Annotated in this window: 50 protein-coding genes and 1 pseudogene (1 of these 51 running past the window's edge); 26 read left to right on the plus strand and 25 right to left on the minus strand. The window is 60.5% G+C overall.

From position 1 onward, the window contains the following. Positions 1–112: 112 nt before the first annotated feature. The 8 genes from gcvP to arcD (KGB20_RS09795) form a co-directional block, all read right to left on the minus strand. Positions 113–2,965, minus strand: coding sequence for an aminomethyl-transferring glycine dehydrogenase (gene gcvP, locus KGB20_RS09760; protein WP_150813297.1), 2,853 nt, complete (start codon positions 2,963–2,965; stop codon positions 113–115). A gap of 11 nt (positions 2,966–2,976) precedes the next feature. Further along, the gene (gene gcvH, locus KGB20_RS09765; RefSeq protein WP_007996035.1) at positions 2,977–3,360 is read right to left on the minus strand and encodes a glycine cleavage system protein GcvH; all 384 of its coding nucleotides are present in this window, start codon (positions 3,358–3,360) and stop codon (positions 2,977–2,979) included. Between the two features lie 427 nt (positions 3,361–3,787). Continuing rightward, positions 3,788–5,296: a sigma-54-dependent transcriptional regulator gene (locus tag KGB20_RS09770; RefSeq protein WP_150813296.1), complete on the minus strand. Its 1,509-nt coding sequence runs from the start codon at positions 5,294–5,296 to the stop codon at positions 3,788–3,790. Between the two features lie 210 nt (positions 5,297–5,506). Continuing rightward, the gene (locus KGB20_RS09775) at positions 5,507–5,869 is read right to left on the minus strand and encodes a DUF5064 family protein (protein ID WP_090457435.1); all 363 of its coding nucleotides are present in this window, start codon (positions 5,867–5,869) and stop codon (positions 5,507–5,509) included. Between the two features lie 63 nt (positions 5,870–5,932). Then, positions 5,933–6,862 carry a carbamate kinase gene (gene arcC / locus KGB20_RS09780; protein WP_154860423.1) on the minus strand — a complete coding sequence of 310 codons (930 nt, stop codon included), beginning with the start codon at positions 6,860–6,862 and terminating at the stop codon, positions 5,933–5,935. 184 nt (positions 6,863–7,046) lie between these two features. After that, on the minus strand, positions 7,047–8,057 hold the full coding sequence (locus KGB20_RS09785; RefSeq protein ID WP_057713529.1) for an ornithine carbamoyltransferase: 1,011 nt from the start codon (positions 8,055–8,057) through the stop codon (positions 7,047–7,049). A gap of 81 nt (positions 8,058–8,138) precedes the next feature. Then, positions 8,139–9,395: an arginine deiminase gene (gene arcA, locus KGB20_RS09790; protein WP_057713530.1), complete on the minus strand. Its 1,257-nt coding sequence runs from the start codon at positions 9,393–9,395 to the stop codon at positions 8,139–8,141. 34 nt (positions 9,396–9,429) lie between these two features. Continuing rightward, positions 9,430–10,857 (minus strand): arginine-ornithine antiporter, encoded by a 1,428-nt coding sequence (arcD, locus tag KGB20_RS09795; RefSeq protein WP_154860422.1) that lies wholly within the window; start codon positions 10,855–10,857, stop codon positions 9,430–9,432. 446 nt (positions 10,858–11,303) lie between these two features. Between arcD (KGB20_RS09795) and arcD (KGB20_RS09800) the strand changes: the two genes are divergently transcribed. Both arcD (KGB20_RS09800) and KGB20_RS09805 read left to right on the plus strand, forming a co-directional pair. Next, entirely contained in the window at positions 11,304–12,731 is a 1,428-nt protein-coding gene (gene arcD / locus KGB20_RS09800) for an arginine-ornithine antiporter (protein WP_154860421.1), read from the plus strand. Further along, a complete protein-coding gene (locus tag KGB20_RS09805; protein ID WP_154860420.1) occupies positions 12,728–13,591 on the plus strand; it encodes a DNA-3-methyladenine glycosylase family protein in 864 nt (287 codons plus the stop codon). The genes arcD (KGB20_RS09800) and KGB20_RS09805 overlap by 4 nt, the downstream gene beginning before the upstream one ends. Before the next feature lie 129 nt (positions 13,592–13,720). Here the strand turns inward: KGB20_RS09805 and KGB20_RS09810 are convergent, their stop codons facing one another. From KGB20_RS09810 to gap, 10 genes and pseudogenes are all read right to left on the minus strand, one after another. Beyond that, on the minus strand, positions 13,721–15,070 hold the full coding sequence (locus KGB20_RS09810) for a CoA transferase (protein WP_154860419.1): 1,350 nt from the start codon (positions 15,068–15,070) through the stop codon (positions 13,721–13,723). Between the two features lie 171 nt (positions 15,071–15,241). Next, positions 15,242–15,997 carry a methyl-accepting chemotaxis protein gene (locus KGB20_RS29255; RefSeq protein WP_371319450.1) on the minus strand — a complete coding sequence of 252 codons (756 nt, stop codon included), beginning with the start codon at positions 15,995–15,997 and terminating at the stop codon, positions 15,242–15,244. Positions 15,998–16,147: 150 nt separating this feature from the next. Beyond that, positions 16,148–17,380, minus strand: a pseudogene (locus KGB20_RS29260) (chemotaxis protein); the annotation flags it as partial. Between the two features lie 200 nt (positions 17,381–17,580). Next, positions 17,581–17,970 carry a YbaN family protein gene (locus KGB20_RS09820; protein WP_154860417.1) on the minus strand — a complete coding sequence of 130 codons (390 nt, stop codon included), beginning with the start codon at positions 17,968–17,970 and terminating at the stop codon, positions 17,581–17,583. Positions 17,971–18,131: 161 nt separating this feature from the next. Beyond that, positions 18,132–18,734 (minus strand): biliverdin-producing heme oxygenase, encoded by a 603-nt coding sequence (locus KGB20_RS09825; RefSeq protein WP_154860416.1) that lies wholly within the window; start codon positions 18,732–18,734, stop codon positions 18,132–18,134. 113 nt (positions 18,735–18,847) lie between these two features. Continuing rightward, entirely contained in the window at positions 18,848–21,415 is a 2,568-nt protein-coding gene (locus KGB20_RS09830) for a TonB-dependent receptor (protein WP_057713540.1), read from the minus strand. Between the two features lie 122 nt (positions 21,416–21,537). Next, positions 21,538–22,503, minus strand: a complete 966-nt coding sequence (locus KGB20_RS09835; protein ID WP_154860415.1) for a FecR family protein — start codon at positions 22,501–22,503, stop codon at positions 21,538–21,540. 121 nt (positions 22,504–22,624) lie between these two features. Next, positions 22,625–23,143, minus strand: coding sequence for an RNA polymerase sigma factor (locus KGB20_RS09840; RefSeq protein WP_057713542.1), 519 nt, complete (start codon positions 23,141–23,143; stop codon positions 22,625–22,627). Between the two features lie 77 nt (positions 23,144–23,220). Further along, positions 23,221–23,685, minus strand: a complete 465-nt coding sequence (locus tag KGB20_RS09845; protein WP_057713543.1) for a methylglyoxal synthase — start codon at positions 23,683–23,685, stop codon at positions 23,221–23,223. Between the two features lie 150 nt (positions 23,686–23,835). Beyond that, a complete protein-coding gene (gap, locus tag KGB20_RS09850) occupies positions 23,836–24,837 on the minus strand; it encodes a type I glyceraldehyde-3-phosphate dehydrogenase (RefSeq protein ID WP_007974423.1) in 1,002 nt (333 codons plus the stop codon). 220 nt (positions 24,838–25,057) lie between these two features. On the opposite strand from gap, the gene edd reads away from it, so the two are divergent. From edd to KGB20_RS09905, 11 genes are all read left to right on the plus strand, one after another. Next, on the plus strand, positions 25,058–26,884 hold the full coding sequence (gene edd, locus KGB20_RS09855; protein ID WP_057713545.1) for a phosphogluconate dehydratase: 1,827 nt from the start codon (positions 25,058–25,060) through the stop codon (positions 26,882–26,884). Next, a complete protein-coding gene (locus tag KGB20_RS09860) occupies positions 26,881–27,840 on the plus strand; it encodes a glucokinase (protein ID WP_154860414.1) in 960 nt (319 codons plus the stop codon). Before edd ends, KGB20_RS09860 begins: the two co-directional genes overlap by 4 nt. 177 nt (positions 27,841–28,017) lie before the next feature. After that, positions 28,018–28,749 (plus strand): response regulator, encoded by a 732-nt coding sequence (locus KGB20_RS09865; RefSeq protein WP_008050538.1) that lies wholly within the window; start codon positions 28,018–28,020, stop codon positions 28,747–28,749. Between the two features lie 31 nt (positions 28,750–28,780). Continuing rightward, on the plus strand, positions 28,781–30,208 hold the full coding sequence (locus KGB20_RS09870) for an ATP-binding protein (RefSeq protein WP_198530255.1): 1,428 nt from the start codon (positions 28,781–28,783) through the stop codon (positions 30,206–30,208). Between the two features lie 227 nt (positions 30,209–30,435). Continuing rightward, positions 30,436–31,695 (plus strand): AGE family epimerase/isomerase, encoded by a 1,260-nt coding sequence (locus KGB20_RS09875; protein ID WP_154860413.1) that lies wholly within the window; start codon positions 30,436–30,438, stop codon positions 31,693–31,695. Positions 31,696–31,812: 117 nt separating this feature from the next. Further along, positions 31,813–33,111 carry an ABC transporter substrate-binding protein gene (locus tag KGB20_RS09880; protein WP_057713549.1) on the plus strand — a complete coding sequence of 433 codons (1,299 nt, stop codon included), beginning with the start codon at positions 31,813–31,815 and terminating at the stop codon, positions 33,109–33,111. A gap of 157 nt (positions 33,112–33,268) precedes the next feature. Next, positions 33,269–34,177, plus strand: a complete 909-nt coding sequence (locus tag KGB20_RS09885) for a carbohydrate ABC transporter permease (protein WP_007974433.1) — start codon at positions 33,269–33,271, stop codon at positions 34,175–34,177. Beyond that, positions 34,170–35,015 carry a carbohydrate ABC transporter permease gene (locus tag KGB20_RS09890; protein ID WP_007974434.1) on the plus strand — a complete coding sequence of 282 codons (846 nt, stop codon included), beginning with the start codon at positions 34,170–34,172 and terminating at the stop codon, positions 35,013–35,015. Before KGB20_RS09885 ends, KGB20_RS09890 begins: the two co-directional genes overlap by 8 nt. A 3-nt stretch (positions 35,016–35,018) precedes the next feature. Beyond that, the gene (locus KGB20_RS09895; protein WP_057713551.1) at positions 35,019–36,179 is read left to right on the plus strand and encodes an ABC transporter ATP-binding protein; all 1,161 of its coding nucleotides are present in this window, start codon (positions 35,019–35,021) and stop codon (positions 36,177–36,179) included. Between the two features lie 195 nt (positions 36,180–36,374). Further along, positions 36,375–37,721, plus strand: a complete 1,347-nt coding sequence (locus KGB20_RS09900; protein WP_090457408.1) for a carbohydrate porin — start codon at positions 36,375–36,377, stop codon at positions 37,719–37,721. Positions 37,722–37,958: 237 nt separating this feature from the next. Continuing rightward, entirely contained in the window at positions 37,959–38,813 is an 855-nt protein-coding gene (locus KGB20_RS09905; RefSeq protein ID WP_154860411.1) for a D-hexose-6-phosphate mutarotase, read from the plus strand. A gap of 141 nt (positions 38,814–38,954) precedes the next feature. Here the strand turns inward: KGB20_RS09905 and KGB20_RS09910 are convergent, their stop codons facing one another. Further along, positions 38,955–39,815, minus strand: a complete 861-nt coding sequence (locus KGB20_RS09910) for a MurR/RpiR family transcriptional regulator (protein ID WP_170948639.1) — start codon at positions 39,813–39,815, stop codon at positions 38,955–38,957. 226 nt (positions 39,816–40,041) lie between these two features. Between KGB20_RS09910 and zwf the strand changes: the two genes are divergently transcribed. The 4 genes from zwf (at position 40,042) to KGB20_RS09930 (ending at position 43,901) form a co-directional block, all read left to right on the plus strand. Next, positions 40,042–41,511: a glucose-6-phosphate dehydrogenase gene (gene zwf, locus KGB20_RS09915; protein WP_057713554.1), complete on the plus strand. Its 1,470-nt coding sequence runs from the start codon at positions 40,042–40,044 to the stop codon at positions 41,509–41,511. Continuing rightward, positions 41,498–42,211 (plus strand): 6-phosphogluconolactonase, encoded by a 714-nt coding sequence (gene pgl, locus KGB20_RS09920; protein ID WP_102670323.1) that lies wholly within the window; start codon positions 41,498–41,500, stop codon positions 42,209–42,211. Before zwf ends, pgl begins: the two co-directional genes overlap by 14 nt. A gap of 17 nt (positions 42,212–42,228) precedes the next feature. Further along, complete coding sequence (locus KGB20_RS09925; RefSeq protein WP_008050561.1) at positions 42,229–42,894, plus strand: bifunctional 4-hydroxy-2-oxoglutarate aldolase/2-dehydro-3-deoxy-phosphogluconate aldolase; 666 nt, start codon at positions 42,229–42,231, stop codon at positions 42,892–42,894. Positions 42,895–43,175: 281 nt separating this feature from the next. Next, complete coding sequence (locus KGB20_RS09930; protein WP_154860410.1) at positions 43,176–43,901, plus strand: intradiol ring-cleavage dioxygenase; 726 nt, start codon at positions 43,176–43,178, stop codon at positions 43,899–43,901. A gap of 2 nt (positions 43,902–43,903) precedes the next feature. On the opposite strand, the gene KGB20_RS09935 is transcribed toward KGB20_RS09930, so the two are convergent. Next, complete coding sequence (locus tag KGB20_RS09935) at positions 43,904–45,085, minus strand: aminotransferase class V-fold PLP-dependent enzyme (RefSeq protein WP_150813277.1); 1,182 nt, start codon at positions 45,083–45,085, stop codon at positions 43,904–43,906. 19 nt (positions 45,086–45,104) lie between these two features. Then, positions 45,105–45,341, minus strand: a complete 237-nt coding sequence (locus tag KGB20_RS09940; RefSeq protein WP_003227425.1) for a DUF3820 family protein — start codon at positions 45,339–45,341, stop codon at positions 45,105–45,107. A 203-nt stretch (positions 45,342–45,544) separates the two neighbouring features. Between KGB20_RS09940 and KGB20_RS09945 the strand changes: the two genes are divergently transcribed. Continuing rightward, complete coding sequence (locus KGB20_RS09945; protein WP_057713558.1) at positions 45,545–46,012, plus strand: ferritin-like domain-containing protein; 468 nt, start codon at positions 45,545–45,547, stop codon at positions 46,010–46,012. Between the two features lie 123 nt (positions 46,013–46,135). On the opposite strand, the gene KGB20_RS09950 is transcribed toward KGB20_RS09945, so the two are convergent. Then, the gene (locus KGB20_RS09950; protein ID WP_007995982.1) at positions 46,136–46,606 is read right to left on the minus strand and encodes a MaoC family dehydratase; all 471 of its coding nucleotides are present in this window, start codon (positions 46,604–46,606) and stop codon (positions 46,136–46,138) included. 44 nt (positions 46,607–46,650) lie between these two features. Continuing rightward, on the minus strand, positions 46,651–47,595 hold the full coding sequence (locus KGB20_RS09955; RefSeq protein ID WP_057713559.1) for an alpha/beta hydrolase: 945 nt from the start codon (positions 47,593–47,595) through the stop codon (positions 46,651–46,653). Positions 47,596–47,841: 246 nt separating this feature from the next. Here KGB20_RS09955 and fadD2 point away from each other — a divergent pair, with 246 nt between their 5' ends. Continuing rightward, positions 47,842–49,530 carry a long-chain-fatty-acid--CoA ligase FadD2 gene (gene fadD2 / locus KGB20_RS09960; protein ID WP_154860409.1) on the plus strand — a complete coding sequence of 563 codons (1,689 nt, stop codon included), beginning with the start codon at positions 47,842–47,844 and terminating at the stop codon, positions 49,528–49,530. 379 nt (positions 49,531–49,909) lie between these two features. Continuing rightward, positions 49,910–51,610 (plus strand): long-chain-fatty-acid--CoA ligase FadD1, encoded by a 1,701-nt coding sequence (gene fadD1 / locus KGB20_RS09965; protein WP_090457395.1) that lies wholly within the window; start codon positions 49,910–49,912, stop codon positions 51,608–51,610. Between the two features lie 227 nt (positions 51,611–51,837). On the opposite strand, the gene KGB20_RS09970 is transcribed toward fadD1, so the two are convergent. After that, the gene (locus KGB20_RS09970) at positions 51,838–52,215 is read right to left on the minus strand and encodes a hypothetical protein (protein WP_057713562.1); all 378 of its coding nucleotides are present in this window, start codon (positions 52,213–52,215) and stop codon (positions 51,838–51,840) included. A 355-nt stretch (positions 52,216–52,570) separates the two neighbouring features. On the opposite strand from KGB20_RS09970, the gene KGB20_RS09975 reads away from it, so the two are divergent. Then, complete coding sequence (locus KGB20_RS09975) at positions 52,571–53,530, plus strand: YihY/virulence factor BrkB family protein (protein ID WP_057713563.1); 960 nt, start codon at positions 52,571–52,573, stop codon at positions 53,528–53,530. A gap of 2 nt (positions 53,531–53,532) precedes the next feature. After that, entirely contained in the window at positions 53,533–54,072 is a 540-nt protein-coding gene (gene def, locus KGB20_RS09980) for a peptide deformylase (protein WP_150813272.1), read from the plus strand. A 123-nt stretch (positions 54,073–54,195) separates the two neighbouring features. Here def and KGB20_RS09985 read toward each other — a convergent pair whose 3' ends face one another. Continuing rightward, positions 54,196–54,615, minus strand: a complete 420-nt coding sequence (locus KGB20_RS09985; protein ID WP_150813271.1) for a GNAT family N-acetyltransferase — start codon at positions 54,613–54,615, stop codon at positions 54,196–54,198. 328 nt (positions 54,616–54,943) lie between these two features. Here KGB20_RS09985 and KGB20_RS09990 point away from each other — a divergent pair, with 328 nt between their 5' ends. The 4 genes from KGB20_RS09990 to KGB20_RS10005 all read left to right on the plus strand — a co-directional run. Beyond that, positions 54,944–55,885, plus strand: coding sequence for a fatty acid desaturase (locus KGB20_RS09990; protein ID WP_154860408.1), 942 nt, complete (start codon positions 54,944–54,946; stop codon positions 55,883–55,885). Between the two features lie 140 nt (positions 55,886–56,025). Then, a complete protein-coding gene (locus KGB20_RS09995) occupies positions 56,026–56,817 on the plus strand; it encodes a phosphate/phosphite/phosphonate ABC transporter substrate-binding protein (RefSeq protein ID WP_154860407.1) in 792 nt (263 codons plus the stop codon). Positions 56,818–56,956: 139 nt separating this feature from the next. Continuing rightward, positions 56,957–57,505, plus strand: a complete 549-nt coding sequence (locus KGB20_RS10000; RefSeq protein WP_154860406.1) for a sigma-70 family RNA polymerase sigma factor — start codon at positions 56,957–56,959, stop codon at positions 57,503–57,505. Next, positions 57,502–57,671 carry the 5' portion of an ABC transporter substrate-binding protein gene (locus tag KGB20_RS10005; protein ID WP_154860405.1) on the plus strand. 844 nt of this gene lie beyond the right edge of the window, so the window shows 170 of its 1,014 coding nt (coding positions 1–170); it begins with the start codon at positions 57,502–57,504; its stop codon lies beyond the right edge, outside the window. The genes KGB20_RS10000 and KGB20_RS10005 overlap by 4 nt, the downstream gene beginning before the upstream one ends.

Genomic DNA, 57,671 nt, shown 5'->3' on the forward strand with positions numbered 1-57,671 from the left:
GATCAGTCACCATCAATGTTGTCTGACCCACCGCTTTCGCGAGCAAGCCCGCTCCCACAAGGGGATATGCGGTGTTCTTGAGAGGGGCGAGCAAACCCGCCCCCTCATTGGTTTAAGCGTAGCTTTCGATCGACGGGCAGGCGCAGACCAGGTTGCGGTCGCCGAACACGTTGTCGACGCGACCGACCGGTGGCCAGTACTTGCCTTCGATCAGCGACGCAACCGGGTAAACCGCTTGTTCACGGCTGTACGGGTGCGACCACTCGCCAACCAGTTCCTTGGCGGTGTGCGGCGCGTTTTTCAGCGGGTTGTCGTCCTTGTCCAGCGTGCCATTTTCCACTGCGCGGATTTCTTCGCGGATGCGGATCATGGCGTCGCAGAAGCGGTCCAGTTCTTCCTTGGATTCGCTTTCGGTCGGCTCGATCATCAGCGTGCCTGCCACCGGGAACGACATGGTCGGCGCGTGGAAGCCGAAGTCGATCAGACGCTTGGCGACGTCATCGACACTGATGCCGCTGCTGTCTTTCAGTGGACGCAGGTCGAGGATGCACTCGTGCGCCACCAGGCCGTTGCTGCCGGTGTACAGCACTGGATAGTGCTCTTCCAGGCGACGGGAGATGTAGTTGGCATTGAGGATCGCCAGCTGCGAAGCACGCTTGAGGCCCGCGCCACCCATCATACGAATGTACATCCAGGTGATCGGCAGGATGCTCGCGCTGCCGAACGGTGCCGCGCAAACGGCGCCTTCCTTGCGCTCCATCTGTGCGTGGCCCGGCAGGAATGGCGCCAGGTGCGATTTCACGCCGATCGGGCCGACGCCCGGGCCGCCACCACCGTGGGGAATGCAGAAGGTCTTGTGCAGGTTCAGGTGCGAAACGTCGCCGCCGAACTTGCCCGGGGCACAGAGGCCGACCATGGCGTTCATGTTGGCGCCGTCGATGTACACCTGGCCGCCGTTGTCATGAATGATGCCGCAGATTTCGCGGATGCCTTCTTCGAACACGCCGTGGGTCGACGGGTAGGTGATCATCAGCGCGGCGAGGTGTTCGCGGTGCTCGATGGCCTTGGCGCGCAGGTCTTCGATGTCGACGTTGCCACGGGCATCGCACGCGGTGACGACCACGCGCATGCCGGCCATTTGTGCGGTGGCCGGGTTGGTGCCGTGGGCCGACGACGGGATCAGGCAGATGTCGCGACGGTCTTCGCCACGGCTCTGGTGGTAGGCACGGATCGCCAGCAGACCTGCGTATTCACCCTGGGAGCCGGCGTTCGGTTGCAGGGACACCGAGTCATAACCGGTGGCGGCGCAGAGCATCGCTTCCAGCTCGTCGGTCAATTGCTGGTAGCCGACGCTTTGCTCGGCCGGGGCGAATGGGTGCAGGGCACCGAACTCGGCCCAGGTCACCGGGATCATTTCGCTGGCGGCGTTGAGTTTCATGGTGCACGAACCCAGCGGGATCATGGTGCGGTCCAGCGCCAGGTCCTTGTCCGCCAGTTTGCGCAGGTAGCGCATCAGCTCGGTTTCCGAGTGATAGCGGTTGAACACCGGGTGGCTGAGGATCGGCGACTGACGCACCAGCGTGGCCGGGATGGCGCTCTGCACCGAGGCGGCGAGGGCGGCGAAGTCCGGCAGGGCCTTGCCGTCGGACAGCAGGCTCCACAGGGTTTCAACGTCGGCCTGAGTGGTGGTTTCGTCCAGGGACAGGCCCAGGCGCTCACCATCGACCACGCGCAGATTGATGCGCTGGGCGTGTGCCTTGTCGTGCAGGGCGGCGGTTTGCGCGCCGGCCTTCACCGTCAGGGTGTCGAAGAAGCTGGTTTGCTCGACGTTCAGACCCAGTGCACTCAAGCCTTTGGCCAGGATTGCAGTCAGGTGATGCACGCGATTGGCGATCTGCGTCAGGCCTTTCGGACCGTGGTACACGGCGTACATGCTGGCGATGTTTGCCAGCAGTACTTGTGCGGTGCAGATGTTGCTGGTGGCTTTCTCGCGACGGATGTGTTGCTCGCGGGTCTGCATGGCTAGGCGCAGGGCCGGGTTGCCGAAACGGTCTACCGAAACACCGACCAGGCGGCCCGGCATGTCACGTTTGAATGCGTCCTTGGTGGAGAAGTACGCCGCGTGCGGGCCACCGAAGCCCAGCGGCACGCCGAAGCGTTGTGCGCTGCCGATGGCCACGTCGGCGCCGAATTCGCCAGGCGCGGTCAGCACGGTCAGGGCCAGCAGGTCGGCTGCCACGGCAACGAGGGCGTTGGCAGCGTGGAAGCGTTCGGTCAGCTCGCGGTAATCGAACACGTCACCGTTGCTCGCCGGGTATTGCAGCAGAGCGCCGAAGAACGGCGTCACGTCGCTCAGTTCACGCTCGTCGCCCACCACCACGTCGATGCCCAGAGGCTCGGCACGGGTGCGCAGTACGTCGAGGGTCTGCGGGTGGCAATGCACGGAGGCGAAGAAAGCGTGGCTGCTTTTGTTCTTGCTCAGGCGTTTGCAGAAGGTCATGGCTTCGGCAGCGGCGGTGGCTTCGTCGAGCAGCGAGGCGTTGGCGATCGGCAGGCCGGTGAGGTCGCTGATCAGGGTCTGGAAGTTCAGCAGCGCTTCGAGACGACCCTGGGAAATTTCTGGCTGGTACGGGGTGTAGGCGGTGTACCAGGCCGGGTTTTCCAGCAGGTTGCGCAGGATCGGCGACGGCGTGTGGGTGCCGTAGTAGCCTTGGCCGATGTAGGTCTTGAACAGCTGGTTTTTAGTCGCGATGGACTTGATCAAGGCCAGGGCATCGGCTTCGCTCAAGCCATCTTCCAGGCCGAGGACGCTAGTGCCCTTGATGCTGTCGGGAATCACGCTGGCGCTCAGGGCTTCCAGGGAGTCGAAACCGAGGCTGTTGAGCATGGCTTGCTCGTCACCGGCGCGCGGGCCGATGTGACGGGCGATGAATTCGTTGGCGGTAGTCAAATTGATCTGGGTCATGTCGGTGCTCCTCAGGCTTCGGCTTGGGCTTTGATCAAGCGGTCGTAGGCGTCCTGATCCAACAGTTGGCCGACAGCGGCGGCGTCGCTTGGTTTGAAACGGAAGAACCAGCCTTCGCCCAGCGGATCTTCGTTGACCAGTTCAGGGCTGCTGTCGAGCGCCGGGTTCACTTCCAGCACTTCGCCGTCCAGCGGCATGTACACGCCGCTTGCAGCCTTTACCGATTCCACGGTGGCGGCTTCGGCGCCTTTGTCGTAGGACTGCAGCTCAGGCAGTTGAACGAAAACCACGTCGCCCAGGGCGTTCTGTGCGAAAGCGGTGATGCCGACCGTGACGCTGCCGTCAGCTTCGGTGCGCAGCCATTCGTGATCTTCAGTAAAACGCAACTCGCTCATGGAAACTCCTAAGGGGCCAGACTCGTCTGGTGGACGCGATTGAAGGCTTGGGCAATGCCCAGGTTATGGAGGACTACATAGCAAGAACGCGGCCAACGTTGTTTTTATTGTTATTGATCAATGATTTAGGTGGTTTCGACAAACGCTGAAATTCACTCGTTGTAGCGAAATCGATACGGTATATGTCAAGGATAAAAGCCGAGGTGGATCAAAGCCTTGCACGGCCGTGATCGGAGAGGGGTGTAGCGATATCGTTCCGCTGTAGCGCTTTCAGTACAGGTGGAGGTCGTTTTTGGCGCGATTTTCAGACTGGAGGTGAACCTGTGGGAGCGGGCTTGCTCGCGAAAGCGGTGTGTCAGTCGATATCAATGCTGCCTGACACTACGCCTTCGCGAGCAAGCCCGCTCCCACATTGACCGAGTGTGGTTCAGGCCTTGCTCGGAATCCCGTACTTGCGCAACCGATGGGCAATTGCCGTGTGGGAGGTTTGCAGCCGGGTCGCGAGTTGCCGGGTCGAGGGGTAGCTGGCGTAGAGTTTTTCCAGCAGGGTTTTCTCGAACTCGTCCATGGCCTGTTCCAGGCTGTCGACGTCATGATCGCCTTGGCGGGCTACCGAGGTGCCGGCGATGTCGAGGTCGCCGATGTCCACCAGACTGCTTTCGCAGATCGCCGCGGCGCGGAAGATCACGTTCTGCAATTGCCGCACGTTGCCTGGCCAGCGGTTGCCCAGCAGCGCCGGGTAAGTGCCCGGCGCCAGGCGACAGATCGGTCGCTGGATCTGCGCACAGGCCTGCTGCATGAAGTAGCGGGCCAGCAGCAGGATGTCCTGGCCGCGTTCGCGCAGGGGCGGCACTTCGACGTTGAGGACGTTGAGGCGATAGAACAGGTCCTCGCGGAACAGGCCTTCGCTGACCATTTTTTCCAGGTCGCGGTGGGTGGCGCTGAGGATCCGTACGTTGACCTTGACCTCACGGTCACCGCCGACCCGGCGAAAACTGCCGTCGTTGAGGAAACGCAGCAATTTGGCTTGCAAATACGGCGACATCTCGCCGATTTCATCGAGAAACACCGTGCCCTGGTTGGCCAACTCCATCAGTCCCGGCTTACCCCCTCGTTGTGCGCCGGTGAAGGCGCCGGGGGCGTAGCCGAACAGTTCACTTTCGGCGAGGTTCTCCGGCAATGCCGCGCAGTTCAACGCCAGAAACGGTGCGCTGTGCCGGGCGCTGATGGCGTGGCAGGCGCGGGCCACCAGTTCCTTGCCGGTGCCGGTTTCGCCCTGTATCAGCAACGGTGCATCGAGGGCCGCCACCCGCTGGGCACGCGCCTTGAGGGTGCGGATCACCGGGGACTCGCCGAGCAGGGCATCGAAACCTTCGGCGTGGTCATGGTGCAGCGCGGAAAGGCGTTCGCCGATGCGGTTCGGTTGGTACAGGGTCAGCAGGGCGCCGGCGTCGGTGATCGGTGTGGCGTCGAGCAACAGGGTCTGGCCGTTGACGGTGATTTCCCGCAGCGGCAGGCGAAAGCCGTGTTCGAGCAGGGTGTCGAGCAAGGCCGGGTCGGCAAACAGGTCGGCCACGCTTTCACCGTCCGGTTCGCGGCCGTACAGGGCGATCAGGGCCGGGTTGGCCAGCAGCACCTTGCCGTCACTGTCCAGCGCCAGTACCGGGTCGGTCATGGCGGCCAGCAACGCGTCGAGCTGCAGGTGCCGGCGCTGGCCGGGCAGGATGTCGACCACCGTCACCGCTTGCACGCCACGCACGCTGAACAGGGCATCACGCAGTTCCTCGAGGACTTGCGGGCTCAGCGTCGGGGCGTCGATATAAACATTGGGCGGGACCATTTCCACCGCATCCAGGTTCAGATTGCGCCCGCCGAGCAGGGCCAGGACTTCCTGGGTGATACCGACGCGGTCGATGAAGCTGACGTGGATACGCATGGGGCGGTCTTGGGTTCTGCAGTGCGAAGGGTGGCAAGTATGCCTTGGGGCGGGCTAATGGTGAAATTTTGAAACGGATTTGCGAGTGCCCACCGAACCAATGTGGGAGCGGGCTTGCTCGCGAAAGCGTCGTGTCAGACACCATCGTTGGCGACAGATACACCGCTTTCGCGAGCAAGCCCGCTCCCACAGTAGATTGTGGTGAATCAATTATTCCAGGTGCTCGGGTTTGACCGGGTCGCCCGATTTCATGTTCAGTTGTACCCGCACGTCCTCGAACATGGCGTCGTAATGCTTGTGGATCGAACCGATGTTGCTATGGGTTTTCGGGATGCCGTGCTTCTCGGCAATCTTGGTGACGTTGCTGGCGAAGTTGTAGGCCATGTCCTTGGGCAGGAAGAACGTCTCGCTCATGTCCTTGCCCTGGATGCTGCCGTGCATCTTGAACTGCATCCCTTTGCCTTCCTTGGGGTCCTGGGCGACTTCATAGTCGATGCAGATGTTGTAGCTGACGTCATCCTTGTTCAGCGCGTGTCGCTCGATGTGCAGGTGACCCGGCTCGAACGTTGCCATTGTTGACTCTCCTTCAAAAGATCTTGAATCGGGGCCGGCTCCAGGCCTGCCCCGCCGTTTCGTTTACTGATAGCTGATGCCCGGTGTCGCCGTACTGATGCGCGTACCGGCCTTGCCCTGGACGATCGCTTCGATGTCCGAGAGCGAGCCGATCACTGCGACTTTCCCAGTATGGCGCGCGAATTCGCAGGCTGCCTGCACCTTCGGTCCCATGGAGCCGGCGGCGAAGCCGAGTTTTTCCATTTCGTCGGGGTGGGCCTGGGCGATGGCTTTCTGCGTGGGTTTGCCAAAGTCGATGAAGGCGGCGTTGACGTCGGTGGCGATCACCAGCAGATCGGCTTCAAGCTGTTCGGCCAGCAGCGCTGAGCACAGGTCCTTGTCGATGACCGCTTCGACGCCCTCGAGTTTGCCGGGGGAGGTATACATGGTCGGAATACCGCCACCACCGGCGCAGATCACGATGCTGCTTTTTTCCAGCAGCCATTTGATCGGACGGATTTCGAAGATGCGTTTCGGTTTCGGGCTGGCGACCACGCGACGGTATTTGTCACCGTCCGGGGCAATGGCCCAGCCTTTCTCGGCGGCGAGTGCTTCGGCCTCTTCCTTGGAATAGACAGGGCCGATGGGTTTGGTCGGGTTCTTGAAGGCCGGGTCATTGGCATCGACTTCGACCTGGGTCAGCAAGGTCGCGAAGGGCACTTCGAAGTCCAGCAGATTGCCCAGTTCCTGTTCGATGATGTAGCCGATCATGCCTTCGGTTTCGGCACCGAGCACGTCCAGCGGATAAGGCGAAACCGAGGTGTAGGCCGCCGCCTGCAATGACAGCAGGCCGACTTGAGGGCCATTGCCGTGGGCGATGACCAGTTGGTTGCCGGGATGGATCTTGGCGATCTGTTCGGTGGCGATCCGGATGTTGGCGCGCTGGTTGTCAGCGGTCATGGGTTCGCCCCGGCGGAGCAGGGCATTACCGCCAAGAGCTACGACGATACGCATGGTGCTAGTCCTTCTAAAAGAGAAGTAAACGGGCGACTCGGTCTGTCGATGGAACCCGATCCTGTGGGAGCGAGCTTGCTCGCGATGGGATCGCCTCGGTTTGTCAGATGCACCGCGGCGCTGCCATCGCAGGCGAGCCAGCTCCCACATTGACCGTGTTCCGTCAGTGGGAGCCAGTCAGCCGTTATAGATCAGCCAGCGTTGACACCAGAATCGCCTTGATGGTGTGCATGCGGTTTTCCGCTTGCTCGAAGGCGATGCAGGCCGGCGACTCGAACACGTCATCGGTCACTTCGATGCCGTTGCTCAGGTACGGGTACTGCTCGGCAATCTGCTTGCCGACTTTGGTATCACAGTTGTGGAACGCCGGCAGGCAGTGCATGAACTTGGTGCGCGGGTTGCCGGTGGCTTTCATCAGTTCGGCGTTGACCTGATACGGCAGCAATTGCTGGATGCGTTCGGCCCAGGCTTCAACCGGCTCGCCCATCGACACCCAGACGTCGGTGTGGATGAAGTCCACACCCTTGACCGCCGCTTTCGGGTCTTCGGTGAGGGTAATGCGCGCACCGCTTTCTTCGCCGTACTGTTTGCAGCGCGCCACCAGGTCGTCCGCTGGCCACAGGGCTTTTGGCGCACAGATGCGCACGTCCATGCCGAGCTTGGCGCCGATCAGCAGCAGGGAGTTGCCCATGTTGTTGCGCGCATCGCCCAGGTAGGCGTAGCTGATCTCGTGGATCGGCTTGTCGGCGTGCTCACGCATGGTCAGCACGTCGGCGATCATTTGCGTCGGGTGATATTCGTCGGTCAAGCCGTTGAACACCGGTACGCCTGCGAACTTGGCCAGTTCCTCGACGATTTCCTGCTTGAAGCCACGGTACTCGATGGCGTCATACATGCGCCCGAGCACGCGGGCGGTGTCCTTCATGCTTTCCTTGTGGCCGATCTGCGAGGAATTCGGGTCGATGTAGGTGACGTTGGCGCCCTGGTCATAGGCTGCAACTTCAAACGCGCAGCGGGTGCGGGTCGAGGTCTTTTCGAAGATCAGCGCGATGTTGTTGCCCTTGAGATGCTGCTGTTCGGTGCCGGTGTACTTGGCACGCTTGAGGTCGCGGGACAGGTCGAGCAGGTAGCGCAATTCGCGAGGGGTGTGGTGTTCCAGGCTCAGCAGATTGCGGTTATGGATATTGAACGCCATTTTGGATCTCCTAAGGTGTCGGTAATCCCCTTGGCCTGCGCATACCCTTGGGTAGAGGGCAGCGCGGTCCAAGGCAATAGGTTAGTAGTCAATCGGGTCGCGGATGATCGGGCAGGTCATGCAATGGCCGCCGCCCCGTCCCCGGCCGAGTTCGCCGGCGCTGATGGTGATCACTTCCACACCGGCCTTGCGCAGCAGGGTGTTGGTGTAGGTATTGCGGTCGTAGCCGATGACCACGCCTGGCTCCACGGCCACTACGTTGTTGCCGTCGTCCCATTGCTCGCGTTCGGCGGCGAAGCTGTTGCCGCCGGTTTCCACCACGCGCAACGCTTTGAGGTTCAGGGCCTGGGCCACGGTGTCGAGGAAGCTGGTTTCTTCGCGGCGGATATCGATGCCGCCCGCCTTGCTTTCATCGGGACGCAGGGTGAAGGCGACAATCTGGTTCACCACTTCCGGGAAGATCGTGACGAGGTCGCGATCGCAGAAGCTGAAGACGGTGTCCAGGTGCATCGCCGCGCGGGATTTCGGCAGGCCGGCGACGATCACTTTCTCCACGGCTTTGTTTTTGAACAGGTTCACCGCCAGTTGGGCAATGGCCTGGCGCGACGAGCGTTCGCCCATGCCGATCAAGACCACGCCGTTGCCGATCGGCATCACATCACCGCCCTCAAGGGTGGAGTTACCGTGGTCCAGGTCCGGGTCGCCGTACCAGATCTCGAAATCTGCTTTGGTGAACTCGGGGTGGAATTTGTAGATGGCGGTGGTCAGCAGGGTTTCCTGACGACGTGCCGGCCAGTACATCGGGTTGAGGGTGACGCCACCGTAAATCCAGCAGGTGGTGTCGCGGGTGAACTGGGTGTTGGGCAGCGGCGGCAGGATGAAGCTGGAGTTGCCGAGGAAGTCGCGGAACATCTCGATGGCCTTGCCACCGAAACTGGAGGGCAGATCGTCGCCCGAGACGCCGCCGATCAGGAACTCGGCGATCTTGCGCGGCTCCAGGCTGCGCAGCCACGAAGAGGTTTCATTGATCAGGCCAAGGCCCACCGAGTTGGCGGTGACCTTACGCTCCAGAATCCAGTCCAGGGCTTCGGGGATAGCGACGATGTCGGTCAGCAGGTTGTGCATTTCCAGCACATCGATGTTGCGTTCGCGCATCTTGGTAACGAAGTCGAAGTGGTCGCGCTTGGCCTGGGCCACCCACAGCACATCATCGAACAGCAGTTCATCGCAGTTGTTCGGGGTCAGCCGCTGATGGGCCAGGCCTGGGGAGCAAACCATGACTTTGCGCAGTTTGCCGGCCTCGGAATGGACGCCGTACTTAACTTTTTCCGTGGTCATTACAGTGATCCTCCAGATGACAAAAACAGGGGTTTTACAGAGTCAGGAAGCCGTCATAGAGACCGTAGGCCGCCACCATGGCGCCGACGACCACCGTAGCGAAAATCAGCTTCTCGACGTTGGTGAAAACCGGTTTGTTGATTTCCAGCTTGGCCTTGGCGAACAAGATCACGCCGGGGGCGTAGAGCAGGGCGGACAGCAGCAGGTACTTGATGCCGCCGGCGTACAACAGCCAGACCGCGTAGATCAGGGCCACGGCGCCGATGATGAGATCCTTCTGCCGCTCGCCTGCGGCGCCTTCGTAGCTTTCGCCGCGCACCGCCAGCAGCAAGGCGTAGGCTGCCGACCACAGGTAAGGCACCAGGATCATCGAGGTGGCGAGGTAGATCAGCGACAGGTAAGTGCTGGCCGAGAACAACGTGATGATCAGGAAAACCTGCACCATGGCATTGGTCAGCCACAGGGCGTTGACCGGTACATGGTTGGCGTTTTCCTTGCGCAGAAACTCCGGCATGGTGTGGTCCTTGGCGGCGGCGAACATGATCTCCGCGCACAGCAGCACCCACGACAGCAGCGCCCCCAGCAACGAGATGATCAAACCGACGCTGATCAGCACCGCACCCCAGTGACCGACCACGTGCTCCAGCACGGCGGCCATCGACGGATTCTGCAGTTTGGCCAGTTCCGGCTGGGTCATGATCCCCAGCGACAGCACGTTGACCAGGACCAAAAACAGCAGCACGGTGACGAAGCCGATCACGGTGGCCTTACCCACGTCGCTGCGTTTTTCCGCCCGGGCCGAAAAGATGCTCGCGCCTTCGATGCCGATGAATACCCACACGGTGACCAGCATCATCTTGCGCACCTGGTCCATCACGCTGCCCAGGTCCGGGTTCTTCAGGCCCCAGATGTCGGCGGTGAAGATGTCCAGTTTGAAGGCGAACAACGCAATCAACATGAACAGCAGCAGCGGCACGATCTTGGCGACAGTGGTCACCAGGTTGATGAACGCTGCTTCCTTTATTCCTCGCAGTACGAGGAAATGTACGCCCCACAGCAGCACCGAGGCGCCGATCACGGCAGCGGGGGTATTCCCCTCCCCAAATATCGGAAAGAAGTAGCCGAGGGTGCTGAACAAAAGTACGAAGTAGCCGACGTTGCCCAGCCAGGCACTGATCCAGTACCCCCAGGCGGACGAGAAGCCCATGTAGTCGCCGAACCCGGCCTTGGCGTAGGCGTAAACCCCGCCATCAAGATCGGGTTTGCGGTTGGCCAGGGTCTGGAACACGAACGCCAGGGTCAACATGCCGACGGCGGTGATCGCCCAACCGATCAGAATGGCGCCGACATCCGCGCTGGCCGCCATGTTTTGTGGCAAGGAAAATATCCCGCCACCAATCATCGAACCCACGACTAACGCAACCAGCGCGCCGAGTTTCAGTTTTCCGGGAGCTTCAGACATTGCATGACTCCAATGCAGGAGAAGAGAGGCAACAGACTAATTCCGTTGACTGCTCAATCAGCTGACTTAGATCACTAAATGAGAGTGTTACCAGTTTGTTGGCGGAGTGCCATCATTTACGGTGTTTCTGCCTGTAATGCCTGTTCTAGAGCCTTTTTCAGTTTGTTTTAGCACTTTTTGTATTTGTTTCGAATTATGACGCTAGTTGGGGTTTTCGAATCTGCAAGTTTTGTTTATGCGTTTTTTGTACAGAGTCGACATATTAAAAGTGCGTATAAAACAAATGAATATATCGGTGTCAAAATAGCCATTTTGTGCAAGTAAAAAAGAGGCTGGTTGGCGTTATTCAATAAACGTTATTACTCTTCATCAGTTTAGTTGACGCTCGTTATGTGACGATCTCGCGGCCGTTGCCGCCCACCAACGAAAAAAATGGAGATGCAACGATGTCGCAATCACCGAACAAGCTTCGCCTGAGCGCGCTGATCGCGCTGGTGGTGGGTTCGATGATCGGCGGCGGGATTTTTTCCCTGCCGCAGAACATGGCGGCCAGGGCCGATGCCGGGGCGATCCTGATCGGTTGGGCAATCACCGCCGTCGGCATGTTGACCCTGGCGTTCGTGTTCCAGACCCTGGCCAATCGCAAGCCGGAGCTGGACTCCGGGGTGTACGCCTATGCCAAGGCCGGGTTCGGCGATTACATGGGTTTTTCTTCGGCCTGGGGCTACTGGATCAGCGCCTGGCTGGGCAACGTCGGCTACTTCGTGCTGCTGTTCAGCACCCTCGGTTATTTCGTACCGGTGTTTGGCGAAGGCAACACGCCGATCGCCATCGCCTGCGCTTCGGTGCTGCTCTGGACCGTGCATTTTGTGGTGATGCGCGGGATCAAGGAGGCGGCATTCATCAATCAAGTGACCACCGTGGCCAAGATCGTGCCGCTGATCATGTTCATCGTGATCGCCGCCGTGGCGTTCAAGGCGGATATCTTCACCGCCGACATCTGGGGGCGCAACAACCCGGAATTCGGCAGCGTGATGGATCAGGTTCGGCACATGATGCTGGTCACCGTGTTCGTGTTCATCGGTATCGAGGGGGCCAGTGTCTATTCGGCCCGGGCGGAGAAACGTTCCGACGTGGGCCGGGCGACGGTGATCGGGTTCATTGGGGTATTGGCACTGCTGGTGCTGGTGAACGTGCTGTCGCTGGGCATCATGACCCAGCCGCAACTGGCGAAACTGCAGAACCCCTCGCTGGCGGCAGTGCTTGAACATATCGTCGGCCCCTGGGGCGCGTTGCTGATCAGTGTCGGTCTGGCGATCTCGCTGTTGGGGGCCTTGTTGTCCTGGGCGTTGCTGTGCGCCGAAATCCTGTTCGCCACGGCGAAAGACAAGACCATGCCGGCATTCCTGACCAAGGAAAACGCCAACCATGTGCCGGTCAATGCGATGTGGCTGACCAACTCGATGATCCAGTTGTTCCTGCTGATCACCCTGTTCTCCGCCGGCACCTACACCAGCCTGATTTACCTGGCGTCCTCGATGATTCTGGTGCCGTACCTGTGGTCGGCGGCCTATGCGGTGTTGTTGTGCGCACGGGGTGAAACCTATCAACAGGCACCCGCCGAGCGGGTCAAGGACCTGCTCATTGGTGGCATCGCTCTGGGCTACGCGGTGTGGTTGCTGTATGCCGGCGGCCTGAAGTATTTGCTGCTGTCGGCGCTGCTGTATGCGCCGGGTGTGATCCTGTTCGCCAAGGCTCGTAATGAGCAGGGCAAGCCACTGTTCACGGTTGTCGAGAAAGGTATTTTCACCTGTGTCATCGGTGGTGCGGGGCTGGCGGCTTACGGGTTGTACAGCGGGTTGCTCAGTCTGTGAGGTTGTTGCTGGCGTACCAGCCGCCCTATGACTGGCCGGCGCTCCTGGGGTTCTTGTCGGCGCGGGCGATCGTGGGCCTGGAAAGGGTGGACGAGGGTGTGTACTCGCGCAGCATCGACCTGGATGGCGTTCACGGTACGTTTTCGATCCAGCCTGCTACATCCGATGCACTTGAGCTGACCCTGGACTTTCCGGAGGCTGCTGCCGTGCCTGAGATCGTTGCGCGAGTGCGGCGAATGTTCGACCTGGATGCCGACCTGTCCACGATTCACCGGCACCTGGCGGTTGATCCGCTGATGGCGCGGTTGATTGCCGAACGCCCGGGCCTGCGCGTACCCGGGGCGTGGGACGGGCTGGAGCTGGCGATCCGCGCGGTACTGGGGCAGCAGATTACGGTGGCGGCGGCGATCCGCCTGGCGGGGAAACTGGTAGCGCAGTACGGCACGCCATTGAGTTCAGCGCTACCGGGATTGACCCATGTTTTTCCCCGGGCCAGCGTTTTGGCAGGCGCAGATCTGGCAGCGCTGGGCATGCCGAAAAGCCGAGGCCGGACCTTGTCGGATGTGGCTCAGGCACTGCTCGATGATCCGCGATTGTTTGAGCCCGGCCGGGAGGGGGGCGTAGCGCGGTTGCTGGCGTTGTACGGGATTGGTGACTGGACGGCGCAATACATTGCCTTGCGACAGTTGCGGGAGATGGATGGGTTTCCCAATGGTGATGTCGGGCTGATCAATGCGTTGGCGGCGCTGGAGGGGGGGCCGGTGACAGCCAGGCAACTGTTGCAGCGGGCTGAAGGGTGGCGGCCGTATCGAGGGTATGCGGCGCAGGTGCTGTGGACTTCCTTGAGTCGGGCGGACTGAGCTGATCCGGAATTTGTACTGGCAGTTCTGACGCCTTCGCGGGCAAGCCCGCTCCCACAGGGACTGCGTTTTTCCTGACTATCGCGATCAAATGTGGGAGCGGGCTTGCTCGCGAAGGCGATCTGGCCGTCACCACCAATGTGCGCGATGCGTACCCAGTTCCGTTGCCGGTAGCGCCCACTGCAACGGCGTCCCGGTTATCTTCAATGGGGCGAGCAACCGGTGCGCCGGCCCCCACGGCGTCTGCTCCACGATCAACCCCTGATCCTGCACATCTTCCGCGCGTAATGCCTCAATCGTCCCAGGCCCCCGCTCGATCAACAACTTCGCCGTACGCGCCAACGACAACCGCGCCGAGCCCCCCGTACCGTCGCTCAACCGCTGCGCCAGCAACCTGATCGCACTGGCCGCCATCAAATACCCGGTGGCGTGATCGAGAGCTTGCACCGGTAACGGCACCGGCTTGTCCGCCTGCTTCCAGCGCATGCCCGCTTCGGCAATGCCACTGCTCATCTGCACCAGGCTGTCGAAGCCCCGCCGATTTTGCCAGGGGCCGCTCCAGCCATAGGCGTTTAGACAAACATCGATCAGGCCCGGGTTCAGTTGCCGGCGCTCATTCATGCCCAGTCCAAGTCGTTCCAGTGCATCGGCACGATAACCATGAAGCAGAATGTCGGCGTCCTTGAGCAGGCATTCGAATACGGCGCGGTCGGACTTGTCGTTCAGATCAAGACGCGCACAGCGTTTTCCCAAGGTGACTTCCGGCACCACTCCAGGTTCGTTCCAGGTCGGCGGATCGATGCGCAGGACATCGGCGCCCAGGCCTGCCAGAAAGCGACTGGCGATGGGGCCGGCCAGAACCCGGGTCAAGTCCAGCACCTTGATGCCAGCCAGTGGTCGAGCCACAGAACCTGTCCACGGTTGGCGGCTCCGGCTTGGGTGGTTGGCGAATTGAATCAAGGGTTCGGCGTTTACTGCCTGGCCTTGAGGATGGACCTGCCATTGTTCCCAGGTGCGCATTTCGGCGGCACAGCCACCGGCATCGACCACAGCCTGTTCCAGATCGCTTTTCGCCCACCGAGCCACTTTGTCGGCCATCGCTGCGCGGTCGGTACAGGCACCGAGCACGCTTTCGGCAGCGGCGCGGTGATGGGGCGCGTTGGTGTGCAGGCGAATCCAGCCATCGCGGGTGGCGTAGTCACCCGCGATCGGGTCCCACAACGGCGGAACGCTCCAGCCAAGCGGGCGAATCGAGGTTGCGAACCAGAATGACGCCAGGCGTCGGTCAACTTCAAGGTCGGGCAGGCGCCCGGTTTGTTGGTGCAGCAGTTCGCTGGCAGCCTGGCCGGCGACGGCCATGCTGGCGCAGGCCAGATCAGTGACGGCAAACGCCGAGGGCAAGGCGCCACTGGACGTGAATGGAATCGGGGTGTGAGGCAAACCGAGTACGGCTTGAATGGACGTGAGCAGATCAGTCATTGAAGAGCCCTCCGGAGCGAGAGCCCGATCTTAGTCCAAAACAGGTGACAAGCCAGATGAAACCTGTGGGAGCGGGCTTGCTCGCGAAGACGGAGTGTCAGTCGACATCATTGTTGTCAGACTCACCGCTTTCGCGAGCAAGCCCGCTCCCACATTTAACTGCATTGCTTCTTAAACGCGGAACTGATCCATCAACTTCATCTGATGGGTGGTCAGGGAGTTGAGCTGGCTGCTGATCTGCGCCGATTCGGTGGCCTGGCCGGTCAGGGTTTCGGTGACGGTGCGGATCGCCGAGACGTTGCGGTTGACCTCTTCGGCGACGGCGCTTTGCTGTTCGGCGGCGCTGGCGATTTGCAGGTTCATGTCGCTGATCACGGTAACCGCATCGCTGATCTTGCCCAAGGCCTGGACGGCCTGCTGGATCTGCCCGGCGTTGCTGTGGGCCTGGGTCTGGCTTGAGTGCATGGTGGCGACCACGCCGCGGGTGCCGCTCTGGATGCGTTCGATCACCAGGCGAATTTCTTCCACCGAGTCCTGGGTGCGTTTGGCCAGGTTGCGCACTTCATCGGCGACCACCGCAAAGCCACGACCGCTTTCACCGGCACGGGCGGCTTCGATGGCGGCGTTTAGCGCCAACAGGTTGGTTTGTTCGGCGATGCTGCGAATCACCTCCAGCACCGAACCGATCTGCTCGCTGTTGACCGCGAGGGCTTCGACTTCGGTCACGGCCTTGCTGACTTCTTCGGCCAGTTGATTGATGTCGCGGGTGCTGCGCTCGATGATTTGCATGCCGTCGCGGGCCGACTGGTCGGCACCTTTCGCCGCGTTGGCCGCGTTCGAGGCGCTGTTGGCGACATCGTGGGCGGTGGCGCTCATTTCGTTGGACGCGGTGGCGACCTGGTCGATTTCGCGGAACTGCACCTGCATGCCTTCACTGGTCTGGCGGGCGATTTCCGAAGACTGGTCGGCCGTACCACGGGCATCGGTGATGCTTTGCTTGATCTGCGCGATGGTCGGTTGCAGCTTGTCGAGGAAGCGGTTGAACCAGCTCACCAGTTCGCCCAACTCGTCCTTCTTGCTGTAGTGCAGGCGCTGGGTCAGGTCGCCGTCGCCACTGGCAATCGCCTTGAGCATGTCGGCCACGCTGTTGATCGGGCGGGTCACGCCGGACGCGGTAAGCCACATCAGCAGCAGACCGATCACACCGGCAATCACTGCCACCGACAGTGCCTTGATCGTGCCGCTTTGCTGAGCATCGTCGAGTACCGCTTGCAGTTTCACTGAGTCGGCCAGCAGCACTTGCTTGGGCAGGTCGATCACCACGGCCCAGGCCTTGGCATCGGCAATCGGGCTGACCGGGTACACCGCGCGGATCAGGTCGCCTTGCTGGAGAATCTTCGGCGCGCCACTAGCGAGCAACTGCAGGATGTCCTTGCCATCGCCGCCCAGGGTGTCGCCGATGTTCTTGCCGACTTTGCCGGCGTCGACACTGTAGGCGGCCAGCACGCCAGTGCCGGAAACGATGAGCATGTGCCCGGCACTGTTGAACAGGTCGCGCTGGGAGTCGATCGCCGCCGCTTGCAGGGCGTCGAGGGCGATGTCGATGCCGACCACGCCGATGGACTTGCCATCTACCAGCAGCGGTACGGAAATGGTGGTCATCAACATTTCCTTGTTGCCGACGGTATCGGCATACGGGTCGAGCAGGCAGATGCGCTTGCTGTCCCGCGGGCAGGTGTACCAGACGTTGTACGGCGTGCCGCTGAGGTTCAGGGTGGTTTTGGTCATGTCTTCTTCGACCATGATCGTGTTCAGCGACTCACCCCCGGCGCGGCTCCAGTACGTGGCGAAACGGCCGATCTCGTTGGACTGGCGGGCGGCGTCATTGACGAATTCGCTGTCCTTGCCGTCCAGCCCATTGGGTTCGAACGCCAGCCAAATGCCCAGTACTTTGCTGTTGCGCTCGAAGGCGGTTTTCAGGCTCTGGTTCAACTCTTCTCGCAAGACGCCGGGCTCGAGGGAGCGTTTGGCGGCCAGGTTGCGCATGTCCTGGATCTGGTCCGCGAGGGCGGTCACCACCGTCAGGGTTTCACCGAAGGTCTTCTGCACCCGCACCGCCTGCTCGGCGGCCTTGGCCTGGAGCAGGTCCTGCACACTGGCAGTGAGCATTCTGCTGCTGGAATCGCTGACCAGATCATCGTTCTGATTGGTCTGGTAGATGTTCATGCCCACTATCAAGGCGACTACGCCCAGCAGGCACAGACCGGACAGCAGGACGATTTTCAGGCGGATGGACAGTGAGTCGAACATAGGGCGAGCTCGCGAATGGATGAAGTGTTGGCTGTGGGCCGTTGCGGCTCACTCGCTAAATCCATTTAGCGCCGATCAATGCACATCGGCGTGGCGTTGAGGTTACATGAGGGGTAACCCGACGAGCGGTAGTGGTTGAACGTTTGCGCAGGAAAATGTGCCGAAAAGCGCTTTAAAACGAAGAAAAACCGCGGAGTTATTCAGCAGGGTTCCGGCAGTGATTCCGGCCGTGACCAGATCCACAGATTGCCCAGCCCCATGCCGGCAATCGCCAGGTAAATCGGCCAGCCATGATCGAGCATTACCAGCATCAGACCGGCACACAACAACATGCTTACCGTGGCGCTGATTTTTGCCCGACGCGCGATGATCTTGCCGTTGCGCCAGTTATGGAGGATGGGACCGAACAGCCGATGGTTTTCCAGCCAGGCACTCAGGCGCGGCGAACTGCGGGTCGCGGCCCAGGCGGCCAGCAGGATGAACTCGGTGGTTGGCAGGCCGGGTATGACGATGGCGATCAGGCCGATGCCCAGGCTGACATAGGCCAGCAGGCCGAAGAGGAGGCGGGAGAGTCTGGAGGAGGCTGGCATGGGCTCAAGGCAACATGTGAGGCTGATCGAAATCTTACGGATTTACTTCGTTCCTTGTGGGAGCGGGCTTGCTCGCGAAGGCGGTGTGTCAGTCAACGTTGATGTTGAGGCTGACGACCTCTTCGCGAGCAAGCCCGCTCCCACAAGGGGAACGCGTTGGGTCAGGCGGCTTCGGTAGCGTAAGCCCGCTCCAGCAACACCGTAAAACGGTTGAACGCGTCGATGGCGCCTTTTTCCACTTCGGCTTCTTCCTGGGCGCTGAATGCCAGGCCGTCCAGGGTTTTGACGAAGCTCTTCCAGTCATCAGCGCGGCCGCCGGCCGGTTCGCCGAGGTGGCGGGCGCCGAAGGTTTCGCTCAGGCCAAGGCCCACGGCACGCTTGATGAGGAACGCCGCGCCGAGCTTCGAGCCTTCGGAGACGAAGATCCAGCCCAGGGCCTCAGCCTTGGTCGGGTTCTTCAGTGCACCGGCGACAGGTGCCGGCACGTCGGTGTCCAGGTCCGCGAGGTCGGCCCTGGCTGCATCGGCACGACAGCGGGCCGGCAGGTCCGGGACGATGGCGGTCAGTTCGGCATCGTTGTACAGCGACACCAGTTCCGACTGGAACAGGTACTGCGCCACCACGAAACGAGCGAAATTGGCCGGGGTTTCAAACGGGGCATGAGCCTTGACCAGGGCATCGAGCTTGCTGTGCGGCTCGTGGGTGATCTGGTTCAAACGTTGCGAACGCAGGTTGGGGCGTTGTTCGGTGGCCTGGGTAGTCATGGCAATTCCTTGGAGAAAGAGAGGCGCTTGGTAACGAGACGAACAGGAAGGCGCCTGACAGTAAAAAATCCTCACCGGGCGGCTTGATGAAACCGCCAGGCGAGCTGAGCGGATCAGATATCCCAGATCAGGTTGACCGCAAAGTTGCGACCCGGCTGGGTCAGACGGTCGAGGTTGGCCGGTTGGGTCACCGAGGCTTCGCCGACGCTGTCGTAGCCGCGCACGTCATCCCACAACCAGTACTTCTTGTCGGTGAGGTTGTAGACGCCGCCGCTGACGGTCACGTCGTCGGTCACCTTGTAGAACGCGCTCAGGTCCAGAATGCCGAAGCCGGGCGTCTTGAACTGGGTGCTGGTGCCGTCCGGGGTCTTGAAACTGGTGCTGTCGACGCGGTCTTTCTTTTTCACCAGCGTCCAGCTGAGCAAGCCGCCGTAGGTGTCCTGGTCGTAGCCGAGGCCGAATACGCCGGTCAGCGGGTTGACGCTGTTGAGCGGCTCGCCGTTGTCGTCGTTGCGACCGTAGGCATAGGCCACCGAGCCCTGGGTGTAGAGGCCTTGCGGCGCGCCGAAGGCGTCGAGGTTCAGGCGTCCCTTGACCTCGGCACCCTTGATGGTGGCGTGCTTGATGTTGTTGCTCTGGAACGTGGTCTCGGTGTAGCCCGGCGTGATGGCGTTCTCGTTAATGAAGTCGCGGTATTTGTTGTAGAACACCGCCACGTCAAACGAGCCCTGCTCGAAGTTGCCGCGCAAACCCGTCTCGTAGCTTTTGCTTTTTTCCGGTTCGAGGTCCGGGTTTGGCGCTACCCGATATCCGCCGGCGATGTTTTCGAAACGACCGTACAACGCCTTGGCGGTCGGGGTGCGGAAGCCTTCAGCGTATTTGCCGTACCAGGTGTAATGGTCGTTGAAGCTGTAGGTGGTGCCAAAATTCGGCGACAGGCGATGCCAGGTTTTGGTCTCGTCGCTCACTGTACCGTTGCCGCTCTGGTCGGCGGTGGCCAGGAACTCTTCGGTGATGTGCGGCTTGAGCTCGGTGTAGTCGTAGCGAGCACCTGGCGCAAAGGTCCAGTTGCCCCAGCTGATCAGATCCTGGGCGAACAGGCTGTAGCTGTTGACGGTCGGGTCCGGGAAGTCACTGGCGGGTGTCAGCGTGTCGGTGGCACTAGGGGCGCCAATGACCCGGCAGGATCCGGCCACGGTCAGGCAGGTGCCGGTGCCGGTACGCAGGCCGGTGATTTTGTCCTGCTTGATGGTGGTGCCATAGGTGACGAGGTGGTCGGTGTCGGCGATGGCAAACGACTTGTCAGCCTGGGCATCGAATACCCATTGGCGGTCCTTGTAGGTGGTATCGCGGTTACGCAGCACGGTTCGTGACGGCGGCGCGTAGATTTCCTCGGTGCTCTGGTCGGTCTTGGCGATCTGGTAGTTCAGCGTCCACTTGATGTTGTCGGCCAGGGCGCTGTCCAGACCGAAGCTGTGTTCCAGGCCAAAGCGTTCGCGGGTGATTGTGTCGTTACCGGTACGGGACTTGTAGTAGCCGAAACCGCGTCCGGCATTGAACGGGCCGCCCACTGCGCTCAATTGATTGGTGTCGCGGTCGTCCTTGTAATGCTCATAGGTCAGGCCCAGGCGCGCGTCGTCGGCGTAATTCCAGCCCAGTTTTGCCAGCACGCTGGTGGTGCGCGCGTCCTGGGGGTTGGCTTCAGTGCGGTTCAGCCCGGTGCCGCCGGTTTCGCCATAGGACTCTGTTTCATGACCGTTGCGCTGACTGAGATGCAACAGGCCATCGAGCTCGCCGGTGCGGCCGGCGACGGTGCCGGACGTCAGCCAGCTGTCGTCGGCGGAGCTGTAGCCGGTTTTCAGGCGCGCGCCGACATCCTTGCCCGGTTTGATGATGTCGTCCGGGTCCAGCGTGTAGTAACTGACGGCGCCGCCAATGGCATTGCTGCCGTACAAAACAGAGGCCGGGCCACGGAGGATTTCCACACGCTTGACGATTTCCGGGTCGACATAGTTGCGGTTGGTCTGGGCATAGGGGCCATTGAAGAAGCCGTCGGGTACCTGCACGCCATCGACCTGGGTCAGCACGCGGTCGCCATCGATGCCGCGAATGTTGTAGCCGGTGATACCGGCCCGCTGGCCTGCGCCGCCTACCGAAACACCAGGTTCGTAGCGCACCAGCTCCTTGATGGTATTGACGTTGTTGCGGTCCAGATCTTCGCGGGTGTAGACAGAGACCGTGCTCGGCACGCTATTCACAGACTGTTCGTTACGGGTGGCGCTGATGGTCACCTGATCGAGATTCAGGGCGCTGCTACCACTGCGCTTTTCCAGAACGATGCTGTTGTTGCCCAGTTTGCGATAGCCCAGGTTGGTCCCCACCAACAGGCGATCCAGGGCTTTCTCCGGCGACAGCGAACCACGGACGCCCGGCGAGGCCACACCTTGTGCCAGCTCTGACGACACACCGATCTGCCAGCCCGTTACGGTGGTAAAGGCATTGAGTGCCGACACCAGTGATTGCTGGGGAATGGCGAACGAGTAGTCGCCCATTTTGCGGGTCGACTGCTCGGTGGCGGTGGCGGCCATGAGCGGTGCGGTACCGGCCATCAGGATGGCGGCGGTCAGCAGCGACAGCACGCGGGAAGGTGTAGGGGCTTGGCGGGTAAGGCGAGGGGACATCGATAGCGCTCCGTGTCGCACGAATCTTTATAGGTGCTGATTGGCATGGTGAGATGCGAATCAATTGTATTGGCTATAACGAGACGTACGGGGTTTGGCTATCGAGTAAAAATAATTCTCATTCAGTTCAAGATGACCAGCGCCGGGAATTCCTGGAGCCGGGCCGAGGTGATGTGGGCCAGGGAGCGAACCACGTCCAGCGGCTGATCGAGACGGTAGTTGCCGGTCACGGTGACATCGGCCAACTGTTCGTTGTTGTTGATGATCCAGCCCGGGTAATAGCGGCGAAGTTCTGCCAGTACCTGGTTCAACGGGCAGTTTTCGAATACCAGCCGTCCCTGGACCCACGCCAGGTCAGTGGCGGCGTCGAGTTTGGCCGGGCGGTCGAAGCCGTTGGGGCCGATCCGAATGCTTTCCCCGGCGGACAAGCGTACCCGCGCGTCATCCCGAGTGGCGCGCAAGTCGACGTCGCCGCGCTGTACCCGTACCTGCGCCACGCCGTTGAGGTAACGCACGGCAAATGCGGTATCGCGAACGCTGGCCGTGACCGGGCCGGCGTCGATTTCCAGTGGTTGGCCGCGATTGGCCTGCACTTCGAAAAACGCTTCGCCCTGATACAGGCGGGCAACACGTTGCTGGTCGTTGATGGTGCTTGAGAACGCCGAATTGGTATTGAGCAGAACCCTGGAACCGTCCTCCAGTTGCAGGCGCTGGCGTTCGCCGACCACAGTCAGGTGATCGGCCTGCAGGCGCATCGGCAAACTGCTGAAACTGAACAGCCCGAGCAGCAGCACGGCGGCGGTGGCCAGTGGTTTCCAGTGCGGACGCAGACGGGCGAGGACAGTGACTTTCGCCGGACGGGCGGCCAGGCTTTGCGCGCATTGCGCCACTTGCGGGCCGTCCCAGATCGCCTGGGCCTTGGCGAACGCCTGGGCATTCAACGGATCGGCGTCGAGCCATGCCTGGAATTGGCGGCTCTGCTCCTCGTCGGGACTGCCGAGCACAATCAGCCAGTCCAGGGCCTGGTCCATCGCGCTTGCGGGGTCCTGCGCCGATGAAGGCTCGGGGGAGCGGTGGTTGTCCGTCACGGTGTTTCCTCGGCAGTGTCTGTGCACGGCTGTTTTTTTTAGTGAAGCGTAAAAGTGGGCCAAGGGTAGCAAAGCCCGATGATCAGCGCAGTCGGTCCAGGTAAGCGCAGGGCCTTGGCGCTCAGTTGGCGTTCAAGCGATCGGCAACCCCGATGCAGATCGACATGATCAGTTTGAGTTCTTTCTGCACGGTGCTGAGGGACACGTTCAACTCCTCGGCGATTTCCTGGTAACTGTGACCGTGCAGGCGGCTGAGGATGAAAATCCGCTGTTGGCGGGCGCTGAGTTCACTGAGGCTCACGTTCAAACGCTCCAGCAATTGTTCGGCGTGGGCGGCGTCTTCGGCGCTGCTGGTGGCGGCGGCGATGCTGTGCATCACCTCCTGCGGCACGTCGTCGACCATCGTGCGCGAATGGATGCGCCGCGCGCGCAAATGGTCCAGCGCCAGGTTGCGCGCCGTCTGGAAGACAAAGGGCTCAAGATGATCGATGGCCCGTTCGCTCAATGCCCGGGTCACCCGCAGGTAAGTTTCCTGCAAAAGGTCTTCAGCGGTGCTGTGATTGTTGACCATCCGCTCCAGCGTGCGCAGCAGAGAGGTGCGCTGGGTGAGGAAAACGTGGTTGAAGCGCGACTGACTCACGGGAGAACCTGATCCATTTCGAGTAGATGATAATGCTTATCATCTACTCGAGTGGTCAAGCACTGATTTGTGACGCTTTACGCGCGACCCTGCAAATAGGTGGCGTAATCGGGAATCCGATGGAGGTGCGCCTGATCCATCAGCGGGCTGCTGAGCAGGTAGTCGGCGCTGCATTCGTTGCACGCCACCGGGATGTTCCACACTGCCGCGACCCGCAGCAACGCCTTGATATCCGGGTCGTGGGGCTGTGGCTCGAACGGGTCCCAGAAGAACACCAGCATGTCGACCCGCTGCTCGGCGATTTGCGCACCGAGCTGCTGATCGCCGCCCAGTGGCCCGCTGATCATGCTTTGCACCGGCAGATCGAGGCGTTGTTGCAACAACAACCCCGTGGTGCCGGTGGCGACCAGGTCATGCTGGGCCAATCTGTCTTTTTGTCGTTCGGCCCAGTCCAGCAAGAACACCTTGCAGTGGTCATGGGCAACCAGGGCGATACGCTTGCGCGCCGCCATGGTCTTTTGCGTAAAGCTGATGCCGATCATCGATGCTGGCTCCAGAAATGACACGCACCCTGTAGGAGCGAGCCTGCTCGCGATGGACTGTAGAACACCGCGGGGCATCAGGTTCCCCGCGTTATCGTTCACGACCATCGCGAGCAAGCTCGCTCCTACAAGAAGGAAGGGACGTGCTGCTTATTCGGCGTTGCACAGCGCCAGGCAGTTATCGAGCATGCGGTTGGAGAAGCCCCACTCGTTGTCATACCACGCCAGTACCTTGAGCAGCTTGCCGCTGGATTTGGTGTGGTTGGCGTCGAAGATCGACGACAGCGGGTTGTGATTGAAGTCGCTGGAGACCAGCGGCAGGGTGTTGTAGCCAAGGATCTTCGAGTGCTGGCTGGCTTCTTTCATCAGCGCATTGACCTCATCGGCCGACGCTTCGCGCTTGAGCTGCACCGTCAGGTCCACCAGCGATACATTGATGACCGGTACGCGCACCGACATGCCGGTCAATTTGCCCGCCAGTTCCGGCAGCACCAGGCCGACGGCTTCGGCGGCACCGGTCTTGCTCGGGATCATGTTCTGGGTGGCCGAACGGGCGCGGTACGGATCGACGTGATAGACGTCGGTCAGGTGCTGGTCGTTGGTATAGGCGTGAATGGTGGTCATCAGACCGCTTTCGATGCCCAGCTCGCGGTGCAGCACCTGGGCCACCGGAGCCAGGCAGTTGGTGGTGCACGACGCGTTGGAAATGATCTGGTGCGATTGGCGCAGAATGTCGTGGTTCACCCCGTAGACGACAGTGGCGTCGGCGCCTTTGGCCGGTGCAGAGATAATGACTTTGCGCGCGCCCGCCGTAATATGCGCGGCGGCTTTGGCCCGGTCGGTGAACAGACCGGTGCATTCGAACACCACATCAATTTTTTCCGCGGCCCAGGGCAGGTCGGCCGGGTTGCGGATGGCGCTGACCGAAATGCGGTCGCCGTTGACCGTCAGACTCTCCTGATCGTGCTGGACATCGGCATCGAATGTGCCGTGAACGGTGTCGTACTTGAGCAGATGAGCGTTGATCGCGCTGTCGCCCAGGTCGTTGATGGCGACGATCTGCAGATCCTGACGGTAGCCCTGGGTATAGAGTGCGCGCAGGACGTTACGGCCGATGCGGCCAAAACCATTGATTGCGATTCGAAGAGTCATAGTGCGGCGCTACCGTCGTTTTGTTGTTGGAATTACAAGATTATTCGTAAAAAAATAGAAAACAAGCCTTTTTGATGGCAATATTTTGTTCGATCTACAACGAGTGACCTGAATCAACTGGTCCGAATGGTCAAATAAACCGTCTGTCATCCCATCGACACCGGCCTTTGATCAGCATAGACAATCAGGTCGCCACATCCGTTAGCCTGGAGTTCTACACATGCATCCCCGCGTCCTTGAGGTCACTGAACGGCTTATCGCCCGCAGCCGCGCCACGCGTGAGGCCTACCTTGCATTGATCCGCGGTGCGGCCAGCGACGGTCCGATGCGCGGCAAGCTGCAATGCGCCAACTTCGCCCATGGCGTGGCCGGTTGCGGCAGCGACGACAAGCACAGCCTGCGGATGATGAACTCCGCGAACATCGCGATAGTTTCGTCATATAACGACATGCTCTCGGCGCACCAGCCCTACGAAGTCTTCCCCGAACTGATCAAGAAAGCCCTGCGCGAAATCGGCTCCGTCGGTCAGTTCGCCGGTGGCACGCCGGCCATGTGCGATGGCGTGACCCAGGGCGAGCCGGGCATGGAACTGAGCCTGCCGAGCCGCGAAGTGATCGCGTTGTCCACCGCCGTGGCGCTGTCTCACAACATGTTCGACGGCGCGCTGCTGCTCGGCATCTGCGACAAGATCGTGCCGGGCCTGATGATGGGCGCGCTGCGCTTCGGCCATCTGCCGATGATCTTCGTGCCGGGCGGGCCGATGGTGTCGGGCATTTCCAACAAGCAGAAAGCCGATGTGCGCCAGAAATACGCCGAAGGCAAGGCGACTCGCGAAGAGCTGCTGGAATCGGAAATGAAGTCCTACCACAGCCCCGGCACCTGTACCTTCTACGGCACCGCCAACACCAACCAGTTGCTGATGGAAGTCATGGGGCTGCATCTGCCGGGCGCGTCCTTCGTCAACCCGAACACGCCGTTGCGCGATGCCTTGACCCGCGAAGCCGCGCACCAGGTCACGCGCCTGACCAAGCAGAACGGCGACTTCATGCCGATCGGCGAAATCGTCGACGAGCGTTCGCTGGTCAACTCGATTGTCGCGTTGCATGCCACGGGCGGTTCGACCAACCACACCCTGCACATGCCGGCCATCGCCATGGCGGCGGGTATTCAATTGACCTGGCAGGACATGGCCGACCTCTCCGAAGTCGTGCCGACCCTGAGCCACGTCTACCCGAACGGCAAAGCCGACATCAACCACTTCCAGGCCGCGGGTGGCATGTCGTTCCTGATCCGCGAACTGCTGGAAGCCGGGCTGCTCCACGAAAACGTCAACACCGTAATGGGCCATGGCCTGAGCCGCTACACCCAGGAGCCGTTCCTCGACAATGGCCAACTGGTCTGGCGTGAAGGCGTGACCGACAGCCTCGACGAAAGCATCCTGCGTCCGGTCGCCCGCGCGTTCTCGGCCGAAGGTGGCCTGCGGGTGATGGAAGGCAACCTCGGTCGTGGCGTGATGAAAGTCTCCGCCGTGGCCGTGGAAAACCAGATCGTCGAAGCGCCGGCCATGGTGTTCCAGGATCAGCAGGACCTGGCCGATGCGTTCAAGGCCGGTTTGCTGGAGAAGGATTTTGTCGCGGTGATGCGCTTCCAGGGCCCGCGCTCCAACGGCATGCCAGAGCTGCACAAGATGACGCCGTTCCTCGGCGTGTTGCAGGATCGCGGCTTCAAAGTCGCGCTGGTGACCGACGGGCGCATGTCCGGCGCGTCGGGGAAAATCCCGGCGGCCATCCATGTCAGCCCCGAAGCTTATGTCGGCGGCGCTTTGGCGCGGGTACAAGAGGGCGATATCATCCGCGTCGATGGCGTCAAAGGCACCCTGGAGCTTAAGGTGGACGCCGAAGAATTCGCAGCGCGCACGCCGGCCAAGGGCCTGTTGGGCAACAACATCGGCACCGGTCGCGAGCTGTTCGGTTTCATGCGCATGGCCTTCAGCTCGGCGGAGCAGGGCGCCAGCGCCTTTACTTCTGCCCTGGAGACGCTTAATTGAAACTGGCTTTGGTCGGTGACATCGGTGGGACCAACGCACGTTTCGCGTTGTGGAAAAACCAGCAGCTGGAATCGGTCCAGGTGCTGGCAACGGCAGATTTTCCCAGCCCGGAAGAAGCTATCAGCCTGTACCTCAATGGTCTGGGGCTGGCGCCGGGTTCGATCGGTTCGGTGTGCCTGTCGGTGGCGGGCCCGGTGAGTGGTGACGAATTCAAGTTCACCAATAATCACTGGCGCCTGAGCCGCAAGGGCTTTTGCCAGACCTTGCAGGTGGATCAGCTGTTGTTGGTCAACGACTTCTCGGCCATGGCCTTGGGCATGACCCGTTTGCAGCCCGGCGAATTCCGCGTGGTCTGCGAAGGCACGCCGGAGCCGTTGCGCCCGGCGGTGGTGATTGGCCCGGGCACCGGCCTGGGCGTCGGCACCTTGCTCGATTTGGGCGCGGGCCGTTTTGCCGCGTTGCCGGGGGAGGGCGGTCACGTCGATCTGCCATTGAGCAGCCCGCGTGAAACCCAACTCTGGCAGCACATCTTCAACGAAATTGGCCATGTCAGTGCGGAAACAGCCTTGAGCGGTGGCGGCTTGCCCCGTGTCTATCGGGCGATCTGCGCGGTGGACGGGCACACGCCTGTGCTCGACACACCGGAAGCCATCACCGCTGCCGGGCTGGCGGGCGACCCGATTGCCGTGGAAGTGCTTGAGCAGTTCTGCTGCTGGCTCGGTCGCGTGGCCGGCAATAACGTACTGACCACCGGTGGACGCGGTGGCGTGTACATCGTGGGCGGGGTGATTCCGCGCTTTGCCGATTTCTTCCTCGAAAGCGGTTTCGCCCGCTGCTTCGCCGACAAGGGTTGCATGAGCGATTACTTCAAGGGGATTCCGGTGTGGCTGGTGACGGCGCCGTATTCCGGGTTGGTTGGCGCCGGAGTAGCCTTGGAGCAATCTCTCCCAGCTTGAAATACGATCAAAATGTGGGAGCGGGCTTGCTCGCGAATGCGGTTTTATATTCAACACATTCGTTGACTGACACACCGCTTTCGCGAGCAAGCCCGCTCCCACAGTTGTTTCTGTGGTGTTTGCAGTTTCGGTGCTTAAGGCATAATCCGCCCAATTCAAACAACAAGGACGCCGCCCGTGAGCTCAGTCAACAAGTCGATTTTGTTGGTCGATGACGATCAAGAGATACGCGAGTTGCTGGATACCTACCTGACCCGCGCCGGGTTCCAGGTACGTACCACGCCCGACGGCGCCGGTTTTCGCCAGGCGCTGAACGAGGCGCCGAGTGATCTGGTGATCCTTGATGTGATGTTGCCCGACGAAGACGGCTTCAGCCTGTGCCGCTGGATTCGCCAGCATCCGCGCCAGGCGCAGGTGCCGATCATCATGCTCACCGCCAGTTCCGACGAAGCCGATCGCGTCATCGGCCTGGAACTGGGCGCCGACGATTACCTCGGCAAGCCCTTCAGCCCACGGGAGTTGCAGGCACGGATCAAGGCGTTGCTGCGCCGCGCGCAGTTCGGTCAGGAGCGCAGTGGCGGTGAGGTGCTGGCCTTCGATGACTGGCGGCTGGACATGGTCAGCCATCGGCTGTTTCACATCGACGGCGAAGAGGTGATTCTCTCGGGCGCCGATTTCGCGCTGCTGAAACTGTTCCTCGACCATCCACAGGAAATCCTCGACCGCGACACTATCGGCAACGCCACCCGCGGCCGCGAACTGATGCCCCTGGATCGCATCGTCGACATGGCGGTCAGCCGTTTGCGCCAGCGCCTGCGCGACACGGAAAAACCGCCACGGCTGATCCGCACCGTGCGTGGCAGCGGCTACCAACTGGCGGCCAACGTGGTTGCCAGCAATGGTCACTGAGACTTTGCGCAAGCTCGCCGCCAAGGTGCCGATGCCGCGTTCGCTGCTCGGGCGGATGTTGCTGCTGACCCTGCTGGCGGTGTTGTTCGCCCAGGCATTGTCGAGTGTGATCTGGGTGTCGCAACTGCGCGCCACGCAGCTCGAGGGCCTGGTCACCAGTGCCCGCAGCCTGGCCCATTCAATGACCGCCAGCGTCAGTTATTTCCGTTCGTTGCCGGTGGCGTTTCGGCCCCTGGTGCTCGATCAATTGCGCAGCATGGGCGGCACCCGGTTCGTGGTGACGCTCAACGACAAACCCCTGGGCATGGAAGTGCTGCCCATCACCCCGCGTAAAGAGGCGGTGCTCAAGGCGGTTGACGAAGTGCTGCGCCAGTCCCTCGGCCAAGACACGGACATCTCGGTGACCTTCGTCAGCCCGGAAGACCTGCGCATCTTCAATGGCGGCCTGAAGCTCGATGAGTTGCCACGTTCCTGGGCGCACTACGCGCTGACCCTGGAACCGGTGAACCCGCCAGTGCTGGTCACGCAGATCCAGATGGCACCGGGGGAATGGCTGTACATCGCCTCGCTGTTGCCCGAGCCCTACACCAGTCTTGAAGAGCAGGGCCTGCCGGCGCAGCAGGTGTGGTTCATCGTCCTGACCAGCAGCTTTTTGCTGTTGTTCATCGGCCTGCTGGTGCACTGGCAGAGTCGTCCGCTCAAGCGCCTGGCGCGGGCGGCGCGGGACCTGTCGTTGGGTGCCGACGTGGAACCGGTGGCCGAGGGCGGTGGCAGCGAAGTGGTCGAGGTCGGGCGCGCCTTCAACACCATGCGCGAGCGCATCAGCCGTTACCTGACCGAACGCAGCCAGTTGTTCAGCGCCATTTCCCACGACCTGCGCACGCCGATCACCCGCTTGCGCCTGCGGGTTGAATTGCTCGAAGACGAAACACTGCAAGCCAAGTTCGGGCGCGATCTGGACGAGCTGGAGTTGCTGGTCAAGGGCGCGCTGCAATGCGTGAAAGACACCGACATCCACGAGAACATCGAGCCGGTGGATCTCAACCATGTGCTCGACTGTCTGGTGGAACCCTATCTCGCGCCGAACGGCAACGGCCGCGTGACCCAGCAGGGGCGGGCACTGGCGGCATACCCGGGCAAACCGCTGGCGCTCAAGCGCTGCATCGGCAACCTGATCGACAATGCGCTGAAGTACGGGCAGAACGCGCACCTGCACATCGATGACGACGAAAGCGCGTTCATCCTGCATGTCGATGACGAGGGGCCGGGCGTGCCGGAGCAGCGCCTGGAGCAGGTGTTCGAACCGCACTTCCGCCTGGCCGGGCAGCAGCAGGGTTACGGCTTGGGGCTGGGGATTGCCCGCAACATTGCCCATAGCCATGGTGGTGAGGTCAGCTTGCAGAATTTGCGTGAAGGCGGGTTGCGGGTAACGTTGCAGTTGCCCCGCAGCGTTGACTAGTCAGACCGCGTTATCGTTCTTCGCGAGCAAGCCCGCTCCCACATTTGATTCGTTCACGACGCAGAACCAATGTGGGAGCGGGCTTGCTCGCGAAGGCGTCAGATCATTCAACACATCTTCCAAGGGAATGTCACAAGTTGGTGACATAACCCACCCCCTTCGTTACAAGCCGACCTTCGTCCGTTGTTTATGCTGCCCCACAGTCATAACAACAAAAAAGGTACGCCATGGACACCTTCCAACCGGCCTTCAGCAGTTGGCTGAACGCACCTGCCCATCAGCAATGGCTCGCCACCGAAGGCTTGCGCCTGCTGGCCTTCGCCAAGGCTTCGAAACTGCCTGAAGGCTTTGGCAACCTCGATGAAAAGGGTCGCCTCCCGCCTGATGCGCAAGCCCAGACCATGAACACCGCGCGCATGACCCACAGCTTCGCCTTGGCCCACATTCAGGGTTTACCGGGCTTTGCCGAACTGGTGGATCACGGCGTTGCCGCACTGCGCGGGCCGTTGCGCGACGCGCTGCATGGCGGCTGGTTCGCGACTGCCGAACATCGCGACGGCAACACCGGCAAGAACGCCTACCTGCATGCCTTCGTCGCGCTGGCCGCCAGTTCTGCGGTGGTCGCACAGCGTCCCGGTGCCCAAGCCTTGCTCGATGATGCCATCGATATCATCGACACTTATTTCTGGAGCGAAGAAGAAGGCGCGATGCGCGAGTCTTTCAATCGCGACTGGAGCGAAGAGGAGGCGTACCGGGGCGCCAACAGCAATATGCACGCCACCGAAGCTTTCCTCGCCCTGGCCGATGTCACCGATGACAACCGCTGGCTGAGCCGCGCCCAACGGATTGTCGAGCGCGTAATTCATGGCCACGCCGCCGCCAACGATTACCTGGTGATCGAGCATTTCGACCGCGCCTGGCAGCCACTGCGGGACTACAACCGCGACAATCCGGCCGACGGCTTCCGCCCCTACGGCACCACCCCGGGCCATGGTTTCGAGTGGGCGCGGCTGTTGCTGCACCTCGAAGCTTCGCGGGTGAGAGCCGGGATGCTCACGCCGGGCTGGCTGGTCACCGATGCGCAAAAACTGTTCGAGCACAATTGCCTCCATGGCTGGGACGTCGATGGCGCGCCGGGCATTGTCTACACCCTGGATTGGGGCAACAAAGCGGTGGTCCGCCATCGCCTGCACTGGACCCATTGTGAAGCCAGTGCCGCCGCCAGTGCGCTGCTCAAACGCACCGGTGAAGAGCAATACGAACACTGGTACCGACTGTTCTGGGAATTCTGTGACAGTCATTTCATCGACCGCGATGGCGGCAGCTGGCATCACGAACTCGACCCGCAAAACCGCCCGAGTGCCGATATCTGGCCCGGCAAGCCTGATCTTTACCATGCCTGGCAAGCCGTGCTGATTCCGCGCCTGGCGCTGGCGCCGAGCATGGCCACGGCGCTGGCGCAGCCGTCCCAGAGCGGTTCTATGTAACCATGCGGTGACATTCGCGCATCCCTTCGTTACCTGCGAGGGGATATCCCCTGTTTAGAATCTTATGCAGCGCAAGCAACAGACTTGCATGCATAACAACAAGAAAGGTGCTCCTAGATGAATGCGATTTCTCGCCTCGCTACTGTCATTTCTCTCGCTTCCCTGTCTGCGCTCCCCCTCAGTGTCCTGGCCGCCGAATCCAAAGGTTCCGTTGAAGTCGTTCACTGGTGGACTTCCGGTGGTGAAAAAGCAGCGGTCGATGTCCTGAAGGCTCAAGTCGAAAAAGACGGCTTCACCTGGAAGGACGGCGCGGTCGCCGGCGGTGGCGGTTCCACGGCCATGACCGTACTCAAGAGTCGCGCCGTAGCCGGCAACCCGCCGGGCGTTGCCCAGATCAAAGGCCCGGACATCCAGGAGTGGGGCAGCACTGGCCTGCTCAGCACCGACGCGTTGAAAGACGTTTCCAAGGCGGAAAACTGGGATGGCCTGCTGTCGAAGAAAGTCTCCGACACCGTGAAGTACGAAGGTGACTACGTCGCCGTGCCGGTGAACATCCACCGCGTCAACTGGCTGTGGATCAACCCTGAAGTGTTCAAGAAAGCCGGGATCGAAAAAGCCCCGACGACCCTCGAAGAATTCTATGCCGCCGGCGACAAGCTCAAGGCCGCCGGCTTCATAGCGCTCGCCCACGGCGGTCAGCCTTGGCAGGACAGCACCGTGTTCGAAGACGTGGTGCTCTCGGTCATGGGCGCCGACGGTTACAAGAAAGCCCTGGTCGACCTGGACCAGAAAACCCTGTCCGGCCCGGAGATGACCAAGTCGTTCGCCGAGCTGAAAAAAATCACCGGCTACATGGACCCGAACCGTGCCGGTCGTGACTGGAACATCGCCGCCGCCGACGTCATCAGTGGCAAGGCCGGCATGCAGATGATGGGCGACTGGGCGAAAAGCGAGTGGACCGCCGCGAAGAAAATCGCCGGCAAGGACTACCAGTGCGTAGCGTTCCCGGGCACCGAAAAAGCCTTCACCTACAACATCGATTCGATGGCGGTGTTCAAGCTCAAGGCCGATCGCAAGGGCGACATCGCTGCCCAGCAAGACCTGGCCAAGGTCGCGTTGGGTACCGACTTCCAGAAAGTCTTCAGCATGAACAAGGGTTCGATCCCGGTGCGTAACGACATGCTGAACGAAATGGACAAGCTCGGCTTCGACGAGTGTGCCCAGAAGTCGGCCAAGGACTTCATCGCGGACGACAAGACCGGCGGCCTGCAACCGAGCATGGCGCACAACATGGCCACCTCCCTGGCCGTGCAGGGCGCGATCTTCGACGTGGTCACCAACTTCATGAACGACAAGGACGCTGACCCGGCCAAGGCCAGCGCCCAACTGGCCTCGGCTGTCAAAGCTGCCCAGTAATCCCTGACACAGCCTGACCCGATGTGGGAGCGGGCTTGCTCGCGAATGCAGACCGACATTCAACATTGATGTCGACTGACACACCGCTTTCGCGAGCAAGCCCGCTCCCACAAGGGATCACTGCGTCGATTCATTTCTCTAAACCTGGATTATCCCGATGAGCTCTGTGGCGGTTTTCAGCAAAGCCTCACCGTTCGATGCGCTGCAACGCTGGCTACCCAAGTTGGTACTCGCGCCGAGCATGCTGATCGTGTTGGTTGGCTTCTACGGTTACATCATCTGGACGTTCATTCTGTCCTTCACCAACTCCAGCTTCATGCCGAGCTACAAGTGGGTCGGCCTGCAGCAATACATGCGCCTGATGGACAACGACCGCTGGTGGGTCGCGAGCAAGAACCTCGCGGTGTTCGGCGGCATGTTCATCGGCATCAGCCTGGTGCTGGGCGTGTTCCTCGCGGTGCTGCTGGACCAGCGCATTCGCAAGGAAGGCTTCATCCGCACCGTCTACCTGTACCCGATGGCGCTGTCGATGATCGTCACCGGTACCGCGTGGAAATGGCTGCTCAACCCGGGCCTGGGCCTGGACAAGATGCTGCGCGACTGGGGCTGGGAAGGCTTCCGTCTCGACTGGCTGGTGGATCAGGATCGCGTGGTGTACTGCCTGGTGATCGCCGCCGTGTGGCAAGCCTCCGGGTTTGTCATGGCGATGTTCCTCGCCGGCCTGCGCGGTGTCGATCAATCGATCATCCGTGCTGCGCAAGTCGATGGCGCGAGCCTGCCGACCATCTACCTGAAGATCGTCCTGCCGAGCCTGCGCCCGGTGTTCTTCAGTGCCTTCATGATCCTGGCGCACATCGCCATCAAGAGCTTCGACCTGGTCGCGGCGATGACTGCGGGCGGTCCGGGTTACTCCTCCGACCTGCCGGCGATGTTCATGTATTCCTTCACCTTCAGCCGTGGCCAGATGGGCATCGGTTCGGCCAGCGCCATGCTGATGCTCGGCGCCGTGCTGACCATCCTCGTGCCGTACCTGTACTCCGAGCTGCGAGGCAAACGCCATGACTAATCAACTCGGAAAATCGGGTATCAGTTTCAGCCGCATCGCGATCTACGCAACTCTGTTGCTGGCGGCAGCGGTGTACTTGATCCCGTTGGTGGTAATGCTGCTGACCAGCTTCAAATCCCCGGAAGACATCCGTACCGGCAACCTGCTGAGCTGGCCGACCGTGATCGACGGCATTGGCTGGATCAAGGCCTGGGACGTGGTCGGCGGCTACTTCTGGAACTCGGTGAAGATCACCGTGCCGGCGGTGCTGATCTCCACGTTCATCGGGGCCATGAACGGCTACGTGCTGTCGATGTGGCGCTTCCGTGGTTCGCAACTGTTCTTCGGCCTGTTGCTGTTCGGCTGCTTCCTGCCGTTCCAGACCGTGCTGCTGCCAGCCTCGTTCACCCTCGGCAAGTTCGGCCTGGCCAACACCACCACTGGCCTGGTGCTGGTGCACGTGGTCTACGGCCTGGCGTTCACCACGCTGTTCTTCCGCAACTACTACGTGAGCATTCCGGATGCGCTGGTCAAGGCCGCACGGCTCGATGGCGCGGGCTTCTTCACGATCTTCCTGAAGATCCTGCTGCCGATGTCGATCCCGATCGTGATGGTCTGCCTGATCTGGCAGTTCACCCAGATCTGGAATGACTTCCTGTTCGGCGTGGTGTTCGCCAGTGGCGACGCCCAGCCAATTACCGTGGCCCTGAACAACCTGGTCAACACCAGCACCGGGGCCAAGGAATACAACGTTGATATGGCCGCCGCGATGATCGCCGGGCTGCCGACACTGCTGGTCTACATATTCGCTGGCAAGTATTTCCTGCGCGGGCTGACGTCCGGCGCGGTCAAGGGGTAGAACATGGCAACTCTCGAATTACGCAACGTCAACAAGACCTACGGCCCCGGTTTGCCGGACACCCTGAAAAACATCGAACTGAAAATCGATGACGGTGAGTTCCTGATCCTGGTCGGCCCGTCGGGCTGCGGCAAGTCGACCTTGATGAACTGCATCGCCGGCCTTGAAACCATCAGCGGTGGCGCGATCCTGGTGGACGACGCCGACATCAGCGGCATGAGCCCCAAGGATCGCGACATCGCCATGGTGTTCCAGTCCTACGCGCTGTACCCGACCATGAGCGTGCGCGACAACATCGCCTTCGGCCTGAAGATCCGCAAAATGCCGACTGCCGAAATCGACGAAGAAGTCGCTCGGGTTTCCAAGCTGTTGCAGATCGAACACCTGCTCAGCCGCAAGCCCGGCCAACTCTCCGGCGGCCAGCAACAGCGCGTGGCGATGGGCCGTGCCCTGGCGCGGCGACCGAAGATTTATCTGTTCGACGAACCGTTGTCCAACCTCGACGCCAAGCTACGGGTCGAGATGCGCACCGAAATGAAACTGATGCACCAACGCCTGAAAACCACCACGGTCTACGTGACCCACGACCAGATCGAAGCCATGACCCTGGGCGACAAAGTGGCGGTGATGAAGGACGGGATCATCCAGCAGTTCGGTACGCCGAAGGACATCTACAACAACCCGGCCAACCTGTTCGTGGCGAGCTTCATCGGTTCGCCGCCGATGAACTTCATCCCGCTGCGCTTGCAGCGCAAGGACGGTCGTCTGCTGGCGCTGCTCGACAGCGGCCAGGCCCGTTGCGAATTGCCGCTGGGCATGCAGGATGCCGGTCTTGAAGACCGCGAAGTGATCCTCGGCATCCGCCCTGAGCAGATCATTCTGGCCAACGGCGAAGCAAACGGGTTGCCGACCATTCGCGCCGAAGTCCAGGTCACCGAACCGACCGGGCCCGACACCCTGGTCTTCGTCAATCTCAACGACACCAAGGTCTGCTGCCGCCTGGCGCCGGACGTGGCGCCGGCCGTGGGCGAGACCCTGACCCTGCAATTCGATCCGGCGAAAGTGCTGCTGTTCGATGCCAAGACCGGGGAGCGTTTGGGGGTTGCCGGCGTGCCGAAAGCCGAGGCGCATGCTGACAACGTGGCGCAATTCAAAGGTCGCTGAAGAACAAGAAATGTGGGAGCGGGCTTGCTCGCGAATGCGTACTGACATTCAACAACTATGTCGACTGATACACCGCTTTCGCGAGCAAGCCCGCTCCCACAGGGGGGACATGTGGCGGATGGATTGTTATCCGTCGCAACTGATGTAACCGCGTTAAAGAAGAAAAGTTAATAACAATAAAACGAGGAAGTAGGGATGAAGATGAAGAACAAGGCCCGGTTGATCTGCCAGGTTTCAGCAGCGGCAGCACTGGTTCTGGCCGGCAATGCGATGGCCGATGAAGCGTTCAGCTCCGACTCCAGGTGGATGACGGGCGATTGGGGTGGCGAGCGTACCAAGCTGATCGAGCAAGGCATCGACATCAAGATGGACTACGTCGGTGAAGTCGGCGGCAACCTCCATGGCGGCTTCAATGATGACAAGACCGCGCGCTACGCCGACCAGTTTGGCCTGGGCGCGGCGCTGGACCTGGAGAAGCTGTTTGGCTGGGATAACACCCAAGCCAAGATCCAGCTCACCAACCGTAACGGTGAGAACATCTCCAACGACCGTATCGGCGATCCGCGTGCCGGCACCTTGAGTTCCTCCCAGGAAGTCTATGGTCGTGGCCACATGGTCCGTCTGACCCAGTTGTGGATTCAGCACCAGTTCTTCGACAACAAGCTGGACGTCAAGGCCGGTTACTTCGGTGAAGGTGAAGACTTCAACACCTTCCCGTGCGAGTTCCAGAACCTGGCGTTCTGCGGATCCCAGGTGGGTAACTGGGCCACCAACATCTGGTACAACTGGCCGGTCAGCCAGGCGGCGATCCGTGTGAAGTACAACATCAATGACGAGCTCTACGCTCAGATTGGCGCGTACAACCAGAACACGTCGCAACTGGAGCACGGTAACGGCTTCAAGCTCAGCGGCAGTGGCACCAATGGCACCGTCCTGCCGGTCGAGCTGGTCTGGTCGCCGAAGGTCAACAACCTGCCGGGTGAATACCGTGTCGGTTACTACAAAAGTACCTCTGATGCCGACGACGTTCTCAAGGACGACAACGGCCAGAACGCAGCGACCACCGGCAACCCTTATCGCGTCCACGATAGCAAGCATGGCTACTGGTTCGTCGCGCAGCAGCAACTGACCAGCCACAATGGCGATGCTTCCCGTGGTCTGAACATCGCGGCCAACGCAACGTTCCACGACAAAGACACCAACTTCATCGACAACTACCAGTCGCTGATGTTCGTGTACAAGGGCCCGTTCGACGCGCGTCCGAAGGATGACGTGGGCATCGGTTTCGCCCGTATCCATGTCAACGATGACGTGAAGAAAAACGCTGAACTGACCAACGCGGCCAACGGTGTTTCGGAATACGACAATCCGCTGTTCTCGCCCATTCGTGAAACCGAATACAACTACGAGATCAACTACGGCTTCCACGTGACCAACTGGCTGACCGTACGTCCCAACCTGCAATACGTCACTCATCCGGGTGGTGTGGATGAAGTCGACAACGCGCTGGTGGCCGGCCTGAAAATTCAGTCGGTGTTCTAACGCTGTTGCGATAAGCTCTCCTCAATGTGCGCATTTTTGCGGACAGCCCTGGCTGTCCGTTTTTTTTTGTGTGGCGAGGGGGCTCGCCCCCGTTGGACTGCGCAGCAGTCCCTTTTTGGGGCCGCTTCGCGACCCAACGGGGTGATGCGGCATTCCGACAAGCCCCCTCGCCACAAAAAGCGCTCTACAGGATTGTGAGAATGTTGAGTACACCCATGTTTTTCAGGACCGTGGCACATGCTTGAGCATCCGCTACAACGCTTCTTCAAATCCTTGCGCGAACGACCGGTGTTCGCGTGGGAGCGCTATCAGACGCGCGATGTGCTGGTGATCGATCATCCGCTGTGTCAGGCGGTGTTCAGTCGTCAGGGCGCGCAGTTGTTGCACTTCCAGCCCAAGGGCCAGAAACCCTGGCTGTGGTGCGCGGCAAAGTGGCCGCAGGTCGGCGCCATTCGCGGCGGCGTGCCGGTGTGTTGGCCGTGGTATGGCCGGCATCCGAGCGAAAACGCCTGGCCGTCCCATGGCTGGGCGCGGTTGCTCGACTGGAAGCTGCTCGACAGCAACAGTGACGACGATGGCGTGCGATTGCACTGGCAACTGAAGTTGTGCGACTGGCAGGTGGACCTGCACGCGCACCTGGGTGAGCGCATGGAACTGCGTCTGAGCACCGAGCATCAGGACGACATGCCGTGCCAGTTGAGCCAGGCTTTGCACGCTTACTGGCGTATTGGCGATGTCAGTGAGATAGCGCTGTCTGGACTCGAAGGCGCGCAGGGTTACGATCAGTTGAGCCGACAGGTTTGTCAGCAGGAAGGCGAGTTACGCGTTGATGGCGGGTGTCAGCGGGTGTTCCAGCACGACGGCGAATTGCAGTTGAACGACCATGCCTGGCAGCGGGCGTTGTGCATCGACACTGGCGAAACGGCAGACACCGTGGTTTGGCATCCTGGTTCACGTCCGTTGCTCGGCGTGACCTGGAACGAGATATCCGAATTCGTTTGCGTAGAGGCCGCAAGCGGCGGTACCGACAGCCTGTGCCTGAAACCAGGGGAGCGGGCGCATTTGAGTTTGCAGGCGCGGGTGGGGGCTTGATTCTGCGGTGTTGCTGCTGGCCCCTTCGCGAGCATGCCCGCTCCCACATTCGACCACATTCCAACTGAAGGAATCTGGTCACCTGTGGGAGCAGGCTTGCTCGCGAAGGCGTCCTTTCAAGCAGTAAAGATTCAGGATCGGTCAGTTGAACTCATCTCCCACCGGATACCGGCTGGCATTCAAGCTTTCCTTGATCTTGCGCAAATGCGGCTGGAAGTCCACGCCACGGCGCAAGGTCATGCCGGTGGCGAGTACGTCCAGCACGGTCAGCTGGATGATCCGCGACGTCATCGGCATGTAGATGTCGGTGTCTTCCGGCAGCGGAATGTTCAGGCTCAGGGTGCTGGCCTTGGCCAGTGGCGAGTTCTCGGCGGTCAGGCCAAGCACCGAGGCGCCGTTTTCCCGGGCGATGCGCGCCACTTCCACCAGTTCGCGGGTGCGACCGGTGTAGGAAATGATCACGAACAGCTCGCCGGTATGGGCCACCGAGGCAATCATGCGCTGCATCAGCACATCCGCGTGGGCCGTGACGGCGAGGTTGAAACGGAAGAACTTGTGCTGCGCATCCAGTGCCACCGGTGCCGAGGCGCCGAGGCCGAAGAAGTGGATCTGCCGGGCCTGAATCAGCAGGTCGACGGCGCGACTGATCAGGTTCGGGTCCAGTGCCTGGCAAGCGCTGTCCAGTGAGGCGATGGCGCTGCCGAAGATCTTCTGGGTGTAGGCCTCCGGATTGTCATCGGCCTCCACCGCACGGCTGACATAGGCGGCGCCACTGGCCAGGCTCTGGGCCAGTTGCAGTTTGAGCTCGGGGTAGCCGCTGACGCCGAACGAACGGCAGAAACGGTTGACCGTCGGCTCGCTGACCGAGGCGGCCTGGGCGAGGGCGGCGATGCTGAAGCGGGTGGCCTGCTGCGGGTTGAGCAGGATCACCTCGGCGACTTTGCGTTCGGCCTTGTTCAGCTCTTCAAGGCGATTCTGGATTTGCTCCAGTAAATTTCGCACGCGGTCCATATAAGTATCCTTTACACCTGCGCCAACAAGCGCGCGGCTAATGCAAAAAGGGCCTTTGGTGAGGCCCGTAACGGTGGCCTATCCTACTGATGGCTCCGACCGACCACCACTCGGAATCTGTATTTTGCGAAAATGTTGTGGTTATTACTACATTTTCCCTTGAGTGATGCCTTGAAAAAAGGTATTTGTAGCTTAACTTGATAAAAGAACAAACATCATGCTCTCGATTACGGTTGAACCGTGCACCTTTGCCTTGTTCGGCGCCCTTGGCGACCTGGCCTTGCGCAAGCTGTTTCCTGCCCTCTATCAACTCGACGGCGCCGGCCTGTTGCACGAGGATACGCGGATCATCGCGCTGGCCCGTGAGCCGGGCAGCGAGCAGGAACACCTGGCGTTCATCACCTCCGAGCTGCGCCGCTATGTCGGTGCCAAAGAGCTGGACGAAGCCGTGGTCGAGCGTTTTCTGGCGCGCCTGAACTACCTGCACGTCGACTTCCTCAACCCCGATGATTATGTGGCCCTGGCCGAATCCGCCGGCAGTTCGCAGCGTGTCATCGCCTACTTTGCGACCCCTGCCGCCGTGTATGGCGCGATTTGCGAGAACCTGGCCAAGGTCGGCCTGGCGCAAAACACCCGTGTGGTGCTGGAAAAACCCATCGGTTCGGATCTGGAATCCTCGCGCAAGGTCAACGACGCCGTGGCGCAGTTCTTCCCGGAGAACCGCACCTACCGCATCGACCACTATCTGGGTAAAGAGACCGTCCAGAACCTGATCGCCCTGCGTTTCGCCAACAGCCTGTTCGAAACCCAGTGGAACCAGAATTACATTTCCCACGTGGAAATCACCGTGGCCGAGAAGGTCGGTATCGAAGGCCGCTGGGGTTACTTCGACAAGGCCGGCCAGCTGCGGGACATGATCCAGAATCACCTGCTGCAACTGCTCTGCCTGATCGCCATGGACCCGCCGGCCGACCTGTCCGCCGACAGCATCCGCGACGAGAAGGTCAAAGTGCTCAAGGCCCTGGCGCCGATCAGCCCGGAAGGCCTGACCACTCAAGTGGTGCGCGGCCAGTACATCGCCGGCTACAGCGAAGGCAAGGCAGTACCGGGGTACCTGGAAGAACCCAATTCCAACACCCAGAGCGACACCGAAACCTTTGTCGCCCTGCGTGCCGACATCCGCAACTGGCGCTGGGCCGGCGTGCCGTTCTACCTGCGTACCGGCAAGCGCATGCCGCAGAAGCTGTCGCAGATCGTCATCCACTTCAAGGAACCGTCGCACTACATCTTCGCTCCCGAGCAGCGCCTGCAAATCAGCAACAAGCTGATTATCCGCCTGCAACCGGACGAAGGCATTTCCTTGCGTGTCATGACCAAAGATCAAGGCCTGGACAAGGGCATGCAGCTGCGCAGCGGTCCGTTGCAGCTGAATTTTTCCGACACCTGGAGCAGCGCACGGATTCCCGATGCCTACGAGCGGTTGTTGCTGGAAGTGATGCGCGGCAATCAGAACCTGTTTGTCCGTAAAGATGAAATCGAAGCCGCGTGGAAGTGGTGTGACCAGTTGATCGCCGGGTGGAAAAAATCCGGTGATGCGCCCAAGCCGTACGCGGCCGGGTCCTGGGGGCCGATGAGCTCCATTGCACTGATCACGCGGGACGGGAGGTCGTGGTATGGCGATATCTGATTTGAAACTGCCGCAGGGCGTCAGCGCCCATGCATACAAGAGCCCGGTGCTGCTGGCTGAAAGCCTGGCACTGAACGTGGCGAAACAACTGAGCGACGCGATCGACGCCCAGGGCACTGCGACCCTGGTGGTGTCCGGTGGCCGCAGCCCGGTGGCGTTTTTCCAGCACCTGGCCAAGCAGGCGCTGGACTGGTCGAGCGTGGTGATCAGCCTGGCCGACGAGCGCTGGGTGCCGGTCGAACACGCCGACAGCAACGCCGGCCTGATCAAGCGTTACCTGCTGCAAGGCCAGGCGGCCAAGGCGCAGTTCCTGAGCCTGTACAGCGCCAGCGCCAACCTGGAACAGGCGGCCGAGCAGGCCGACCGCTTGCTGTCGGAGTTGCCGGTGATCGACGTGCTGATCCTCGGTATGGGCGATGACGGCCACACCGCATCGCTGTTTCCCAACAGCCCGAACCTTGCCGAGGCATTACAGGTCGATGGCGTTCGTCGTTGCTGGCCGATGCTGGCGCCGACCGTGCCGCATCAGCGCCTGACCATGAGCCGCGCGCTGCTGGCTTCGGCCAAACATAAAATTCTGTCGATCTCCGGTCAGTCCAAGCTGACCACCCTGAGTTTCGCGCTGGCCGGTGACGATGTCGCCGAAATGCCGGTGCGCGCGTTTCTGCAACCCACGTTAGAGATTTACTGGTGCCCATGAGCCAAGGAACAGCCGCTATGACAAACCCATCCCCGACCGTTTCCATGGCGGACAAAGTTGCCCTGATCGACAGTATTTGCGCGAAAGCGCGGATTCTGCCGGTGATCACCATTGCCCGCGAGCAGGACGTTCTGCCGTTGGCCGACGCCCTCGCGGCCGGTGGCCTGACGGCCCTGGAAGTGACCCTGCGTTCGCAATTCGGCCTCAAGGCCATCCAGATTCTGCGTGAGCAGCGTCCGGAGCTGGTGACCGGTGCCGGCACCGTGCTGGATCGCCACATGCTGGCGGCGGCGGAAGCGGCCGGCTCGCAATTCATCGTCACGCCGGGTATCACCCGCGACCTGCTGGAAGCCAGCGTCGCCAGCCCGATTCCACTGTTGCCAGGCATCAGCAATGCCTCGGGCATCATGGAAGGCTACGGCCTGGGTTATCGCCGCTTCAAGCTATTCCCGGCCGAAGTCAGCGGCGGCGTCGCGGCCATCAAGGCTCTGGGCGGCCCGTTCGGCGAAGTGAAATTCTGCCCGACCGGCGGCGTGGGACCTGCCAATATCAAGAGCTACATGGCATTGAAAAACGTCATGTGCGTGGGCGGTAGCTGGATGCTTGATCCGGAGTGGATCAAGAACGGCGACTGGGCCCGCATTCAGGAATGCACCGCCGAGGCTTTGGCGCTGCTGGACTGATCGCTTCACCCTACACCTCGTTGTGTGTTCTACGGCTTTACGGTGCGCTTGGTCGGTGCACCGTTTTTTTTTGCCCGGAACAAACAGGTACGACTCGAAACCTGTGGGAGCGGGCTTGCTCGCGAAGGCAGCGTGTCAGGCAACAATCATGTCGACTGATACTCCCCCTTCGCGAGCAAGCCCGCTCCCACAGGGACAAGGACATCATGCGATACATAGTTACCGCATAACGAAAATCGACCGGTGCTAGCCTGCGTTCATCTTATGGAAGAGAGAACGTCATGGACGCTACCACCTCAGCTGCACCCCCGGCACCGGTCTACCTGCTGTCTCCCGAACAGATTGCCGGCCCGTATTTCCGCAACCCCAAACTGATCCGCAGAAACATCAGCGAAGGCGCCGAAGGCGTTCCGTTGGTGCTGCGGCTGACCATTGTCGATGCCATGACCGGCGAGCCGGTCCCCGATGCGCTGGTGGATATCTGGCACTGCAATGCCCGCGGTGCCTATTCGGGCTGGAGCAAGATCAACCCGGACGTCGAGGTCGATACCGGTGATATCGGCGCCGTCCCGCGCACCGATGACGATACCTATCTGCGCGGCGGGCAGTTCACCGACAAGTCGGGCGTCGTGCGCTTCACCACGATCTATCCCGGTTTTTACGCCGGTCGCGCATTGCACATTCACGTCGCCGTGCGCATCACGGCCGGCAACAACTATCTGCAAGAACGGCATGTCGCCTGGGTCGGGCAGCTTTATCTGCCTGAGGTGGCCTCTCGTTCGGTGCTCGGTAGCCGACCGTACAGCGGCCGAACAGTGCCGGTACTGACCAACGCCCAGGACTATTTTTATTCAACCATGGGCGGTGAAAAATCGACCTTGAGTGTGCACACCCTGGGGCGGGATTCGGCTGAAGACGGCTACTTCGGGCAGATGACCATCGGCATCGACACCTTCGCCGTGTCGACACAGATCAAACCCGAGGACTTTGACAAGTACACCGTCTGAGGTCAGCCCAGTTCGGTCAGCGCCCTGACCAGCACATCCATGTCGGCCGCGGTGGTGGTAAGCCCCGGTGTAATGCGGATGCACGGACCGCATGCCGCGCCACTGCGGGTCACGGTGAACAGGTTGTATTCATTGAGCAGGCGCTCGACCATGGTTTGCTGGTCGGCATGCCGGGTAAAGCGCATTGAGGTAATGCCGCAATACAGGCGTGGGTCATCCGGGGTCAGGACTTCGACGCCCGGCAACTGCCGCGCCGCAGCGACCCAGCGGTTGCGCAGATAATTGAGCCGCGCGCCCTTGGCCGCGGCACCGCCCATCGCCCAATGTTCTTCGAGCACCAGCGGCAGGGTCATCAGCGCCGGGATGTTGGGGGTGCTGTACGAGGTACGGGCGCGAATGTCAGTGGGCGGAAAATGCATCTCGCCCATGTCCGGGTCGATGTCGGCCAGGCGTTCGGGTGCGATGTAGATAAAACCGAGCGTCAGCGGTGCGCCGATCCACTTGTGCAGATTGAAGCCGGCGAAGGCGATACCGAGCTCGGTCAGGTCGAATTCAAACTGGCCGAGGGCATGGGCGCCGTCGAGGATGACGTCGATGCCCTGTTCCTTCGCAGCGGCTGCAATCGCCTGCACCGGCATCACCAGGCCCGTGCGATGGGTGACGTGGGTCAGGGCCATCAGCTTCAGCCGCGGATAGCGCGCGAAGGCTTCCCGATAGGTATTGAGCAAGCTGTCGAAGGTTGCCGGGTGTGCGTGTTCGATCTCGATCACTTCGACACCGCGATTACGCGTCAGCCAACGCATGGCGCCTTTGACCGTGTCGTATTCCAGATCGCAAACCAGTACCTGGTCGCCGGGCTGCAGCCGGTTGTAGTTGCGGATCAGCGACTGCAAACCTTCCGAGGCGTTACGGGTCAGGGCGATGCTGTCGGCGGGTACGCCAATCAACCTGGCCAGTTGCGCGCGGATCTTCAGGCTGTCGCCCTGTTCGAAACGCTGGCGCACGTACACCGAATTGCTGCGGTTGATCAGTTCGATGTTGCGCTGGTATTCCTCGACCACCGTGCGTGACATGCGTGCGAAGTAACCGTTCTCCAGGTTGAGCGGGCCGGGTTCGACATCGTAGCGGTCGGCAAAGGTTCGCCAGAAAGCTTCATCACGGGCGCGGCGGGTGTTGTCGGGCATGGGGTACTCGGTAGGTGATTCAGTGGCGCGGGGCCGGCTTGCCGTGTTTGGCGCGCAGCGGTTCGAGCAAGTCCGACAAACCGTTGTGATCGATCTCCTGCATCAGGGCCAGCAGGCCGCCCAACTCGCCATGGGGGAAACCCTCCCGGGCGAACCAGTTCAGGTAAGGGCCGGGCAGGTCGGCAATGATTCGACCCTTGTATTTGCCGAAAGGCATTTCACGGGTGATCAGCAGTTCGAGCTTTTCAGGGTTCATCGATCGGTCGTCTTGATTCAGTCAGTCTGGAAAATACAGGCATTCTGCATGCAGGCCAAATGACAGATCATGCAAATAAAACGGATACAGATTTTTTGATAATGGATAACTATTTGAAAAGTAAAGAATAGTTAGACAATTCCGAGCTGGCATGCAGAGTGCAACGTTCCTTGCACCGTTCATCCGTCGTAAGGAATTGAAAAATGACCGACATCAAAAAAGAAGCGATTTCTGTACTCAACGACCTGATTGAAACCAGCAAGGACGGTCAGGCCGGGTTCAAGACATGCGCTGAAGACATCAAGCACCCTGAACTCAAAACCCTGTTCATCAATCGTGCGAGCGATTGTGGTACGGCCGCTGCGGAGTTGCAGTCTGCCGTGCGTTCACTGGGTGGCGATCCGGAAACTTCCACCAGTGTCAGCGGCGACTTGCACCGTCGCTGGGTCGACGTGAAGTCGATGTTCACCGGCAAGGGCGAGGAGGCCGTGCTCAATGAAGCCGAGCGCGGTGAAGACCATGCGTTGAAGGCTTACCGCGACGCCATGGAGAAAATCAACAAGCACAATCTGGTGGGCATTCGCGACCTGGTTGAGCGTCAGTACCACGGCGTGCAGCGTAACCACGATCAGGTCAAGGCCCTGCGCAACCAGGCGCGTGCACGTTCGTAAGCCAAACCGGTAGATCCTGTGGGAGCGGGCTTGCTCGCGAAAGCGATCTGCCAGTCGCCATTAATAGTGACTGACACGCCGCCTTCGCGAGCAAGCCCGCTCCCACAATTATTATGCGGTGAATCAGCCGATGCTGATTGCCGGCAGTGTGGTCAACGTCACACTCTGTTGCTTGCGTGGCGCGAGGATTTCCGCCTCGCCATCCACCACCAGTTCATCGCGCTGGTTGAACACGCGAGTGGCGATGCGCACGCGAAACTTCGGCAGTTTTTCCAGGATTTCCAGGCGCACGGTCAGGGTGTCGCCGATCTTCACCGGTTTCTGAAAGCTCATTTGCTGGCCGATGTAGATGGTCCCCGGGCCAGGCAGCTCGCAGGCGACCGCCGCGCTGATCAACGCGCCGCTGAACATGCCGTGGGCGATGCGCTCCTTGAACATGGTGCTGGCGGCGTATTCGGCATCCAGGTGTACCGGGTTGTGGTCGCCGGACATCGCAGCGAACAGCTGGATGTCGCGCTCTTCGACCGTCTTGCTGAAACTGGCGGTCTGGCCGACTTCGAGGGCTTCGTAAGGGGTGTTGGTAACCTGGGTCATCTGTCTCAATTCCTGTGACGAATTAAAAAATTCACAAAAAAAATCTATTCGGACCGGTGCGGCCGAGGAGCGCTCAAGGCCTGTGCGATCCAGTTCAGCACATCGGCGATGATTTCATCGCGGTTGCTCTCGTTGAACAGTTCGTGCCGCGCCTGTGGGTAAACGGTCAGTTGCAGGTGCTGGCTGCCGGCCGCCCGCAGCGCGTCGGCCAGATCCTTGAGACGTTTGCCTTCGCTCACCGGATCACATTCGCCGCCAATCACCAGCAGCGGCAGGCCCGGGTCGATCTGGGCGAGATTGGACGCTTTGCTGATTTGCTGCAAGCCGCCGAGCAAGTCGATCCACAGTTGATTGGTGCAACGGAAACCGCAGAGCGGGTCGTTGACGTACAGATCGACCTGCGCCGGATCACGGCTGAGCCAGTCGAACGGTGTGCGTGCCGGCTTGAATTTGTTGTTGAACGAGCCGAACGACAGCCATTCGATCAATGCGCTGCGTCCTGTGCGGCCCTGGCGCAGTCGTTCGAGACGGGCGATTTGCCGTGCCGCGCGATAAAGCGCCACAGGCTGGAAGTTCGAGCCGCTGAGGATTGCCCCGTGCAGGCTGGCACTGTGGTGCAGCAGATAGGCCTGGGCGATGTAACTGCCCATGCTGTGACCGAGCAGCACGATCGGGACGCCAGGGTGCTGCTGGCCGATGTGCTGGTTGAGGCTGGCCAGGTCGCTCACGACCTTGCACCAGCCATCGTCATCGGCGAAATGCCCGAGTGTCCCGTTTTCGGCAGTTTTGCCATGTCCACGCAGGTCCGGCGCACACACGCCATAGCCCTGGTCACAGAGCTTTTGCGCAAGGGGGCCATAGCGACCGCTGTGTTCGGCCATGCCGTGGGCCAGCAGAATCATTGCCTTGAGGCTGCCCTCGGGTAGCCACTGGTTGACGAAGAGGCGGCTGTGGTCGCTCGTGGTCAGCCAGAAAGTGTCATGGATCATGGCGGTTCCTTTGCATGAGGCTGCCTGGTCGCAAACAGCTCGTTGCAGTTTATAGCGCATCCTTGGCCGGGCGTCTGATCAGCCTACGCCACGGCAAGAAGATTCATACGGTCAATGACGGCCGTGGGCATATTTGCCTGCTACGTCATAACTGCTAGTGTCCGTGAAGCTCCGCTTTTTGCATTTTTTTTGAAAAATGACAGAAAAGTGGCCCCGGATAGATTCAGGTCAAAGAGGACAAGAACAATGCAACCTGATTTCTGGAATGACAAACGCCCGGCCGGTGTACCCCTGGATATCGATCTGGGAGCCTACAAGTCGGTGATCGAGGTGTTCGAGCGTTCCTGCAAGAAGTTTGCTGACCGCCCGGCGTTCAGCAACATGGGCGTGACCCTGACCTACGCCGAGCTGGAGCGCCAGAGCGCTGCCTTCGCCGGCTACCTGCAAGCCCACACCGACCTGGTGGCGGGGGACCGCATCGCGGTGCAGATGCCCAACGTCCTGCATTACCCGATTGCCGTGTTCGGTGCCTTGCGCGCCGGGTTGATCGTGGTCAACACCAATCCGCTGTATACCGCGCGGGAAATGCGCCATCAGTTCAAGGACTCCGGTGCCCGGGCGCTGGTGTACCTGAACATGTTCGGGCAGAAAGTCCAGGAAGTACTCTCCGACACCGATATCCAGTACCTGATCGAAGCGAAGATGGGCGACCTGATGCCCACCGCCAAGGGGTGGCTGGTCAACACGGTGGTGAGCAAGGTCAAGAAGATGGTCCCGGACTATTCCTTGCCCCAGGCCGTTTCCTTCAAGAGTGCGCTGCGCATGGGCCGTGGCCTGGGCATCAAGCCGTTGAAGGTCGGCCTCGACGACATCGCCGTGCTGCAATACACCGGCGGCACCACGGGCCTGGCCAAGGGCGCGATGCTGACCCACGGCAACCTGGTGGCGAACATGCAGCAGGCACGGGCCTGCCTCAGCCAGTCGGCCAGCGACGGGCAACCGCTGCTGCGCGAAGGCCAGGAAGTGATGATCGCGCCGCTGCCGCTGTACCACATCTATGCCTTCACAGCGAACTGCATGTGCATGATGGTGACGGGCAACCACAACGTGTTGATCACCAACCCACGGGACATCGCCGGCTTCATCAAGGAACTGAAGAACTGGCGGTTCTCGGCGTTGCTGGGGCTGAACACATTGTTCGTTGCGCTGATGGATCATCCGGACTTCAAGACCCTGGACTTCTCCAGCCTCAAGCTCACCAACTCCGGCGGCACTGCGCTGGTCAAGGCCACCGCCGAGCGTTGGGAACAACTGACCGGTTGCCGCATCACCGAAGGTTACGGCCTGACCGAAACTTCGCCGGTGGCCTGCACCAACCCCTATGGCGACCAGTCGCGGATCGGCACGGTCGGCCTGCCGGTGCCAGGCACCACGCTGAAAGTCATCAATGATGACGGTGTCGAACAACCGTTGGGCGAACGCGGCGAGCTGTGCATCAAGGGCCCGCAGATCATGAAGGGCTACTGGCAGAAACCTGATGCCACGGCCGAGGTGCTGGATGCCGAGGGTTGGTTCAAGTCCGGTGACATTGCGGTGATCGACCCGGATGGCTTCGTGCGCATCGTTGACCGCAAGAAGGACATGATCATTGTTTCGGGCTTCAATGTGTACCCGAACGAAATCGAAGACGTCGTGATGGCTCACCCGAATGTCGCCAACTGTGCGGTCATCGGTGTGCCCGACGAGCGGTCGGGGGAGGCGGTGAAGCTGTTTGTGGTGGCCCGTGAAGCAGGGGTCAGCCTTGAAGAGCTGAAGGCTTATTGCAAGGAGAACTTCACGGCGTACAAGGTACCCAAGCACATCGTGCTGCGGGAGTCCCTGCCGATGACGCCGGTGGGCAAGATCCTGCGACGGGAGTTGCGTGATATCGCCTGATCGGTGAATGGCCGATCCTTGTAGGAGCGAGCTAGCTCGCGATGGACGTCAAGATAACGCGCGCTGTCTGAATAATCGCGTTGCCCGGACGTTTTTCGCGAGCAAGCTCGCTCCTACAGGTTTAAGCGAAAGCCCCGGATTTCGGGGCTTTCAGAGGTGTATAGAATTTTTGCTCTAAAATGACCAATCGCTAGTCTTGAGTCACAAATGTGACCGTAGAGGCCGCTTTTGGCTCTAGTCGACCCTTGGCAAAGCTGCTACTCTCGGCGCGCTTTGTGACTTCTCGGCCTTCTATCAGCCAGATTCACCAATGACCAAACACCAATAATAATCGCATCAAATGCGGTGCTGAATTCGCGTTGCTGAGGAGTGGGCTTCCATGATCGAAGACTTTTGGAAGGATAAGTACCCAGCTGGGATTGCTGCCGACATCAATCCCGACGAGTATCCGAATATTCAGGCAGTGTTGAAGCAATCCTGCCAACGCTTCGCCAACAAGCCGGCATTCAGCAACCTGGGCAAGACACTCACCTACGGTGAGCTGTACGAATTGTCCGGTGCGTTTGCCGCTTACCTGCAACAGCATACCGATTTGCAACCCGGCGATCGAATCGCCGTGCAACTGCCCAACGTGTTGCAGTACCCGGTAGCCGTCTTCGGTGCAATCCGCGCCGGGCTGATCGTGGTCAACACCAACCCGCTCTACACTGCGCGGGAAATGGAACACCAATTCAACGACTCCGGTGCCAAGGCCCTGGTCTGCCTGGCCAATATGGCGCACCTGGCGGAAACCGTGGTGCCGAAAACCGGCGTCAAGCACGTGATCGTCACCGAAGTCGCCGACCTGCTGCCGCCACTCAAGCGTCTGCTGATCAACAGCGTCATCAAGTACGTGAAGAAGATGGTGCCGGCCTATCACTTGCCCAAGGCCGTCAAGTTCAACGACGTGCTGAGCAAAGGCCTGGGCCAGCCAGTGGCGGAAGCCAACCCGGCCAGTGGTGACGTCGCGGTACTGCAATACACCGGCGGCACCACCGGCGTGGCCAAGGGCGCGATGCTGACCCACCGCAACCTGGTGGCGAACATGCTGCAGTGCAAGGCGCTGATGGGCTCCAACCTCAATGAAGGTTGCGAGATCCTGATCACGCCGCTGCCGCTGTACCACATCTATGCGTTCACCTTTCACTGCATGGCAATGATGCTGGCGGGCAACCACAACATCCTGATCAGCAACCCGCGCGATCTGCCGGCGATGGTCAAGGAACTGTCGAAGTGGAAGTTCAGCGGCTTCGTTGGCCTGAACACGCTGTTCGTGGCCCTGTGCAACAACGAAGGCTTCCGCAAGCTGGACTTCTCCGCGCTGAAAGTCACCTTGTCGGGGGGCATGGCCCTGCAACTGGCCGCGGCCGAACGCTGGAAAGCGGTGACCGGTTGCGCCATCTGCGAAGGCTACGGCATGACCGAAACCAGCCCGGTGGCGACGGTGAACCCGATCCAGCACATCCAGGTCGGCACCATTGGCATTCCGGTACCGTCGACCCTGTGCAAAATCATCAATGATGCCGGTGTCGAGCAGCCGCTGGGCGAAATCGGCGAGCTGTGCGTGAAGGGGCCGCAGGTCATGAAAGGCTACTGGCAGCGCCAGGAAGCCACGGATGAAATCCTCGACAGCGAAGGCTGGTTGAAGACCGGCGACATCGCACTGATCCAGCCCGATGGCTTCATGCGCATTGTCGATCGCAAGAAAGACATGATCCTGGTGTCCGGTTTCAACGTGTACCCGAACGAGCTCGAAGACGTGCTGGCCACTCTGCCGGGCGTGCTGCAATGCGCGGCCATCGGTGTGCCGGACGAAAAGTCGGGCGAGGCGATCAAGATTTTCATCGTTGCCAAGCCGGGCGTGACCCTGACCAAGGAACAGGTGATGGAGCACATGCGCGCCAACGTCACCGGCTACAAGGTCCCGCGCTCCGTGGAGTTTCGCGATGCACTGCCGACCACCAACGTCGGCAAGATCCTGCGTCGTGAATTGCGCGATGAAGAGCTGAAGAAGATCAACGCGAAGAAAGCCACCGCGTAATCAACAAAAAGCCCCGCAAATGCGGGGCTTTTTTGTTATTGACAGGTAAATCTTCTTTGGCTGTCAGGGCGTCTTCGCGAGCAAGCCCGCTCCCACATTTGATCCGGTTCTTCCAGGAGGAATGCGGTCAAATGTGGGAGCGGGCTTGCTCGCGAAAAAGGTACAGACAACGCGGGCATCCAGGCACCCCGCGTTATCGTTTACGTCCATCGCGAGCAGGCTCGCTCCTACAAGCGAAACGGCGCGAAGTTGACGTTGGTGCCTGCCGGGCGCATGTCCTGCAGGAAGGAGTCCTTGTCGGCGCTCAGTTCCAGGCTCAATGCCGCCTTGCGCTTGCCTTCATTGCGCACCACCAGGCCTTCGAGCTTCTCACGCAGGAACACGGTCGGCACTTTCAGGTGCAGCAGTTCGTCGGTGTCCGGTGTGTGCATCAGCAGGTGAATCCACTCGTACTGACCCACGGCCAGGCGCGATACCGGGATGTCGAACCACCAGATATTGCGGTTGCGGTTCAATTCGGTGAAGTGGCAGTTGTTGACGCCAAGCACAGCACCGCCGAGTTCCTGGTTTCTGCGGGCAATGGCCTGCTTTTTATCGAGTTTCATAACGTTCCTACGGGATTGGATCTTCAGCGCCAAGGCCTGAATGTGTTGCGCATTCTCAAGGGTTGGCCCGCAAACATAAAGCGCAACCTGCACTGAACGATGAAATGTCGTGGTGAAAATAAATGAAACTCCCTGCAAAAGCCCCCGGTCAACCTTGTGTAACGACTTTCCTGCATTGAAATGTCTTTAATGAAAAGAAGACGCGGCCATCTTCAGATGGCCGTTTTTGTGTCAGCCTGAACTTGCACGCCGAATTTGTTTCAAAGTCGCCAACTGGGCTACCTTGATGAAAGAAAACAGCCCCTGAGTCGCCACGACTTCACCCCAAATCCGTATGCGGCGAATGGAGACGCTAATGATTTTCCCGGACATGAGAGGCTTGCCCCTGCACCGTGTGATGATGCGCACGGTCACCGAGTTCATCGCCGACGAGATGTCGACCTATGCCTCGGCGTTGGCCTATCAAATGCTCTTTTCGCTGTTTCCGTTCATTCTGTTTCTGATCGCCCTGATCGGCTTCCTGCATCTGCCCGACTTTTTCTCCTGGCTGCGCCTGCAATCGGAACTCGTATTGCCGCCACAGGCGCTGGAGCAGGTCAACCCGGTGATCGACCAGCTTCAGCAGTCCAAGGGGGGGCTGCTGTCAGTGGGTATCGTGATTGCGCTGTATACCGCCTCCGCCGGTGTGCGGCTGATGATGAGCGCGATGAACGCAGCTTACGACGTGGTTGAAGGGCGCCCGCTGTGGAAACGCTTTCCGTTGTCGATCATCTACACCGTCGGCATTGCCGGCATGCTGCTGATCGCCGCAGCGCTGATGGTGCTCGGACCGCAGGTGATGAGCTGGATCGCTGCGCAAGTCGGCCTTGAGTACTTCATCGTCACCCTCTGGACCATCGCGCGCTGGCCGGTGATCGTGATTCTGCTGATGGTCGCGGTGGCGTTGATCTACTACGTCATGCCCGACGTCAAACAGGAATTCCGCTTCATCACCCCAGGCTCGGTGCTGGCGGTGGTGGTATGGATCATCGCGTCCCTGGGATTCGGTTTGTACGTCAAGGAGTTCGCCAACTACAACGCCATGTATGGCAGTATCGGTGCGATTATCGTGCTGTTGCTGTACTTCTACATTTCCGCCGCGGTGCTGCTGCTGGGCGCGGAGATGAATGCCGTGATCGAGCACATGTCACGAGAGGGCAAGGACCCTGGCGAAAAAGTGGCTGGCGAGCATGGTCCCGTCCATGAGGAAAAGCACCACGTGTCGGGGCTGGGCCGCGATCACTCACAACCGAAACCGACCATTGACGAAACCTGATCATGATTCGTGAAATTCTGAAAATGGGCGATGAGCGCCTGCTGCGCATTGCCCCGCCAGTGCCGGCCGAAATGTTTGACAGCCCCGAGCTGTGGCAGCTGATCGATGACATGTTCCAGACCATGGAAAGCGTGGGGGGCGTTGGCCTGGCTGCTCCGCAGATCGGCGTCGACCTGCAACTGGTGATCTTCGGTTTCGAGCACAGCGAGCGTTATCCGGATGCCGAGGCCGTGCCGCAGACGATCCTGATCAACCCGTTGATCACACCGCTGAGCCCGATCCTGGAAGAGGGCTTCGAAGGCTGTTTGTCCGTGCCTGGCCTGCGTGGCGCGGTGCAGCGTTACCAACAGATTCGCTACGAAGGCGTAGACCCCAAGGGGGAGCCCATCGTGCGTTTTGCCTCGGGCTTCCACGCACGGGTGGTACAGCATGAATGCGATCACCTGATCGGCCGCCTATACCCGTCGCGCATCACCGACTTCAGCAAGTTTGGCTTCACCGAGGTGATGTTCCCGGACCTGGACCCCAACGCGGACGACTGACCCAAATCCACCACAAAACCAATGTGGGAGCGGGCTTGCTCGCGAAGACGGCTTGATATTCAACACCTGAATTGACTGACCCACCGCCTTCGCGAGCAAGCCCGCTCCCACATTTGACCTTCATCAGGCTTGAGCAGGCGCCAAACCCATCGCAATCATCGGCTTGCTACGCGCGTATCGGCTCAACCGTTCAACCATCGCGTAAGGCATCGGCGGATCGAAAGTAAACCCGCGCCGCTCATAAAACCCCCGCAAATCCGGATGACAGAACAACCACACCGGCTGTTCGCAATCCTTCACCGCTGCCGCAATCAACCCGGCGGCAAGTCCTTGTTCGCGACAGGCCGGATCGACAAACAACCCGGTCAGCCAATGCCCGCCGGACACCGGACGCAAACACAGCGCGGCAACTATCTGGTCACGTCGGGCCACCCACAACTGCGCGTCGCGCACGGCTTTCATCGACGATTGGTGAGCGCGGTAGAACTTGTTCATCAATGGCCATAAAGGCTCGTCGAGCAGGGTGTATCGGGTCTCGGGCATGGTTTTGGACTGTCGGTAGGCAAAGCGGGCGATTATAAAAGAACGCGCGCGCCGGGATAGGTGTATACCTGATCTCACATCCCCATGAGTGGAGTACGCATCATGTCCAAAGGTATGGATTCAAAGAAATCGACGAAAAAGAAACCGGTGAAAACCGCCATTGAAAAGCGCGCGGACAAGAAGGCCAAAAAAGTTGGCGTATTCGGTCACTGATCCGCGTTGATTGATCGCTCCCATGCAACATGGGAGCGATCCTCCTGAAAATAATCTGCAAGATTTCCCAAGGCCATTGCACAGAAGGGGACTGGTCCCCGATCTGAGCAACGCCATGCCCCATTACTTTGATAGCGCCCACCAAGAAGAAATCGAAACCCTGCGCCGACGTTTCACCGCGCGCAGCGAATGGCCGACCTGGTTGCTGTTGATCGGTGTGTATGGCGGCTGGTTTGGCATCGCGTTGAACAGCCATCGATTGGGTTTATGGTGGAGCACGCTGTTGCTGACTCCATTGCTGGTGCTGTGGTTATCCGTGCAACACGAACTGCTGCACGGTCATCCCACGCGCTGGCCAACCCTGAACAAAATCCTTGGCTACGCGCCGTTTGCCGTCTGGTATCCGTACACCCTGTATCGCGACAGCCATTTGCAGCATCACCGCGACGAGGACCTGACGATCCCCGGTCGCGATCCGGAAAGCCGTTACTTGAGCGCCGGGCAGTGGCAGGGCAGTTCACCGCTGGTGCGCAGCCTGCACTGGCTGAACAAAACCGTGCTCGGTCGTTTTTCCCTGGGGGCACCGCTGGCCTTGCTGGCATTGGCCCGTGAAGAGCTGCAACGCCTCAGGGCAGGCGAGCGCCAGGCTTGGCTGATGTGGTTGAGTCACGGCTTGCTGACCGGGTTGATGCTGCTGTTCATCGCGAACTTCAGCCTGTTGCCGGTTTGGCATTACCTGTTTTTGATCAGTGTGCCGGCGCTGTCGATCGCCATGATTCGCTCCTACTATGAACATCGACCTCATGCCGCGCCGGAGCAGCGCACGGTGCTCAATGAAGCGGCGTGGCCGTGGCGCTGGCTGTTCCTGAACCTCAATTTTCATCTGGTGCACCACGAGTTGCCGGGGTTGCCCTGGTACGACTTGCCCCGCGCCTACAGGGCCCGCCGCGAGCAATGGCTGGCGCGTAGCGGCGGGTTTCTGGTGCGGGGTTATGGGCAGTTGTGGCGTGAACATGGAGTCAAAGCCATCGACAGCCCGAGGCATCCGTTTTACTGATTTGCTAACAACACCATCCCCTGTGGGAGCGGGCTTGCTCGCGAATGCGATTGGACATCCGACATCTGAGTCGACTGACACGCCGCATTCGCGAGCAAGCCCGCTCCCACATTGGAAATTTGCCGCATGGGACTGTTTCGATGACCCAACACTTCGCCGAACTGCTGATGTACACCGCCCCCGAACCCATCCACCAGGCCAACGAACGCTGGCTGGCGCGAATCCTCGAGCACCTGGGCGACACCCGCCGGGATGCCGAAGGCCTGTCACTGCTGGACTTGTGGTTGTCGCCGCAATTGTTGCTCACCCAAACCTGCGGCTATCCGCTGATGACAGCATTGCGCGGCAAGGTCCGGGTGCTGGGGCGGCCTCGTTATGAACTGCCGGACAGCAGTGGCGGCAATCATTGCAGCCTGATTCTGGGACGCATCGAAGATGCACGGCGAACCCTGCCGGAGTTTCGCGACAGCCGAGGCGTGATCAATGGCCAGGACTCCAACAGCGGCATGAATCTGCTGCGCCACCAGTTGGCGTCGTTGCAACGTGACGGGCGGTTTTTCTCTCAGGTCGGGATCAGCGGTAGCCATCGCGAAAGCCTGCGCTGGTTACGCGAAAACCTTGCCGATCTGGCGGCCATCGACAGCGTGACCTTTGCCTATCTGGCACGCCACGCCGCAGAAGAAGTGGCCGGTTTGCGCGTTATTGCCCGCAGCGCGCTCAGTCCTGCCTTACCGTTCATTACTGCCGCGACGGTCACGGATGAGCGGGCTGAGGAGCTCCTGCAGGTGATGAACCTGGCGTTGCGCGAGCTGCCGGAGGTTGCCCAAACCCTCGGTTTGCCAGAGGTACTGCCCACCAACGAAAGCGACTATCAGATTGTGCTCGACTACCAGCGTGAGGCCGAGGTGCTGGGGTATGGGGATTTGCGATAGCGGCCTGTCAGGTGTTCCTTTTAATTCCATTAGAGAATATAAAAATAAGCTTTAAATATTATTAATGAATAAGGCTCCTTGCTAGGATTCGCCTCACCGGACCACCGGACATTCAGCGACCCCTAACCCAGGAGCCCCTATGTCCGGCGCCGATATTCTTCATCGCAAACAGGTGGACGGATTGTTCCGCGCCCACTACCTCTGGCTCTGCACACGCCTGCGTCAGTCCCTGAACGATGCCGCCGCTGTCGAAGACATTGCCTGCGAAACCTTCGTGCAACTGCTGCAGGCCCCTGGCCTGACGGCAATCCGTGAACCCCGTGCGTTGCTCACCACCATCGCCCAGCGCCTGCTCTATCAGCGTTGGCGTCGAGGTGACCTGGAGCGCCAGTACCTTCAACAACTGCAACAGACCGAGTCGATCCACGCCCAATCGCCGGAAGAACTGGCCCAGGTGTCCCAGACCCTGACCCGTGTGGATCGCACTCTTCAGCGGCTACCCGGCAAAGTCCGCTCGACCTTCCTGTTGTCACGGATCGACGGCCTGACCTATCCGCAAATTGCCGCTGCGCTGGGCATCTCCCTGCGTTCCGTCAGCGACTACATGACCCGCTCCCAGGCCCTGTGCGACCGGCACAGCGCCAACCAATCCCTGAACCGTCCCCTCCAGAACAAGAGGTCCGCATGAGATCGATCAAAACCCTGCTCGGCAGTTCGTTGCTGGTCCTGAGCCTGTTGTCCCACCCGGCATCGGCCACGGAAAAAGCGGCACCTATTCACTTTGGTGACATCACTTGGGAAAGTGGCAGCCTTATCACCGAAATCCTGCGCCTGATCGTTGAAAAAGGTTACGG

The organism is Pseudomonas sp. BF-R-30 (assembly GCF_019956175.1).
Taxonomy (GTDB): Bacteria; Pseudomonadota; Gammaproteobacteria; order Pseudomonadales; family Pseudomonadaceae; genus Aquipseudomonas; species Aquipseudomonas jessenii.

What these genes read in the sequence shown, in the direction of transcription:
- KGB20_RS09775 (WP_090457435.1), bottom strand. Translation starts at nt 5,869, where the DNA reads ATGGCAACGTTCGAGCCGGGTCACCTGCACATCGAGCGACACGCGCTG.
- fadD1 (WP_090457395.1), top strand. Translation starts at nt 49,910, where the DNA reads ATGATCGAAGACTTTTGGAAGGATAAGTACCCAGCTGGGATTGCTGCC.
- KGB20_RS09935 (WP_150813277.1), bottom strand. Translation starts at nt 45,085, where the DNA reads ATGCCCGACAACACCCGCCGCGCCCGTGATGAAGCTTTCTGGCGAACC.
- gcvH (WP_007996035.1), bottom strand. Translation starts at nt 3,360, where the DNA reads ATGAGCGAGTTGCGTTTTACTGAAGATCACGAATGGCTGCGCACCGAA.
- KGB20_RS09785 (WP_057713529.1), bottom strand. Translation starts at nt 8,057, where the DNA reads ATGGCGTTCAATATCCATAACCGCAATCTGCTGAGCCTGGAACACCAC.
- KGB20_RS09830 (WP_057713540.1), bottom strand. Translation starts at nt 21,415, where the DNA reads ATGTCCCCTCGCCTTACCCGCCAAGCCCCTACACCTTCCCGCGTGCTG.
- KGB20_RS09955 (WP_057713559.1), bottom strand. Translation starts at nt 47,595, where the DNA reads ATGATCCATGACACTTTCTGGCTGACCACGAGCGACCACAGCCGCCTC.
- KGB20_RS09925 (WP_008050561.1), top strand. Translation starts at nt 42,229, where the DNA reads ATGACAAACCCATCCCCGACCGTTTCCATGGCGGACAAAGTTGCCCTG.
- fadD2 (WP_154860409.1), top strand. Translation starts at nt 47,842, where the DNA reads ATGCAACCTGATTTCTGGAATGACAAACGCCCGGCCGGTGTACCCCTG.
- zwf (WP_057713554.1), top strand. Translation starts at nt 40,042, where the DNA reads ATGCTCTCGATTACGGTTGAACCGTGCACCTTTGCCTTGTTCGGCGCC.
- pgl (WP_102670323.1), top strand. Translation starts at nt 41,498, where the DNA reads ATGGCGATATCTGATTTGAAACTGCCGCAGGGCGTCAGCGCCCATGCA.
- KGB20_RS09890 (WP_007974434.1), top strand. Translation starts at nt 34,170, where the DNA reads ATGACTAATCAACTCGGAAAATCGGGTATCAGTTTCAGCCGCATCGCG.
- KGB20_RS09990 (WP_154860408.1), top strand. Translation starts at nt 54,944, where the DNA reads ATGCCCCATTACTTTGATAGCGCCCACCAAGAAGAAATCGAAACCCTG.
- gcvP (WP_150813297.1), bottom strand. Translation starts at nt 2,965, where the DNA reads ATGACCCAGATCAATTTGACTACCGCCAACGAATTCATCGCCCGTCAC.
- KGB20_RS09940 (WP_003227425.1), bottom strand. Translation starts at nt 45,341, where the DNA reads ATGAACCCTGAAAAGCTCGAACTGCTGATCACCCGTGAAATGCCTTTC.
- KGB20_RS09810 (WP_154860419.1), bottom strand. Translation starts at nt 15,070, where the DNA reads ATGACTGATCTGCTCACGTCCATTCAAGCCGTACTCGGTTTGCCTCAC.
- edd (WP_057713545.1), top strand. Translation starts at nt 25,058, where the DNA reads ATGCATCCCCGCGTCCTTGAGGTCACTGAACGGCTTATCGCCCGCAGC.
- def (WP_150813272.1), top strand. Translation starts at nt 53,533, where the DNA reads ATGATTCGTGAAATTCTGAAAATGGGCGATGAGCGCCTGCTGCGCATT.
- KGB20_RS09930 (WP_154860410.1), top strand. Translation starts at nt 43,176, where the DNA reads ATGGACGCTACCACCTCAGCTGCACCCCCGGCACCGGTCTACCTGCTG.
- KGB20_RS09825 (WP_154860416.1), bottom strand. Translation starts at nt 18,734, where the DNA reads ATGACTACCCAGGCCACCGAACAACGCCCCAACCTGCGTTCGCAACGT.
- arcD (WP_154860421.1), top strand. Translation starts at nt 11,304, where the DNA reads ATGTCGCAATCACCGAACAAGCTTCGCCTGAGCGCGCTGATCGCGCTG.
- KGB20_RS09985 (WP_150813271.1), bottom strand. Translation starts at nt 54,615, where the DNA reads ATGCCCGAGACCCGATACACCCTGCTCGACGAGCCTTTATGGCCATTG.
- KGB20_RS09880 (WP_057713549.1), top strand. Translation starts at nt 31,813, where the DNA reads ATGAATGCGATTTCTCGCCTCGCTACTGTCATTTCTCTCGCTTCCCTG.
- KGB20_RS09820 (WP_154860417.1), bottom strand. Translation starts at nt 17,970, where the DNA reads ATGCCAGCCTCCTCCAGACTCTCCCGCCTCCTCTTCGGCCTGCTGGCC.
- KGB20_RS09875 (WP_154860413.1), top strand. Translation starts at nt 30,436, where the DNA reads ATGGACACCTTCCAACCGGCCTTCAGCAGTTGGCTGAACGCACCTGCC.
- KGB20_RS09975 (WP_057713563.1), top strand. Translation starts at nt 52,571, where the DNA reads ATGATTTTCCCGGACATGAGAGGCTTGCCCCTGCACCGTGTGATGATG.
- KGB20_RS10000 (WP_154860406.1), top strand. Translation starts at nt 56,957, where the DNA reads ATGTCCGGCGCCGATATTCTTCATCGCAAACAGGTGGACGGATTGTTC.
- KGB20_RS09970 (WP_057713562.1), bottom strand. Translation starts at nt 52,215, where the DNA reads ATGAAACTCGATAAAAAGCAGGCCATTGCCCGCAGAAACCAGGAACTC.
- KGB20_RS09895 (WP_057713551.1), top strand. Translation starts at nt 35,019, where the DNA reads ATGGCAACTCTCGAATTACGCAACGTCAACAAGACCTACGGCCCCGGT.
- KGB20_RS09945 (WP_057713558.1), top strand. Translation starts at nt 45,545, where the DNA reads ATGACCGACATCAAAAAAGAAGCGATTTCTGTACTCAACGACCTGATT.
- KGB20_RS09770 (WP_150813296.1), bottom strand. Translation starts at nt 5,296, where the DNA reads ATGCGTATCCACGTCAGCTTCATCGACCGCGTCGGTATCACCCAGGAA.
- arcD (WP_154860422.1), bottom strand. Translation starts at nt 10,857, where the DNA reads ATGTCTGAAGCTCCCGGAAAACTGAAACTCGGCGCGCTGGTTGCGTTA.
- KGB20_RS09845 (WP_057713543.1), bottom strand. Translation starts at nt 23,685, where the DNA reads ATGATCGGCATCAGCTTTACGCAAAAGACCATGGCGGCGCGCAAGCGT.
- KGB20_RS09870 (WP_198530255.1), top strand. Translation starts at nt 28,781, where the DNA reads ATGCCGCGTTCGCTGCTCGGGCGGATGTTGCTGCTGACCCTGCTGGCG.
- KGB20_RS09950 (WP_007995982.1), bottom strand. Translation starts at nt 46,606, where the DNA reads ATGACCCAGGTTACCAACACCCCTTACGAAGCCCTCGAAGTCGGCCAG.
- arcC (WP_154860423.1), bottom strand. Translation starts at nt 6,862, where the DNA reads ATGCGTATCGTCGTAGCTCTTGGCGGTAATGCCCTGCTCCGCCGGGGC.
- gap (WP_007974423.1), bottom strand. Translation starts at nt 24,837, where the DNA reads ATGACTCTTCGAATCGCAATCAATGGTTTTGGCCGCATCGGCCGTAAC.
- KGB20_RS09885 (WP_007974433.1), top strand. Translation starts at nt 33,269, where the DNA reads ATGAGCTCTGTGGCGGTTTTCAGCAAAGCCTCACCGTTCGATGCGCTG.
- KGB20_RS29255 (WP_371319450.1), bottom strand. Translation starts at nt 15,997, where the DNA reads ATGCAGGTGCAGTTCCGCGAAATCGACCAGGTCGCCACCGCGTCCAAC.
- KGB20_RS09995 (WP_154860407.1), top strand. Translation starts at nt 56,026, where the DNA reads ATGACCCAACACTTCGCCGAACTGCTGATGTACACCGCCCCCGAACCC.
- KGB20_RS09900 (WP_090457408.1), top strand. Translation starts at nt 36,375, where the DNA reads ATGAAGATGAAGAACAAGGCCCGGTTGATCTGCCAGGTTTCAGCAGCG.
- KGB20_RS09905 (WP_154860411.1), top strand. Translation starts at nt 37,959, where the DNA reads ATGCTTGAGCATCCGCTACAACGCTTCTTCAAATCCTTGCGCGAACGA.
- arcA (WP_057713530.1), bottom strand. Translation starts at nt 9,395, where the DNA reads ATGACCACGGAAAAAGTTAAGTACGGCGTCCATTCCGAGGCCGGCAAA.